Source organism: Pseudomonas sp. B13(2017), from assembly GCF_002113245.1.
Taxonomy (GTDB): domain Bacteria; phylum Pseudomonadota; class Gammaproteobacteria; order Pseudomonadales; family Pseudomonadaceae; genus Aquipseudomonas; species Aquipseudomonas putida_Z.
In genome coordinates this window covers 169311-226981 of sequence record NZ_NEJX01000005.1, presented here as the reverse complement: position 1 = coordinate 226981, position 57671 = coordinate 169311, and the positions used below count along the sequence as shown (strand labels likewise).

46 protein-coding genes and 1 pseudogene (2 of these 47 cut by a window edge) are annotated in these 57671 nt (G+C 63.1%); 18 read left to right on the top strand and 29 right to left on the bottom strand.

What is annotated here, in order from left to right; genetic code table 11:
* The 4 genes from CAG44_RS09610 to glnE form a co-directional block, all read right to left on the bottom strand.
* On the bottom strand, window positions 1-104 hold the 5' end (the start) of the coding sequence (locus tag CAG44_RS09610; protein WP_085692005.1) for a glycosyltransferase family 4 protein. The gene continues 1021 nt to the left of window position 1, outside the view; 104 of the gene's 1125 nt are visible here — the first part of the coding sequence; the start codon lies at window positions 102-104; its stop codon lies off the left edge, out of view.
* Window positions 104-1162, bottom strand: coding sequence for a lipopolysaccharide heptosyltransferase I (waaC, locus tag CAG44_RS09605; RefSeq protein WP_015268679.1), 1059 nt, complete (start codon window positions 1160-1162; stop codon window positions 104-106). Before waaC ends, CAG44_RS09610 begins: the two co-directional genes overlap by 1 nt.
* Entirely contained in the window at window positions 1163-2212 is a 1050-nt protein-coding gene (gene waaF, locus CAG44_RS09600) for a lipopolysaccharide heptosyltransferase II (protein ID WP_013970536.1), read from the bottom strand. It abuts the gene before it with no gap.
* A gap of 203 nt (window positions 2213-2415) precedes the next feature.
* Window positions 2416-5349: a bifunctional [glutamate--ammonia ligase]-adenylyl-L-tyrosine phosphorylase/[glutamate--ammonia-ligase] adenylyltransferase gene (gene glnE, locus CAG44_RS09595; RefSeq protein ID WP_085664112.1), complete on the bottom strand. Its 2934-nt coding sequence runs from the start codon at window positions 5347-5349 to the stop codon at window positions 2416-2418.
* 383 nt (window positions 5350-5732) lie between these two features.
* On the opposite strand from glnE, the gene aceE reads away from it, so the two are divergent.
* The 5 genes from aceE to CAG44_RS09570 all read left to right on the top strand — a co-directional run bounded on the left by aceE (window position 5733) and on the right by CAG44_RS09570 (window position 14531).
* Complete coding sequence (gene aceE, locus CAG44_RS09590) at window positions 5733-8378, top strand: pyruvate dehydrogenase (acetyl-transferring), homodimeric type (RefSeq protein WP_046614465.1); 2646 nt, start codon at window positions 5733-5735, stop codon at window positions 8376-8378.
* A gap of 13 nt (window positions 8379-8391) precedes the next feature.
* Window positions 8392-10035, top strand: a complete 1644-nt coding sequence (gene aceF / locus CAG44_RS09585; protein WP_046614466.1) for a dihydrolipoyllysine-residue acetyltransferase — start codon at window positions 8392-8394, stop codon at window positions 10033-10035.
* A 341-nt stretch (window positions 10036-10376) separates the two neighbouring features.
* Window positions 10377-13067 (top strand): bifunctional diguanylate cyclase/phosphodiesterase, encoded by a 2691-nt coding sequence (locus CAG44_RS09580; RefSeq protein ID WP_085692004.1) that lies wholly within the window; start codon window positions 10377-10379, stop codon window positions 13065-13067.
* Window positions 13068-13235: 168 nt separating this feature from the next.
* On the top strand, window positions 13236-13904 hold the full coding sequence (gene msrA / locus CAG44_RS09575) for a peptide-methionine (S)-S-oxide reductase MsrA (protein WP_085692003.1): 669 nt from the start codon (window positions 13236-13238) through the stop codon (window positions 13902-13904).
* Between the two features lie 3 nt (window positions 13905-13907).
* The gene (locus CAG44_RS09570) at window positions 13908-14531 is read left to right on the top strand and encodes a glutathione S-transferase (RefSeq protein WP_085692002.1); all 624 of its coding nucleotides are present in this window, start codon (window positions 13908-13910) and stop codon (window positions 14529-14531) included.
* A 183-nt stretch (window positions 14532-14714) separates the two neighbouring features.
* On the opposite strand, the gene creD is transcribed toward CAG44_RS09570, so the two are convergent.
* The 4 genes from creD to CAG44_RS09550 form a co-directional block, all read right to left on the bottom strand.
* Window positions 14715-16043, bottom strand: a complete 1329-nt coding sequence (creD, locus tag CAG44_RS09565; protein WP_085591325.1) for a cell envelope integrity protein CreD — start codon at window positions 16041-16043, stop codon at window positions 14715-14717.
* 198 nt (window positions 16044-16241) lie between these two features.
* A complete protein-coding gene (gene creC, locus CAG44_RS09560; RefSeq protein WP_013970529.1) occupies window positions 16242-17678 on the bottom strand; it encodes a two-component system sensor histidine kinase CreC in 1437 nt (478 codons plus the stop codon).
* Window positions 17678-18358 (bottom strand): two-component system response regulator CreB, encoded by a 681-nt coding sequence (gene creB, locus CAG44_RS09555; RefSeq protein WP_085591323.1) that lies wholly within the window; start codon window positions 18356-18358, stop codon window positions 17678-17680. Before creB ends, creC begins: the two co-directional genes overlap by 1 nt.
* 236 nt (window positions 18359-18594) lie before the next feature.
* Window positions 18595-19095 carry an ATP-dependent zinc protease gene (locus CAG44_RS09550; protein ID WP_003257529.1) on the bottom strand — a complete coding sequence of 167 codons (501 nt, stop codon included), beginning with the start codon at window positions 19093-19095 and terminating at the stop codon, window positions 18595-18597.
* A gap of 182 nt (window positions 19096-19277) precedes the next feature.
* Here CAG44_RS09550 and CAG44_RS09545 point away from each other — a divergent pair, with 182 nt between their 5' ends.
* Both CAG44_RS09545 and CAG44_RS09540 read left to right on the top strand, forming a co-directional pair.
* Window positions 19278-20165, top strand: coding sequence for an acyltransferase (locus tag CAG44_RS09545; protein ID WP_085591321.1), 888 nt, complete (start codon window positions 19278-19280; stop codon window positions 20163-20165).
* A 246-nt stretch (window positions 20166-20411) separates the two neighbouring features.
* A complete protein-coding gene (locus tag CAG44_RS09540) occupies window positions 20412-21761 on the top strand; it encodes an APC family permease (protein ID WP_085692001.1) in 1350 nt (449 codons plus the stop codon).
* Window positions 21762-21965: 204 nt separating this feature from the next.
* On the opposite strand, the gene CAG44_RS09535 is transcribed toward CAG44_RS09540, so the two are convergent.
* Window positions 21966-22547, bottom strand: coding sequence for a DUF2780 domain-containing protein (locus CAG44_RS09535; protein ID WP_085692000.1), 582 nt, complete (start codon window positions 22545-22547; stop codon window positions 21966-21968).
* A gap of 258 nt (window positions 22548-22805) precedes the next feature.
* Between CAG44_RS09535 and CAG44_RS09530 the strand changes: the two genes are divergently transcribed.
* Complete coding sequence (locus tag CAG44_RS09530) at window positions 22806-23675, top strand: RHS repeat-associated core domain-containing protein (RefSeq protein ID WP_158091147.1); 870 nt, start codon at window positions 22806-22808, stop codon at window positions 23673-23675.
* A 64-nt stretch (window positions 23676-23739) separates the two neighbouring features.
* Here the strand turns inward: CAG44_RS09530 and fdhA are convergent, their stop codons facing one another.
* The 7 genes from fdhA to CAG44_RS09495 all read right to left on the bottom strand — a co-directional run bounded on the left by fdhA (window position 23740) and on the right by CAG44_RS09495 (window position 32808).
* Window positions 23740-24939, bottom strand: coding sequence for a formaldehyde dehydrogenase, glutathione-independent (gene fdhA / locus CAG44_RS09525; RefSeq protein WP_003255673.1), 1200 nt, complete (start codon window positions 24937-24939; stop codon window positions 23740-23742).
* 302 nt (window positions 24940-25241) lie between these two features.
* On the bottom strand, window positions 25242-26099 hold the full coding sequence (gene purU, locus CAG44_RS09520; RefSeq protein WP_075044363.1) for a formyltetrahydrofolate deformylase: 858 nt from the start codon (window positions 26097-26099) through the stop codon (window positions 25242-25244).
* Between the two features lie 12 nt (window positions 26100-26111).
* Window positions 26112-26744, bottom strand: a complete 633-nt coding sequence (locus CAG44_RS09515; RefSeq protein ID WP_025337396.1) for a sarcosine oxidase subunit gamma — start codon at window positions 26742-26744, stop codon at window positions 26112-26114.
* A 180-nt stretch (window positions 26745-26924) separates the two neighbouring features.
* Entirely contained in the window at window positions 26925-29942 is a 3018-nt protein-coding gene (locus tag CAG44_RS09510; RefSeq protein ID WP_025337395.1) for a sarcosine oxidase subunit alpha, read from the bottom strand.
* Window positions 29939-30274, bottom strand: coding sequence for a sarcosine oxidase subunit delta (locus CAG44_RS09505; protein ID WP_013970519.1), 336 nt, complete (start codon window positions 30272-30274; stop codon window positions 29939-29941). The genes CAG44_RS09510 and CAG44_RS09505 overlap by 4 nt, the downstream gene beginning before the upstream one ends.
* A gap of 14 nt (window positions 30275-30288) precedes the next feature.
* Entirely contained in the window at window positions 30289-31539 is a 1251-nt protein-coding gene (locus tag CAG44_RS09500; RefSeq protein WP_003255680.1) for a sarcosine oxidase subunit beta family protein, read from the bottom strand.
* A gap of 15 nt (window positions 31540-31554) precedes the next feature.
* Window positions 31555-32808 carry a serine hydroxymethyltransferase gene (locus tag CAG44_RS09495; RefSeq protein WP_025337394.1) on the bottom strand — a complete coding sequence of 418 codons (1254 nt, stop codon included), beginning with the start codon at window positions 32806-32808 and terminating at the stop codon, window positions 31555-31557.
* Window positions 32809-33146: 338 nt separating this feature from the next.
* Here CAG44_RS09495 and CAG44_RS09485 point away from each other — a divergent pair, with 338 nt between their 5' ends.
* A complete protein-coding gene (locus CAG44_RS09485) occupies window positions 33147-34187 on the top strand; it encodes a low specificity L-threonine aldolase (RefSeq protein WP_025337393.1) in 1041 nt (346 codons plus the stop codon).
* A gap of 203 nt (window positions 34188-34390) precedes the next feature.
* On the opposite strand, the gene CAG44_RS29280 is transcribed toward CAG44_RS09485, so the two are convergent.
* The 4 genes and pseudogenes from CAG44_RS29280 to CAG44_RS09470 all read right to left on the bottom strand — a co-directional run bounded on the left by CAG44_RS29280 (window position 34391) and on the right by CAG44_RS09470 (window position 37035).
* Window positions 34391-35119: a methyl-accepting chemotaxis protein gene (locus CAG44_RS29280; RefSeq protein ID WP_371916769.1), complete on the bottom strand. Its 729-nt coding sequence runs from the start codon at window positions 35117-35119 to the stop codon at window positions 34391-34393.
* A 135-nt stretch (window positions 35120-35254) separates the two neighbouring features.
* Window positions 35255-36283 (bottom strand): annotated as a pseudogene (locus CAG44_RS29275) (cache domain-containing protein); the annotation flags it as partial.
* A gap of 222 nt (window positions 36284-36505) precedes the next feature.
* A complete protein-coding gene (locus tag CAG44_RS09475; RefSeq protein WP_003257516.1) occupies window positions 36506-36808 on the bottom strand; it encodes a cell division protein ZapA in 303 nt (100 codons plus the stop codon).
* On the bottom strand, window positions 36805-37035 hold the full coding sequence (locus tag CAG44_RS09470) for a hypothetical protein (RefSeq protein ID WP_025337390.1): 231 nt from the start codon (window positions 37033-37035) through the stop codon (window positions 36805-36807). Before CAG44_RS09470 ends, CAG44_RS09475 begins: the two co-directional genes overlap by 4 nt.
* Before the next feature lie 275 nt (window positions 37036-37310).
* On the opposite strand from CAG44_RS09470, the gene CAG44_RS09465 reads away from it, so the two are divergent.
* On the top strand, window positions 37311-38936 hold the full coding sequence (locus CAG44_RS09465; protein WP_085691997.1) for a methyl-accepting chemotaxis protein: 1626 nt from the start codon (window positions 37311-37313) through the stop codon (window positions 38934-38936).
* 126 nt (window positions 38937-39062) lie between these two features.
* Here the strand turns inward: CAG44_RS09465 and gbcB are convergent, their stop codons facing one another.
* Window positions 39063-40163: a glycine-betaine demethylase subunit GbcB gene (gene gbcB, locus CAG44_RS09460; RefSeq protein WP_015268654.1), complete on the bottom strand. Its 1101-nt coding sequence runs from the start codon at window positions 40161-40163 to the stop codon at window positions 39063-39065.
* 295 nt (window positions 40164-40458) lie between these two features.
* On the opposite strand from gbcB, the gene gbcA reads away from it, so the two are divergent.
* Window positions 40459-41751, top strand: a complete 1293-nt coding sequence (gbcA, locus tag CAG44_RS09450) for a glycine-betaine demethylase subunit GbcA (RefSeq protein WP_013970512.1) — start codon at window positions 40459-40461, stop codon at window positions 41749-41751.
* 47 nt (window positions 41752-41798) lie between these two features.
* Here gbcA and CAG44_RS09445 read toward each other — a convergent pair whose 3' ends face one another.
* The 7 genes from CAG44_RS09445 to CAG44_RS09415 all read right to left on the bottom strand — a co-directional run bounded on the left by CAG44_RS09445 (window position 41799) and on the right by CAG44_RS09415 (window position 51162).
* Window positions 41799-42608: an RHS repeat-associated core domain-containing protein gene (locus CAG44_RS09445; protein WP_085664130.1), complete on the bottom strand. Its 810-nt coding sequence runs from the start codon at window positions 42606-42608 to the stop codon at window positions 41799-41801.
* 749 nt (window positions 42609-43357) lie between these two features.
* Window positions 43358-44128: an electron transfer flavoprotein subunit beta gene (locus tag CAG44_RS09440; RefSeq protein WP_003257512.1), complete on the bottom strand. Its 771-nt coding sequence runs from the start codon at window positions 44126-44128 to the stop codon at window positions 43358-43360.
* Window positions 44129-44138: 10 nt separating this feature from the next.
* The gene (locus CAG44_RS09435; RefSeq protein ID WP_039613190.1) at window positions 44139-45371 is read right to left on the bottom strand and encodes an electron transfer flavoprotein subunit alpha/FixB family protein; all 1233 of its coding nucleotides are present in this window, start codon (window positions 45369-45371) and stop codon (window positions 44139-44141) included.
* Window positions 45371-47323 carry a dimethylglycine demethylation protein DgcB gene (gene dgcB, locus CAG44_RS09430; RefSeq protein ID WP_085691996.1) on the bottom strand — a complete coding sequence of 651 codons (1953 nt, stop codon included), beginning with the start codon at window positions 47321-47323 and terminating at the stop codon, window positions 45371-45373. Before dgcB ends, CAG44_RS09435 begins: the two co-directional genes overlap by 1 nt.
* Window positions 47324-47500: 177 nt before the next feature.
* Window positions 47501-49561 (bottom strand): dimethylglycine demethylation protein DgcA, encoded by a 2061-nt coding sequence (gene dgcA / locus CAG44_RS09425; RefSeq protein ID WP_025337383.1) that lies wholly within the window; start codon window positions 49559-49561, stop codon window positions 47501-47503.
* Between the two features lie 15 nt (window positions 49562-49576).
* Complete coding sequence (locus tag CAG44_RS09420) at window positions 49577-50107, bottom strand: DUF5943 domain-containing protein (RefSeq protein WP_013970507.1); 531 nt, start codon at window positions 50105-50107, stop codon at window positions 49577-49579.
* Window positions 50108-50184: 77 nt separating this feature from the next.
* Window positions 50185-51162, bottom strand: coding sequence for a dipeptidase (locus tag CAG44_RS09415; RefSeq protein ID WP_003257506.1), 978 nt, complete (start codon window positions 51160-51162; stop codon window positions 50185-50187).
* A 287-nt stretch (window positions 51163-51449) separates the two neighbouring features.
* On the opposite strand from CAG44_RS09415, the gene CAG44_RS09410 reads away from it, so the two are divergent.
* The 3 genes from CAG44_RS09410 to CAG44_RS09400 all read left to right on the top strand — a co-directional run bounded on the left by CAG44_RS09410 (window position 51450) and on the right by CAG44_RS09400 (window position 53301).
* Window positions 51450-51851 carry a lysozyme inhibitor LprI family protein gene (locus CAG44_RS09410; protein ID WP_003257504.1) on the top strand — a complete coding sequence of 134 codons (402 nt, stop codon included), beginning with the start codon at window positions 51450-51452 and terminating at the stop codon, window positions 51849-51851.
* Between the two features lie 115 nt (window positions 51852-51966).
* Window positions 51967-52683: a hypothetical protein gene (locus tag CAG44_RS09405; protein ID WP_230397048.1), complete on the top strand. Its 717-nt coding sequence runs from the start codon at window positions 51967-51969 to the stop codon at window positions 52681-52683.
* A gap of 66 nt (window positions 52684-52749) precedes the next feature.
* The gene (locus tag CAG44_RS09400) at window positions 52750-53301 is read left to right on the top strand and encodes a hypothetical protein (protein ID WP_085691995.1); all 552 of its coding nucleotides are present in this window, start codon (window positions 52750-52752) and stop codon (window positions 53299-53301) included.
* Here CAG44_RS09400 and CAG44_RS09395 read toward each other — a convergent pair.
* On the bottom strand, window positions 53292-54254 hold the full coding sequence (locus tag CAG44_RS09395) for a GlxA family transcriptional regulator (RefSeq protein ID WP_084785115.1): 963 nt from the start codon (window positions 54252-54254) through the stop codon (window positions 53292-53294). The genes CAG44_RS09400 and CAG44_RS09395 overlap by 10 nt on opposite strands.
* A 147-nt stretch (window positions 54255-54401) precedes the next feature.
* Here CAG44_RS09395 and choX point away from each other — a divergent pair, with 147 nt between their 5' ends.
* The 4 genes from choX to CAG44_RS09375 all read left to right on the top strand — a co-directional run.
* Window positions 54402-55346: a choline ABC transporter substrate-binding protein gene (gene choX / locus CAG44_RS09390; RefSeq protein WP_013970502.1), complete on the top strand. Its 945-nt coding sequence runs from the start codon at window positions 54402-54404 to the stop codon at window positions 55344-55346.
* Window positions 55347-55471: 125 nt separating this feature from the next.
* Complete coding sequence (locus tag CAG44_RS09385) at window positions 55472-56356, top strand: 3-keto-5-aminohexanoate cleavage protein (protein ID WP_085691994.1); 885 nt, start codon at window positions 55472-55474, stop codon at window positions 56354-56356.
* A gap of 166 nt (window positions 56357-56522) precedes the next feature.
* Window positions 56523-57488, top strand: coding sequence for an L-carnitine dehydrogenase (locus tag CAG44_RS09380; RefSeq protein WP_085691993.1), 966 nt, complete (start codon window positions 56523-56525; stop codon window positions 57486-57488).
* 10 nt (window positions 57489-57498) lie between these two features.
* Window positions 57499-57671, top strand: partial view of a thioesterase family protein gene (locus CAG44_RS09375; RefSeq protein WP_085691992.1) — the beginning only. Its footprint extends 304 nt past the window's final position; the window shows 173 of its 477 coding nt (coding positions 1-173); its start codon is at window positions 57499-57501; the stop codon falls past the right edge of the window.

Here is a 57671-nt window from a genome sequence, read left to right as displayed (position 1 = left end):
CGGATCTGGTGGCCCCGCTTCTGGCATTCCAGGGCAATGCGCATGAAGTCGCGCTGCAGCCCGCCAAAGGGGAAATATTTGTAAAGCACGAAAGCCAGTTGCATCAACGGACATCCTCAGCCAGCAGCAACGCGCTCAAGCGGCTCGCCACATGCTCGGGATTCAGGCGAGTGAAGCACAATGGCCACTCGCGTTTCAGATCGAACCGGCGCAGGTCATCGGCGCTCGGTTTGTAGGTGCACTTTTTCTGCAGGCAGGGCGCGCAGGGCCAGTCACTGGCCTGGTGAATCTGGGTCCGTCCGTAGGCGCCGGTCAGGCCCGGGTTGGTCGGGCCGAACAGCGAAATGGTGGGCACATCGAGTGCCGCCGCCAGGTGGCCGAGGCCGGTATCGACCGCCACGCAGGCTTTTGCCGCCGCCAGCACGCGTGCGACGCCGGCAAGGTTCAATTTGGGGAGCACCTGGCAGTTGTTCAAGCCTTGGGCGATGCGCTCGGCCCGCGCCTTCTCGGCCGGGTTGCCCCACGGCAGGCGCACTTCCAGCTTGCGCCGGCCCATACGCTCGGCCAGTTCGCGCCAGTAGGCTTCGGGCCAGTGCTTGGTCGCCCAGGTGGTGCCATGCAGGAACACCACATAGGGGGCGGCCGGCGGCAGTTGCAGGCGCTCGAGGTCGAGGCCGTAGTTGCCGATGCCTTCCGGCAGGTCGTAGGCCAGGGCCATGGCGAACAGCTGGCGCACCCGCTCCACCGCGTGCTGGCCGGTGGCAACCGACAGGCGCCGGTCATAGAAGCGGCTGGCCCAGCCTTCGCGGGCCGAGTAGCGGTCCAGGCCAGCCACCGGCGCCTTCACGTAGCGGGTCAGCCAGGCCGATTTGACCAGGCCCTGGGCGTCGATCACCAGGTCGTACTTGCGCTCGCGTACACGTTGCTTGAACGCCTTCCACTCGCCGCTCTTGATGGTTTGCCAGAGGTTCTTGCGCCAGCGGCGAATGGCCACCGGGATCACCTGGTCGACCGCCGGGTGCCAGCTGGGGATTTCGGCGAAGCCTTCTTCCACCACCCAGTCGAAGCGGATGCCCGGGATGGCGTGGGCGGCATCGGTAAGCGCCGGCAAGGTGTGGATCACATCACCCAGCGACGAAGTCTTGATGATCAGTACCCGCACTTAGTCGACCTCGGCCACGGTATCGATCAGGTCCGGCCCGGTCAGGCTGTGCAGGGCAGCGATGACTTTGCCCGGTTCCAGCAAGCGCAGGCAGTTGTAGTGGCCGAAGCGGCAGGTGCGGTCGAAGCACGGGCTGCACTCGATGCCGGTGCGCACCACTTCCACGTGCTCGGCCAGCGGCGGGGTGAAGCCCGGCGAGGTCGAGCCGTACACCGCCACCAGCGGGCGGTTCAGCGCGGCGGCCACGTGCATCAGGCCCGAGTCGTTGGACACCACGGCATGGGCGCAGGACATCAGGTCGATAGCCTCGGCCAGCGAGGTTTCGCCGGCCAGGTTGGACGATTCTTCACGCAAGCCCGGGATCAGCCGGTCGCGGATCTGCTCACCAACCGGGTGATCGTTCTTCGAGCCGAACAGCCACACCTGCCAGCCCTGGCGGATCATCGCATCGGCCACGGTGGCGTAGTGCTCGGCCGGCCAGCGCTTGGCCTCGCCGAACTCGGCACCGGGGCACAGCGCCAGCACCGGGCGGTCCAGCTCCAGGCCGAACTTGGCCAGGGCGGCGTCGCGGCTTTGCGCTTCAATCTGCAGGCTGGGGCGCGGGTACGGCTGCGGCAGCTCGGCGCCGGGTGCGTAAGCCAGGGCCATGAAGCGCTCGATCATCAGCGGGTAGCGGGCCTTGTCCAGCTTGCGCACGTCGTTGAGCAGGCCGAAGCGCATTTCGCCACGCCAGCCGGTGCGCTTGGGGATACCGGCAAAGAACGGCACCAGCGCCGACTTGAGCGAGTTGGGCAGCAGGATGGCCTGGTCGTACTGGCCGGCCAGGGACTTGCCGATGCGCCGCCGCGTGGCCAGTTCCAGTGCGCCGTGGCCGAGCGGGAAGCTCAGGGCCTGACGGACCTCGGGCATGCGTTCGAGGATCGGCCGGCTCCACTCGGGGGCCAGCACATCGATCACGCAGTCGGGGTGCTGCTGTTTCAGGCACTGGAACAGGGTCTGCGCCATCACCATGTCGCCGACCCAGCTGGGGCCAATGATCAGTATTCTCATGCTTAGTCCAGAAACGCTCGGGGAGGCTACAGGCTGCGGTACAGCCTGGCCTCCCCTCTTTATATTCAGGCTATGTGGCGGACAGTGTACCACTCACATGGCCCATTCGCGGGCACGCCCGCTCCCACAGGTATTGCACGGTCCTCTAGGTCTGCGCTTTCCCTGTGGGAGCGGGCATGCCCGCGAATGAAGCCAACTCGGTATCAGGTCAAACCCAATTCACCCCAGATCCGCCGCACCTCACGGCGTTCATCGGCAAACTGCGCCGCATCGATAACCCCGGCCTGCTTCTGCAGGGCCTGGCGGTGCGAGGCCGAGCGGAACGCCTTGTACACTTCACGCAACAGCACCGCGTCACTGGCCGGCATCAAACCCGCCTGCTCCAGCTCTTCCAGAATGCGGATGTTATCGGTCCATCGGAGTATGGCCGGGTGGTCGTGGGACCAGGCCAAAGCGGCGTATTGCACCATAAATTCGATATCGACGATACCGCCGGCATCCTGCTTGATATCGAACGGCACACCGGCCTCGAAGGCGTTTGCCGCGGTACCGGCTGCGGTGGCCTTGGTGCCGAGGTTGTCGCGCATCTTGGCGCGCATTTCGCTCACTTCGCTGCGCAGTTTTTCCAGGTCGCGGGCCTGGCCCAGCACCTTGGCGCGCACGCCTTCGAACGCCGTGCCCACCTGCTTGCAGCCCACCAGTACCCGGGCCCGCACCAGGGCCTGATGCTCCCAGGTCCAGGCCTCGTTCTGCTGGTAGCGCTCGAACGCTCCCAGCGAACTCACCAGCAGGCCCGAGGCACCCGATGGGCGCAGGCGCATGTCCACGTCATACAGCTGGCCCGAGTTGGTCTGGGTGGTCAGCAGGTGAATGATGCGCTGGCCCAGGCGGGTGAAGAACTGCGCACTGTCGATCGGCTTGGCGCCGTCGGTTTCCGCCTGCGGGTCGCCGTCATGGATGAATACCAGGTCCAGGTCCGAACCGTGACCCAGCTCCAGGCCACCTACCTTGCCGTAGCCGATGATGATGAAGCCCGGGTCGCACAGGCTGCCGTCGCTGCGCTTGGGCTGGCCGTGGCGGGCCACGGTCTGGCGCCAGGCCAGGGCCAGTACCTGGTCGAGGATGGCCTCGGCCAGCCAGGTCAGGTAGTCGCTGACTTTCATCAGCGGCAGGTTGCCGCTGATTTCCGAGGCGGCCACGCGCAGGCTGTGGGCCAGCTTGAAGTGGCGCAGCGCCTCCATTTGCTGTTCCAGGTCGTCCTCGGGGATGCGCGTCAGGCGCTCGCGCAGTTCGCTGGCCAGCTCCGGCGCCAGTGGCGGGCTGAACAGGCGGCCTTCATTGAGCAGTTCGTCGAGCAGCAGCGGGTAGCGGGCAATCTGCTCGGCAATCCACGGGCTGGCGGCACACAGGGTCAGCAGGCGGCGCAAGGCGCCGGGGTTTTCGGTGAGCAGTACCAGGTAGGCAGAACGGCGTGCCACCGCCTCGACCAGCGGCAGCACGCGCTCGAGCACCAGGTCGGGGTTGTCATGTTCCACAGCCTGGGCCAGCAACCGCGGGATAAAGGCGTCCAGGCGCTCACGGCCAATCCGCTGCATCGAACGCAGCTGCGGGCTGGAGCGCAGCGCGGCCAGGCGCCGCAGGGCTTCTGCGGGCTGCTGGAAACCGGCCTCCTGTAGCTGACGGCCAGCAGCATCTTCATCCTGCGCCTGCTCCCACAGCGGCGACCATTCGCCACCCACCACCAGCTCGCCCTCGCCGTCTTCATCATCCGGGTCGGCGATCACCTGGCGGAAGTGCCAGTCAATGCGGCCACGCCAGTGCGTCAGCTGGTCATGGAAGCTTTGCCAGTCGGCATAACCGAGCATGTAGGCCACCCGCGCCTTATCGGTCTCGCTGTCCGGCAGCATCTGCGTCTGGCGGTCGGCGATGGCCTGGATGGCGTGTTCGGTATAGCGCAGGAACTCATAACCCTCGCGCAACTCGGCGACCACGGCTGGCGGCAGGTAGCCCTGGCCCTCGAGGGTGGCCAGCACTTTCAGCAGCGGCCGCTGTTGCAGGCTGAGGTCGCGCCCGCCGTGGATCAGCTGGAAGGCCTGGGCGATGAATTCCACCTCGCGAATGCCACCGGCACCCAGCTTGATGTTGTCGGCCATGCCCTTGCGCCGCACTTCCTGCTGGATCAGCTGCTTCATGGTGCGCAGCGCTTCGATCGCGGAAAAGTCCAGGTAGCGCCGGTACACGAACGGCCGCAGCATCTCCTGCAGCTGCGCGCCGGCCGCCTGGTCGCCGGCCACCACCCGCGCCTTGATCATCGCGTAGCGTTCCCAGTCACGGCCCTGGTCCTGGTAGTACTGTTCAAGGGCATTGAAGCTGAGCACCAGCGCGCCGGCCGAGCCATACGGGCGCAGGCGCATGTCGACGCGGAACACGAAACCGTCGACGGTGACCGGGTCCAGCGCCTTGATCAGGCGCTGGCCCAGGCGGGTGAAGAACTCCTGGTTGTCCAGCGAGCGCTTCACCCCTTCGGTTTCGCCGCCTTCGGGGAAGGCGAAGATCAGGTCGATGTCCGACGACAGGTTCAGCTCCACCGCGCCCAGCTTGCCCATGCCCAGCACCACCATGTGCTGCGGCTGGCCGCTGCGGTTGCCGACAGGCGTGCCGAATTGCTGGCAGTGGCGCGGGTACAGCCATTGGTAGGCTTCGTCGATGGCGGCGTCGGCCAGGTCGGACAGGTCGCGGCAGGTTTCGCCCAGCGCGGCCTGGCGGGTGATGTCGCGCCAGATGATGCGCAGCTGTTGGCGGTTGCGCTCGCGGCGCAGGTTGCGCGCCAGCTCGTCCTCGCTCTGCGCCGCCTGGGCGGCTGCAGCAATGTGCCCGCGCAGTTCGCCCGCGGCGTAACGCCGATCCAGCTCGCCACTGGCCAGCAGGCCGAACAGCATGGCCGGCTCGCGCCGGACCAGGCCGAGCACGAAGTCGCTGGCGGCGGCTACCTGGTCGAACTGTTGCCGGTGCAGCGGGCTCCAGGCCTGGAGGTCGAGTTCCGGGTGGGCAGCCACCGCATCGCTGATGAATTGCTGGTTGCGCGCGACCAGCGGCTGCAGGGTAGCGGGCAGATCGGACGGCAAAGGTAGGCGCATGGTCTATCCTTGATCGGCGTGAAATAGAGGGGAAGAAGCGGCCAAGGGGAAGCCGGACCACGGTTGGACTGTCGTACAAAAGTTGGAAATAGCTGAAAGAAACGAAAAATTGGCAACAAACATCAAGAGTTACCCGTTCGCGACACAATGCCAACCAACATGAACGTTTTTCCTCACAAGCCAGCATGCGACGAAACGTCGCACAAATGTAGTTTTACTACTACTCGTGTCGTGTAAAAGCATGAAATGCGAAAGCAAATGTAGTAAAACTACACGGCGCCGGAGGACACCCCGGTAATCCAAGAATTCACGACGTCTGCCCATAAGGCCAGTCGCAATCTCAGGCAATCGATTCTGGTTGCCTTTCCGCCCTGGAGCAAGCCATGCAAGACCTCGATCCAATCGAAACCCAGGAATGGCTGGATGCCCTGGAGTCGGTCCTCGACAAAGAAGGCGAAGACCGCGCTCATTACCTGATGACCCGTATGGGCGAGCTGGCCACCCGTAGTGGCTCCCAGCTGCCGTATGCGATCACCACGCCATACCGCAACACCATCCCTGTCACCCACGAAGCACGCATGCCTGGCGACCTGTTCATGGAACGCCGCATTCGCTCGATGGTGCGTTGGAACGCCCTGGCCATGGTCATGCGTACCAACCTGAAAGACTCGGACCTGGGCGGACACATCTCCAGCTTCGCCTCCAGCGCCACCCTGTACGACATCGGCTTCAACTACTTCTTCCAGGCCCCGACCGAAGAACACGGCGGCGACCTGATCTTCTTCCAGGGCCACGCTTCGCCAGGCGTCTACGCCCGTGCGTTCATGGAAGGCCGCATCAGCGAAGACCAGATGAACAACTTCCGTCAGGAAGTGGACGGCAACGGCCTGTCTTCGTACCCGCACCCATGGCTGATGCCTGACTTCTGGCAGTTCCCGACCGTTTCGATGGGTCTGGGCCCGATCCAGGCCATCTACCAGGCACGCTTCATGAAGTACCTGGAAGCCCGTGGCTTCATCCCGGCCGGCAAGCAGAAGGTCTGGTGCTTCATGGGCGACGGCGAGTGCGACGAGCCGGAATCCCTGGGCGCAATCGCCCTGGCCGGCCGCGAGAAGCTGGACAACCTGATCTTCGTCATCAACTGCAACCTGCAGCGCCTCGACGGCCCGGTTCGCGGCAACGGCAAGATCATCCAGGAACTCGAAGGCGTGTTCCGTGGCGGTGGCTGGAACGTCAACAAGGTCGTCTGGGGCCGTTTCTGGGACCCACTGTTCGCCAAGGACACCAACGGTGCTCTGCAGCGCCGCATGGACGAAGTCATCGACGGCGAGTACCAGAACTACAAAGCCAAAGACGGCGCGTACGTTCGTGAGAACTTCTTCAACACCCCAGAGCTCAAGGCCATGGTCGAAGACCTGTCCGACGAAGAGATCTGGAAGCTCAACCGTGGCGGCCACGACCCGTACAAGGTCTACGCGGCGTACCACCAGGCGGTCAACCACAAGGACCAGCCTACCGTCATCCTGGCCAAGACCATCAAGGGTTACGGTACCGGTGCCGGCGAAGCCAAGAACACCGCGCACAACACCAAGAAGGTCGACGTCGACAGCCTGCGTCACTTCCGTGACCGCTTCGACATCCCGGTCAAGGATGCCGACCTGGAGAACCTGCCGTTCTTCAAGCCGGAAGAAGGTTCTGCCGAAGCCAAGTACCTGGCCGAGCGCCGTGCTGCCCTGGGCGGTTTCGTGCCACAGCGCCGCGCCAAGAGCTTCAGCGTACCGACCCCGCCACTGGAAACGCTGAAAGCGATCCTGGACGGCTCGGGCGACCGCGAAATTTCCACCACCATGGCCTTCGTGCGTATTCTGGCGCAGCTGGTCAAGGACAAGGAAATCGGCCAGCGCATCGTCCCGATCATCCCGGACGAAGCCCGTACCTTCGGTATGGAAGGCATGTTCCGCCAGCTGGGCATCTACTCGTCGGTCGGCCAGCTCTACGAGCCAGTCGATAAAGACCAGGTGATGTTCTACCGCGAAGACAAGAAGGGCCAGATCCTCGAGGAAGGCATCAACGAAGCCGGCGCCATGTCGTCGTTCATCGCTGCCGGTACCTCGTACAGCTGCCACAACCAGCCGATGCTGCCGTTCTACATCTTCTACTCGATGTTCGGCTTCCAGCGTATTGGCGACCTGGCCTGGGCCGCTGGCGACAGCCGCACCCGTGGCTTCCTGATCGGCGGTACCGCCGGCCGTACCACCCTGAACGGTGAAGGCCTGCAGCACGAAGACGGTCACAGCCACATGATGGCGGGCACCATCCCGAACTGCCGCACCTACGATCCGACCTACGGCTACGAGCTGGCGGTGATCATTCAGGACGGCATGAAGAAGATGACCGAAGAGCAACAGGACATCTTCTACTACATCACCGTGATGAACGAATCCTACCAGCAGCCAGCCATGCCGGCCGGTGTCGAGGAAGGCATCATCAAGGGCATGTACCTGCTGGAAGAAGACACCCGCGAAGCCGCGCACCACGTACAGCTGATGGGCTCCGGCACCATCCTGCGCGAAGTCCGCGAAGCAGCGAAGATCCTGCGTGAAGAGTTCAACGTCGGTGCCGACGTGTGGAGCGTCACCAGCTTCAACGAACTGCGTCGCGACGGCCTGGCCGTGGAACGCGCCAACCGCCTGAAGCCTGGCCAGAAGCCACAGCAGACTTACGTCGAGCAGTGCCTGAACGGTCGCAAGGGCCCGGTCATCGCCTCCACCGACTACATGAAGCTGTTCGCCGAGCAGATTCGCCAGTGGGTACCGAGCAAAGAGTTCAAGGTCCTGGGTACCGACGGTTACGGTCGCAGCGACAGCCGCAAGAAGCTGCGTCACTTCTTCGAAGTCGACCGCCACTTCGTGGTGCTGGCTGCCCTGGAAGCCCTGGCTGACCGTGGCGAGATCGAACCAAAGGTTGTTGCAGACGCTATCGTCAAGTTCGGTATCGACCCGGACAAGCGCAACCCACTGGACTGCTGAGGAGTATTTTTAAGTGAGCGAACTCATTCGCGTACCTGACATCGGCAGCGGTGAAGGTGAAATCATCGAGCTGTTCGTCAAGGTCGGTGATCGTATCGAGGCTGACCAGAGCCTGCTGACCCTGGAGTCCGACAAGGCCTCCATGGAGATCCCGGCCCCGAAAGCCGGCGTCATCAAGGAACTGAAGGTCAAGCTGGGCGACCGCCTGAAAGAAGGCGACGAGCTGCTGGTCCTGGAAGCCGAGGGCGCCGCTGCTGCGGCCCCTGAGGCGCCGGCCGCAGCCCCGGCCCAGGCTGCTGCGCCGGCTCCGGCCGCCGAAGCCGCCCCTGCCCCTGCTCCGGCAGCAGCCCCGGCTGCCGCCAGCGTGCAGGACATCCACGTGCCGGACATCGGTTCGTCGGGCAAGGCCAAGATCATCGAAGTGCTGGTCAAGGTCGGCGACACCGTCGAAGCCGACCAGTCGCTGATTACCCTGGAGTCCGACAAGGCCTCCATGGAAATCCCGTCGCCGGCTGCCGGCGTGGTCGAAGAAGTCCTGTGCAAGCTGGAAGACGAAGTCGGCACTGGCGACCTGATCTTCAAGCTGAAAGTCGCGGGCGCTGCCCCGGCTGCAGCTCCGGCACCTGCCGCTGCTGCTGCCCCGGCCAAGGCTGAGGCGGCTCCGGCCGCCGCACCTGCCGCTGCTGCCCCGGCTGCTGCCCCTGCACCGGTTGCTACCGCACCGGCTGCCGGCAGCAACGCCAAGGTTCACGCAGGCCCGGCGGTTCGCCAGCTGGCCCGTGAATTCGGCGTCGACCTGGGCGCGGTTGCCGCGACCGGTCCGCACGGCCGCATCCTGAAAGAAGACGTGCAGGTCTACGTCAAGGCGATGATGCAGAAGGCCAAGGAAGCACCGGCAGCCGCTGGCGCAACCGGTGGCGCCGGCATCCCGCCGATCCCTGCCGTGGACTTCAGCAAGTTCGGTGAAGTGGAAGAAGTGGCCCTGACCCGCCTGATGCAGGTCGGTGCTGCCAACCTGCACCGCAGCTGGCTGAACGTGCCGCACGTGACCCAGTTCGACTCCGCCGACATCACCGAGCTGGAAGCCTTCCGCGTTGCGCAGAAGGCCGTGGCCGAGAAGGCTGGCGTGAAGCTGACCGTGCTGCCACTGCTGCTCAAGGCCTGCGCCTTCCTGCTCAAGGAACTGCCGGACTTCAACAGCTCGCTGGCGCCAAGCGGCAAGGCCATCATCCGCAAGAAGTACGTGCACATCGGCTTTGCCGTGGACACCCCGGACGGCCTGCTGGTCCCTGTGATCAAGAACGTCGACCAGAAGAGCCTGCTGCAACTGGCTGCCGAAGCGGCTGCGCTGGCCGAAAAAGCCCGCACCAAGAAGCTGTCGGCCGACGAGATGCAAGGCGCTTGCTTCACCATCTCCAGCCTCGGCCACATTGGCGGCACCGGCTTCACGCCGATCGTCAACGCGCCGGAAGTGGCTATCCTGGGCGTCTCCAAGGCGACCATGCAGCCGGTATGGGATGGCAAGGCCTTCCAGCCGAAGCTGATGCTGCCGCTGTCGCTGTCCTACGATCACCGTGTGATCAACGGCGCTGCCGCCGCGCGCTTCACCAAGCGCCTGGGCGACGTGCTGGGCGATATCCGCACCATGCTGCTGTAAGGCAGCCCACTGCCCCTCCCCGCGAGGGGCAGTACCCTTTTCGAGCTGCCACGCTCGTACCTCAACCCCGTCGATTGGCGGGGCTTTTTTTTGCCTTGAGAAAGCCGGGAGGGCTTTGCCCTCCTATCGCGACACAAGGCCGCTCCTACAAGGTACCGCGATCGCCTGCGATGGGCCGCAAAGCGGCCCCGGAACTATCAGCCAGACTACAGATTCCCACCCGCCAGCCGATAACCCATCCACAGCATCACGCATGGCTGCTTGCCAGCCCCCGGGACATGATGCAACCTTGCCAGACCTGCCGCCCCCAAGGCCGCGTTTCCTCTTCAAGCGAGTCTTCGATGAAAAGCCAACCCGATGCCGCCAGCCGTGTGGCGGCCGAGGTCGTCACGCAGTTACCCGTGCCCTCGCGGCTCGGCATGCTGCGTTTCGAAAGGCTCAACGAAGCCAGCTGGACCATGCTCTACCTCGATCCGGCCTGCGAGCGCCAGTTCGGCCTGCACGCCGGCGACCTGTGCGCCCTGGTAGACGCGCCCTATGCCAGCCTGATGGAACCCGAAGCCCGCTACCGGCTACACGACGAGATCCAGCTGCAACTGGCCCAGCGCGGCTACTACCGCGTGCGCTACACATTGCACACGCCAACTGCATCGCTACGCCTGCTGGAGGCTGGGGAAGCCTACAAGCAGCACAACCGCCACCTGTTGCGCGGCTACCTGAGCGTGCTCGACGACCAGGCCGAAGATACTGGCGAAGCCGGTGCCAGCGACCTGGAATCGCGCAACAACCGCCTGCAACTGGCCCTGCAACTGAACCAGCGCGCGCAGCAGGAACAACTCGAGCATCTGGACCGGGTACGCGGCCAGCAGGACCTGATCCTGCGCCTGGCCCGCCAGCGCTACAGCGCCGGGAACTCGCTGCGGGAAGCCGCCCAGCTGATTACCCAGAGCGCCTGCGAAATCTACAAGGTCGACAGCGCCAGCATCTGGCACCTGGAAGACCAGCGCCTGGAGCCGATCATCGCCTGGTACCGGGACGCGCAGGAGCACCGCCAGCCCGAAGCCATCGATGCCAGCCGCTTCCCCGACTACCTCGACGCGCTGCACGCCAGCCGCGCCATCGACGCCCACAATGCCGGCCACGACCCGCGTACCCGCGCCCTGGCGCAAAGCCTGCGCCCGGAAAACAAGGCCATGCTCGATGCCAGCATCCGTGTCGATGGCCAGGTAGTCGGCGTGCTGTGCCTGGAACAGACCGGCCAGACACGGGCCTGGCAGTCGGACGAAATCGCCTTTGCCGGCGAACTGGCCGACCAGTTCGCCCAGGTCATCACCAACCACAACCGGCGCACCGCCGCCAGCGCTCTGCACCTGTTCCAGCGTGCGGTCGAGCAGAGCGCCAACGCCTTCCTGCTGGTCAACCGCGACGGTGTGGTGGAGTACGTCAACCCCAGCTTTACCGCCATCACCCAGTACAGCACCGAGGAAGTGCAAGGCCGCCACCTGGGCGAGCTGCCGGCGCTGGAGAACCTGAGCGAGCTGCTGTTCGACTCGCCGTCGAGCCTGGCCATGGGCAACAGCTGGCAGGGCGAGTTCAAGAGCCGGCGCAAGAACCTCGAGCCCTACTGGGGCCAGCTGTCGATTTCCAAGGTATACGGCGACAACCGTGAGCTGACCCACTACATCGGCATCTACGAAGACGTCACCCAGACCAAGCTGGCCCAGCAGCGCATCGAGCGCCTGGCCTACACCGACAACCTGACCAACCTGGGCAACCGCCCGGCGTTCATCCGCAGCCTGGACGAGCGCTTTGCCCGCGATGGCGAGTACTCGATGTGCCTGCTGCTGGTGGACATCGACAACTTCAAACGCATCAACGACAGCCTCGGCCACCAGACCGGCGACAAGCTGCTGATCAGCCTGGCCCGGCGCCTGCGCAACAGCCTGCACACCGGCGGTATCCTGGCGCGCTTTGCCAGTAACGAGTTCGCCGTGCTGCTGGACGACACCAGCCTGGAAGATGGCCAGGGCGTCGCCCAGCAACTGCTGCGCACCCTCGACAAACCGATGTTCGTCGACAACCAGCTGATCAACGTCACCGCCTCGGTGGGCCTGGCCTGCGCACCACTGCATGGTGCCGACCCGGCCAGCCTGATGAAGAACGCCGGCCTGGCGCTGCACAAGGCCAAGGCCAACGGCAAGCACCAGGTGCAGGTGTTTACCGAAGTGCTCAATGCCGAAGCCAGCTACAAGCTGTTCGTCGAGAACAACCTGCGTCGCGCCCTGACCCAGAACGAGCTGGAGGTGTTCTACCAGCCCAAGCTGTGCCTGCGCAGCGGCCGCCTGCTGGGGCTGGAAGCACTGCTGCGCTGGAACCACCCCGAACGCGGCATGATCCGCCCGGACCAGTTCATCAGCGTGGCGGAAGAAACCGGCCTGATCATCCCCATCGGCAAATGGGTGGTGCGCCAGTCGTGCCGCATGAGCCAGCAACTGCGCGAGGCCGGCATGGGCAACCTGCATGTGGCCATCAACCTGTCCCCCAAGCAGTTCTCCGACCCGGACCTGGTGGCGTCGATCAGCACCATCCTCGAGGAAGAAGCCCTGCCCCCGCACCTGCTGGAGCTGGAGCTGACCGAAGGCCTGCTGCTGGAGGCCACCGAAGACACCCACCGCCAGCTGGATGAGCTGAAGGCACTGGGCCTGACCCTGGCCATGGACGATTTCGGCACCGGTTATTCGTCGCTGAGCTACCTGAAGAAGTTTCCGATCGACATCCTCAAGATCGACCGCAGCTTCATCAACGAGATCCCGGACAACCAGGACGACATGGAAATCACCTCTGCGGTGGTGGCCATGGCTCACAACCTCAAGCTGAAGGTGGTGGCCGAGGGTATCGAGACGCCGGAGCAGCTGGCGTTCCTGCGCCGGCACCGCTGCGATGTGGGCCAGGGCTACCTGTTCGACCGGCCGATTCCGGGGCGCGAGCTGGCTGAACGGCTGAAGCGCTATCCGCGTGGCCCGGTGGCCTGACAGCCGCGCAAACCTCGGGCACTATAGAACCCATTCGGGCCCTATCGCCGGCAAGCCAGCTCCCACAGGGACCGCTCATATCTCAAAATCTGTGATATCCCTGTGGGAGCTGGCTTGCCGGCGATGGCCCCACCACCTATCCAACTGAATAAACACAGAGGAACGGCCATGGTCCTGCGTTCGGAAATCCTGGTGAACAAAAACGTCATGCCAACCGCGGAACAGGCCCTGCCTGGGCGCGAAACGCCAATGAAGCTGCCCGAGTTCCACTACGTATTCGAAGGCACCCCACTGCTCGGCCCCTTCTTCGAAGGCGCCATCGACTTCGCCATCTTCGGCCTGGGTTGCTTCTGGGGCGCCGAGCGCCGCTTCTGGCAGCGTGAAGGCGTGGTCAGCACAGTGGTCGGCTACGCCGGCGGCTTCACCCCCCACCCCACCTACGAAGAAGTGTGCTCGGGCCTGACCGGCCACACCGAAGTGGTGCTGGTGGTGTTCGACAAGGACAAGGTCAGCTACCGCGAGCTGCTGGCGATGTTCTGGGAGCTGCACAACCCGACCCAAGGCATGCGCCAGGGCAACGACATCGGCACCCAGTACCGCTCGGCCATCTACTGCACCAGCCCTGAACAGCTGGAACAGGCCAAGGCCAGCCGCGACGCATTCCAGGCCGAACTGAGCAAGGCCGGCTTCGGCGAGATCACCACCGAAATCGACCAGGCACCAACCGTGTACTTCGCCGAGGCCTACCACCAGCAGTACCTGGCCAAGAACCCGGACGGCTACTGCGGTATCGGCGGTACCGGCGTGTGCCTGCCACCGAGCCTGCAGGGTAACTGAAGCATGAGCACGATGACTCTATTCCACTCGCCGTTGTCGCCTTTCGTGCGCAAGGTCATGGTGGTGTTGCACGAGACCGGCCAGCTTGCGCGCGTGCAGCTGCAGCCGGTGAACATCAGCCCGGTCAGCGGTGACCCACAGCTCAACCAGGACAACCCGATCGGCAAGATCCCGGCCCTGCGCCTGGAAGACGGCACCGTGCTACATGACAGCAGGGTGATCTGCGAGTACCTCGACCTGCAGCACGTCGGCCTGCCGCTGCTGCCGCGCGAAGGCTCGGCGCGTTGGCGGCGCATGACACTGGTGTCGCAGGCCGATGCCATCATGGATGCGGCGGTGTCGAGCCGCTATGAGAGCTTCCTGCGCCCTGAAGACAAGCGCTGGGATGGTTGGCTGCAGGCACAGGGCGACAAGATCCGCCGTAGCCTGGACAATCTGGAGCAGGAGCATTTGCCCGAGTTGATGTCCGGGTTCGACCTGGCAGCGATCGGCGTGGCCTGTGCGCTGGGGTATCTGGATTTGCGCCAGCCCGAGTTTGGCTGGCGTGAACAACAGCCTGGATTGGCGGCGTGGTATGCCGAGGTGGCCAAGCGGCCATCGATGGTGGCAACAGCACCGACAGCCTGACGGGCCGCTATCGCCGGCAAGCCAGCTCCCACAGGTACTCACAGCTCTTGAATCCTGTGCTGTACCTGTGGGAGCTGGCTTGCCGGCGATTGGGCTGCAAAGCAGCCCCGCCTCACCTCGGTATCACAGGAAACAGCTGCCCGATCCTGAGTGCCAGCCACCGCCCGATCTCCCTGTCCTCCCTCATGCCGCCCTCCCCACCCGTGCCCAATCCAGCCGCCGGGTCAGCACCATGAATACCCCCAGCAGGCCGAAGCACAGCAACGAGCCCATCAACAGCGCATAGTCCTCGGCACTCAGCAGCCCGTAGAGCAGCGCATACAGCGCCGCCAACCCCACCGCAAAGCCCACCCCACGCCCCAGGCTGCGCAACACATGGCTCAGGTAGAAGCCGATCAGCAGCACACATGCCGAAGCTGACAGCCCATACGCCAAACCAAAGCCGATGTGCTCGGACAACGACAGCAACAGCAGGTAGAAGAACGCCAGCGCCACCCCCACCAGGATGTACTGCACCGGGTGCACGCTGAGGTTCTTCAGCACTTCGAACAGGAAGAAGCCGGCGAAGGTCAGGGCGATGAACAGCAAGGCGTACTTGATCGCCCGCTCGCTCTTCAGGTACTGGTCCACCGGGTCGACGAAGCTGACACCGAAGCTGCGATCGCTGAAGTCCGCACACTGCCCGGCGATGGCGCACTGGCGCAGGGCGTCTTCGAGGTTGGTGGCAAAGAACGAGGTCTGCCAGTGGGCACTGAAGCCCTGGGCGTCGATGTCGCGACGACTGGGCAGGTAGTTGCCGACGAAGCTCGGGTGCGGCCAGTTGGCGCGCAGGTCCACGGCACTGGTGCGGCCCACCGGCACCACGTGCAGCTGGCCGGTGCCTTGCAGTGCAAGATCGAAACCGTAGCTGAATTCACGCGCCTGCAGGCCGTCCAGCCCCGGCAGGCTGGCGTGCACGCCACCACGCATCCAGTCGAGCCGGGTGCCGGCTTCGAACGGCACTTTCTGCTCGCCCATGCTCAGCTCCAGGCCGTTCTCGATGCCGCGGATATCGCTGATGCCTACCACCAGGAACGGCTTGTCGAAGCGGTAGTCGTCGAAGTCCTTGTCGATACCCCAACGTTCCGGGAGCTTGAAGCGGCCACTGATACGGCCCTTGGCATGGAACAGCCGGGCCTGGTAGATGCCACGGGCGCGCAGTTCGGTGTCCACGCCCAGATCGGCGTCGAAGGTTTCCGGCAGGAAGTACAGGTGGCCGGCAATGGTGCTGGTTTCCTGGGTGCGCTCGCCGTCCTTTTCGATCCAGCGGCGCTGGTACTTGCGGTAGGGCACCACCAGCAGCGGGCCGCTGAGTTGCTGGTCGAAGCTGGCGCTCTGGGCGATATCGCGCAGCACACTGTCGCGCAGGGCCTGGCGTTCACCGATCAGGCCGCTGATCAGCAGTAGCGGGACGAGCAGCAGCAAGATCAATACGCCGATCATGCCGAGTTTGAAACCGAGGGTCTTGTTCATGGGGCCTCCTGTGGCAGTGGGCGCAGTGTCTGCGCCTTGCGTGGAGGCTTCGGGGAGATGGTGTGGAGATTGTGTGTTTTTCAAGGGCCCAATCGCCGGCAAGCCAGCTCCCACAGGTTATGCACATTGCCTGAGGCCTGCGAAAACCTGTGGGAGCTGGCTTGCCGGCGATTGGGCTGCGCAGCAGCCCCGGCAATGTCAACTGATACGCCGCACCGGCAGCCACAACCTCACCCGCACCCCACCATCGACGTTATCCACCGCCAACGCCCCGCCATGCAGCTGCATCACCTCGGCCACAAAATTAAGCCCCAACCCGGTGCTCTTGCGCCCACTCCCCGGCCGCGGCAGCGAGTAGAACCGCTCGCTCACCCGCCCAATGGCATAGGCCGGTATCGCCTGCCCCTGGTTGAACACACTCAGCGCCACCCGTTCGCCATCGCGCTCCAGGTCGAACAACAGCGCGCCTCCCTCCGGGGTGAAGTCCAACGCGTTGTCGAGCAGGTTGGCCAGCGCCTGGCGCATCAGGAACGGGTCACACAACAAGCGCAAACCAGCCGGCACCCGCTGGCGCACCTGCAAATCGGCACCTTCGATACGCGCCGCATGGGCCAACAGCAACTCGTCCACCAACGCCGCCAGCGCCACCTGCTGCTCATCCTCCAGCGCCTGCATCTGCTCGACCCGGGCCAGGTTGAGCAGGCGTTCGATCATCTGCTGCAAACGCTCGCTCTCGCGCTCGATGTTGCCGGCAAAGCGCGCCCGCTGGTCAGCCGGCATGTCATCGCCCTGCAACAGCTCGGAAGCGCCACGAATGGCCGCCAGCGGGCTTTTCAGCTCGTGTGTCAGGGTATGCACATACCGCTCGACATAGGCCTTGCCCTCCAGTTGCGTGCGCATGCGCTCGACCGCCTGGGCCAGGTGTGCCAGTTCGCCACCCTTGTAGTGCGGCAGGGCGGCACGCTCGCCCTCGCTGACCGCCTGGGCGTAGCGGGCCAGCCGGCGCAGCGAGCGCGCCAGCCACCACGACAACGCGGCACCGATCAGCAGGCCCAGGCCGATCAGCCCCAGGCCCAGGGTAAGCAAGCGCCGTTCGGAGCGGTCGATGTACGGTTGCAGCGAGCTGTTGGGCTTGGCCACTGTAACCACGCCGATGATCTTGCCATCGTCGATGATCGGTGCCCCCACGTGCATCACCGAGGTGCTTTCATCGTCGGGGTCACTGCGGGTGGAGCGGGCGCCGTACTGGCCACGCAAGGTCAGGTACACGTCATTCCACTTCGAGTAGTCCTTGCCCAGGTCCTCGCCGCTGGAGTCCAGCAGCACGGTGCCCTTGGCATCGGTGACATAGATGCGGTGGCTCACCTGGTTCTTGGCCAGGCCCCAGATCTGCGCACCCGGGCTGCGCGAGCCATAGGCCTTTAGCACTTCGGGCAGGCGGCTCTGGTTCAGGGTGCCGGCCTTGACGTCATCGTGCAGGATCTCGGCCAGCAGGTTGGCGGTGTCTACCAGCGTTTCTTCAGAGGACTGGCGCACCACCGGACGGATCTGTTCGCGCACCGTATTGAGCAGAAAGTAGCCCGCCAGCCCGACGAACAGGAAGTACACCAGGAAGATCCGGATGCCCAGGCGCATCAGGCATGGTCCGGGCTGTAGCTGTAGCCGAGGCCACGGTGGGTCTGGATCGGTTCGGCGTCGCTGGCCACCTGGCGCAGCTTGGCGCGCAGGCTCTTGATATGGCTGTCGATGGTGCGCTCGTAGCCCACGTCAGAGGCCACGCCCACGGCGTCGAGCAGCTGTTCGCGGCTGAATACCCGGTGCGGTTGCTCGAGCAGGCATTGCAGCAGGCGGAATTCGTGGCGGGTAAGGGGGAGTGGCTGGCTGCGGTAGGTGATCTGCATGCGCAAGGTGTCGAGCTGGAACAGCGTGGCCTCGACAGCGGGCTCGACCCTGGGGCCCATGCGCTTGAGGATCGCCCGTACCCGCGCCGCCACTTCACGCGGGCTGAAGGGTTTGACCACATAGTCGTCTGCGCCGATTTCCAGGCCCACCACCCGGTCGATTTCGCCATCGCGGGCGCTGAGGAACATGACCGGCACTTCGCTGAAGCGGCGCAGCTGGCGGCAGGTTTCGAAGCCACTGATATCGGGCAGGCCAATGTCGAGGATGACCAGGTCGGCCGGGCGCTGGCGCTGCTGGTCGAGGGCGGCGCTGCCCAGGGTTACCCATTCGGTGCTATGGCCGTCGGCCTGCAGGGCGTAGACCAGGGTGTCGGCGATGGCGGCTTCGTCTTCGACGATGAGGATGTGGGGCATGGCGTCCGGGCCTGTGCAGATATCTATGGCGACGCACTATTGTGTAGGAGCGGCCTTGTGTAGCGAAAGGGCCGCAGAGCGGCCCCGACAATGTCTGCATCAGCGCTGAGATCGTGGGGCTATGCGACCCATCGCAGGCAAGCCAGCTCCCACAGATACCGCGCAGCCACAAGGACACGCGCCATCCCTGTGGGAGCGGGCGTGCCCGCGAAGAGGCCGGCAAAGGTGGCTTGCGATCAGCAGTCAGGCTTGCCAGCGGTGAACTTCTTGGCCGGGTTGACCGCCGCCTTGAACTCGCGCAAAGCCTTGGAGCCCACCAGCAGCGGGTAGTTGAAGCTGCTGCGGTCCACCAGGTTGACCTCGACGGTGCGCTTCACGTCCCCCAGGCACAGCTCCAGGTCGACCACCGGGCGCTTGGAGATCTCCGGCGCATCGCCTTCCTCCTCTTCATCGGCACGGCCCTTGATCTTGCTGATGCGCGAGACCTTGTGCTCGTACACCTTGCCGTCCGAGTCCTTGGTAGCCAGGCGGAAGCGCACCCACTCGTCGCCATCACGGGTGAACAGCTCGATGTCCTTGGCCGACAGCGACGCGGTGAAGGCACCGGTATCCATCTTGGCTTTCAGGGTTTCGCCCAGTTCGGGCAGGGCTATGTTCTCGTAACGGCCATAGATTGTGGGCTCGGCGGCCATGACCGGCAGCGCCAACAACGACAACAGGGCAAGCAGAGGTTTCACAGGCAAGCTTCCTTGAGGAGGGTCAGTGCTTAGACTGCACTGGCAGGATAGGTTCGCTGTCACAAGCCTAACCAACATAATGTGAAACATTTGTCCTCGCCGCAGGGCACTGGAAATTTGGCGTAGGCCACTGCCCTGCTTATCATTGCCAACCGTTTATCTCCCACAACAAGAGTCTCTTTATGCGTCGCCTGCTGACCGGCATCCTCACTACCACCCTGCTGCTGCTCAACACCCTGGTGTTGATCTGCCCGCTGCTGGTCTTCGCCCTGCTCAAACTGGTGCTGCCGGGGCGTGGGCGTGACTATGCCTCATGGGCGGTGATGTGGGTGGCCGAGACCTGGTCGGAGATCGACAAGGCCATCTTTGCCCTGTGCATTCCTACCCAGTGGGATATCCGCGGCGTCGAGAACCTGCGCAAGGACACTTCGTACCTGGCCGTCAGCAACCACCAGACCTGGGTCGATATTCCGGCGCTGATCGAGAGCCTCAACCGCCGTACACCGTTCTTCAAGTTCTTCCTGAAGAAGGAGCTGATCTGGGTACCACTGCTGGGCCTGGCCTGGTGGGGGCTGGATTACCCGTTCATGAAGCGCTACAGCAAGGCCTTCCTGGAGAAGCACCCCGAGCTGAAGGGCAAGGACCTGGAAATCACCAAGGCTGCTTGTGAACTGTTCAAGCGCCAGCCGGTGACCGTGGTGAACTACCTGGAAGGCACACGCTTCACCGAAGCCAAGCGTCAGCAGCAGCAATCGCCGTATCGCTACCTGCTCAAGCCCAAGGCTGGTGGCGTGGCGTTCGTGCTGGCGGCATTGGGCGAGCAGCTGGATGCCTTGCTGGACGTGACCATCGTCTACCCCGGCAACAAGGCGCCGGGTTTCTGGGATTTGCTCAATGGCAGCATCAGCCGGGTGATTATCGACATTCGTGTGCGTGAACTGGACCCGATGCTGTGGGCGGGGGATTACGAGAATGATGCTGAGTTCAGGCAGACCGTGCAGGCCTGGGTGAACCAGTTGTGGGTGGAGAAGGACTTGCGGATCGAGCAGCTGCGGGCCGAAATGGGCTGAGATCTTTACTGCCTGATCCGGCCTTTTCGCGGGCTTGCCCGCTCCCACAGGATATCCACAGTTTTCGAATTCTGTGCAGGTCCTGTGGGAGCGGGCAAGCCCGCGAAGAGGCCGGAACAGGCATTACAAGAATCCGATTAAAAACCTGGCTAATAATCAGCATTAGGATTACTTCTTTGTCACACACCACCTAAGTGGATAAAAATCGACCAAAGCACAACTACAAAAAATGCTCTGGATCGAACGATGGCCAACCCACCCAGCTCTACCCCCGTCCAGCTCCGCCGTGTCCTCGGCCTGCCCGCCTTGGTGTTCTTCGGCCTGGTGTACATGGTCCCGCTGACCATCTTCACCACTTACGGCATCGTCACCGAACTTACTGGTGGCCGCACGGCCGGCGCCTATATCGTCACGCTGGTGGCCATGCTGTTCACCGCCACCTCCTACAGCTTCATGGTCAAACGCTTCCCGGTCGCGGGCTCGGCGTACTCCTACACCAACATGGCCTTCGGCCCGAACGTTGGCTTCCTGGCCGGCTGGTCGCTGCTGCTCGACTACCTGTTCCTGCCGATGATCAATTACCTGCTGATCGGCCTGTTCCTGAACATCGCCTTCCCGGCCATCCCCGCATGGTCTATCGCGCTGGCCTCGATTGCCCTGGTCACGCTGCTCAACGTGGTCGGCATTCACTCTGTGGCCAAGACCAGCAACCTGATCGTCGGCGCACAGATCGTCTTCATCGTGGTGTTCGTCGCCCTGTCCTGCCAGTCCCTGGCCGGCCAGCCGCTCGACCTGCTTTCGCCACTGCTGGGCGACGGTTCGCAGCCGGGCTTCGGCGCGCTGATGGCTGGTGCGGCGGTGCTGTGCCTGTCGTTCCTCGGCTTTGACGCTGTCTCGACCTTGGCCGAAGAATGCCGCGATGCCCGCCGCGATGTGCCACGGGCAATCATCCTCACCACCCTGTTCGCCGGCGTGCTGTTCACCGTGCTGGCTTATGTCAGCCAACTGGTACTGCCGGGCACCACCTTTGCCAATGCCGATGCGGCGGCCAATGAGGTGATGTTCAAGGCGGGCGGGCAGTTCCTGGCCAACTTCTTCACTGCGGCCTATGTGGCCGGCAGCCTGGGCTCGGCGCTGGCCTCGCAGGCGGCTGTGTCGCGCATTCTGTTCACCATGGGCCGTGACAAGGTGCTGCCGCAGCGAACGTTCGGCTACCTGTCACCGCGCTTTGGCACGCCAGTGTTCGCCATTCTGCTGGTTTCGGCGTTCTCGTTGCTGGCGTTGGTGATCGACCTGGCGACCCTTGCATCGCTGATCAGCTTTGGTGCGCTGGTGGCGTTTTCGGCAGTGAACCTGGCAGTGGTTAAGACCCACCTGGTGGACGAAGCCTCGCAGCGCAGCCTCAAAGGGCTGCTGAGCTATGGCCTGGTGCCGCTGGTGGGGTTGGGGCTGACACTGTGGCTGTGGACCAGCCTGTCGGCGCTTACCTTGGTGATTGGCCTGTGCTGGTTTGCGCTGGGTCTTGCGTACCTGGCAGTACTGACCGCCGGCTTCCGCCGCCCGGTGCGGCTGGTGGATTTTACCGAAGCGACCTGACTCGCCTTTGCGGGATACACCAATCTCATGGCCTGCGCTGGCCTTTGTAGGAGCGGCCTTGTGTCGCGAAAGGGCTGCAGAGCAGCCCCGGCTATATCTGCATCGACGCTGAAATAGTGGGGCCGCTTTGCGGCCCTCTCGCGACACAAGGCCGCTCCTACAGGTACAGCGTCAGCCTTCAAGGCTGTGATGCTGGCGAAATCCTCAGACCGAAGGCCCGGCCAACGGAGCAGGAGTGGCCCACAAACTCCCCAGATTCTGCAACAACGACCCGGCAATCCCCTGCTGCCCCAGGTACTGCAGCAGCAACGGCGCAAACTGCCCGATCATCCCGGTATCCATCCCCAGCGCCTTGAACGCATTGTCCAGGTCGCTGCGGTTTTCCACATTGTTGCCCAGCGCATTGCTCAACGCCGACTGGCTCTCGCTGTTCTTGCCCAGCAACTCACCCAGGCCACTCAAGCCGCCCAGTACATTGGCCCCGGCAAGCAGGTCCAGCCCCGGCACGGCCTTGGTCAGTTGGCCGTAGTCGTCGCTGCTCAGGTTGTTGCGCGCCAGCCCAAGCATGGCCCCTGCACCGCCCACGGCTTGCTCCGGGGTGATATTCAATTGGCTGCCCAAAGTGTTGAGCAGGTTTGCCTGCGCCTCGGGTGCCTGCACCTGGCCTTGCTGGCTTTGACTCTGGTTCTGCATGGCCGACACGGCGTTGGCGGCGTCGCTGAGGTTGAAGGCGAACACCGGGCTCGCGGCCAGGGTCATCAGGGTTGCCAGGGTGAATGCTTTCATCGGGAGGGACCTCGTCGGCCGGGATGGCCTGGGAAACGAGAGGTTTGACCGACTAATGCGCAACTTGTTCCGAGCCGTATATCGAAGGCTGCTGGATAATTACCTAGCATTTTTACCAGTTGCAATGCTCCTTCTGGCTGACGAAGCTGAGGACTCCTCCCTACCACAAGCTGGGTATAACTTATGATAACCGGCGCACCGCTATATATTTTTTACCAATCGAAGCACATTAAAAACGTCATCTACAGCAATCTACAAGTGTCAAAATTCTGCACCGCAAGTCAGTTCATAGCGGAAATACAAGCGGACTCTCTAGAAAAGCGCGCAATACCGCTGGCAGTAGACAGGCTCGGAACGGCAATTGCCGCGCCTAACAAGACAGGCATAGTAAACAATAGCTTTTCATGCTACGGACATATCGACCAAATGCACCAAAGACTATCAATTTTTGGTTTCAATGGTGAACTGCCCAATTGCAATGGAAACTACCTACTCGGTAGCTATCGTCTTTTCAGCCCGTCACTGATGCGCTTCATGTCTTTCGACAGTATTGCGCCGTTTGCGAAAGACAACATCAGTGGCTACGGTTACTGCTCTGGCGACCCAATAAACCATTCAGACCCGACCGGCCATATCAAGCTAAACTTTTTAAAATCTGTCAGAAGGTTATTCAAAAAAAACAGGCCATCCGTTTCAAATCCAGGTCTGAGTCAATCGCTACCTGAGATAGACCTGCCTGCCGAATACTCGAGACCTGAACCTTTCAACCCACTTGCAAGCAACTCGATTTCCGAACCTGTGCTCTCTCCTCTCCCAATCGCCAAGCCGAAGAGGCCTGTCTCGTATAATCCAAAGGCGGGGGTCCCATCACTTAAGGATCTTGCCAGATATGAGCCCTCAGCACCGAAACCGGTAAACCCTCTTTCCCCAATGACCGAACGTTATTTAAAAAGACTAAATCATATTGCGGAGTTCAACTACGCCGTGATGTCAGAAAGTAACGATAGGGACTTTATAAATGAGGCATTGCTATCTGGAAACAGGGCTTCTACAGAAGCAACCAGAGTACTATTCACACCTGGCTATCAGCCCTCATTAGAGAGGAAGCGACGGCTCCTGAGGGACTAACGTAATTCGGTGATAGGAAAGGAAAAGCCCCTCGACTCGAGGGGCTCTTCTTACACGGCGTTAGTTATGCCGCCCCCCACATCTTGTGCGGGTCGATCACGAACTTCTTCGGCACACCGGCATCGAACTCGCCATACCCTTCCGGCGCCTGATCCAGGTTGATCACCTGCACACCCACCACTTCGGCAATGTTGATTCGGTCCCACATGATCGCCTGCATCAGCTGGCGGTTGTACTTCATGGTCGGGGTCTGGCCGGTGTGGAAGCTGTGCGACTTGGCCCAGCCCAGGCCGAAGCGAATGCTCAGCGCGCCGATCTTGGCGGCAGCATCCACCGCACCCGGATCTTCGGTCACGTAAAGGCCCGGGATACCGATGTTGCCGGCAACGCGGGTAACCTGCATCAGCGAGTTCAGCACGGTGGCCGGGGCTTCATGCTTGGCACCTTCATGGCCATGGCCGCGGGCTTCGAAGCCGACGGCGTCGACGGCGCAGTCCACTTCCGGCTCACCGAGGATGTCGACGATCTGCTCGTGCAGTGGGGTGTCCTTGGACAGGTCGACCACTTCGAAGCCTTGGGACTTGGCGTGGGCCAGGCGGGCCGGGTTGAGGTCGCCAACGATGACGCAGGCAGCGCCCAGCAGGCGCGCCGAGGCAGCGGCAGCCAGACCGACCGGGCCGGCGCCAGCAACGTAGACGGTGCTGCCTGGGCCTACACCGGCAGTCACGGCACCGTGGTAGCCGGTCGGCAGGATATCGGACAGGCAGGTCAGGTCACGGATCTTTTCCATGGCCTTGTCGCGCTCGGGCAGTTTCAGCAGGTTGAAGTCGGCGTACGGCACCAGCACGTACTCGGCCTGGCCGCCGGTCCAGTCGCCCATGTCGACGTAACCATAGGCACCGCCAGCGCGGGCAGGGTTGACGGTGAGGCAGACACCGGTGTGCATTTCCTTGCAGGAGCGGCAGCGGCCACAGGCGACGTTGAATGGCACCGAGACCAGGTCGCCAATCTGCATGCGCTCGACGTCACGACCCTTCTCGACGATTTCACCAGTGATTTCGTGGCCCAGGACCAGGCCAACCTGGGCAGTGGTGCGGCCGCGGACCATGTGCTGGTCGGAGCCGCAGATGTTGGTGGAGACCACCTTCAGGATCACGCCGTGCTCGATCTTCTTGCCGCGTGGGTCCTGCATTTTCGGGTAGTCGATCTTCTGCACCTCGACCTTGCCGGCGCCGAGATATACCACTCCACGATTGCCAGACATGCTCTTACCTCGCTTGATTTTTATTTATGCAGCGGTGGTTGAACGCGCCGCCATCCGTGGGCGGCATGTGTTACTGGAATGCAGGGAATTGTGGGCCTGATGGGGCCGGATGCACTGACTGGGAGCGACAGGGAGATGCCTTTTAGCGGCAGGGTTGTCGTTGGAGGATATGGGGGAACGGATGGGGTGACCTGTGCCGGCCTCTTCGCGGGCTTGCCCGCTCCCACAGGTCCTGCGCTGGCTTCAAGTTCACGCTGAACCTGTGGGAGCGGGCAAGCCCGCGAAGAGGCCGGTACTGGTTATTACAGAACTACGGTCCGGTTGGCGTTGAGGAACACTCGTCGCTCGATGTGATACCCCACCGCTCGCGCCAAGGTCAGGCACTCGATGTCGCGCCCTTTGGCAATCAGGTCTTCGGGGTAATGGCTGTGGTCGACCACCTCCACGCCCTGGGCGATGATCGGGCCTTCGTCCAGGTCGTTGTTGATGTAATGCGCCGTAGCGCCAACCATCTTCACGCCCTTGTTGTACGCCTGGTGGTAAGGCTTGGCGCCTTTGAACCCTGGCAGCAACGAGTGGTGAATGTTGATCGCCCAGCCATCCAGGCGCCGGCACAGCTCTGGCGACAACACCTGCATGTAGCGCGCAAGTATCACCAGCTCGGCGCCGGTTTCCTCGATCACCTGAAGTACCTTGCGCTCTTGCCCAGGCTTGTCCTTGGGGTCGAGGGCAAAGTGGTAGTAAGGGATCTTGTGCCAGTGCGCCAGGGGTTCGAGATCGGGGTGGTTGGACACCACCGCGACCACGTCCATGGCCAGCTGACCGATACGCTGGCGATACAGCAGGTCGTTAAGGCAGTGGTCGGCCTTGGACACCATGATCACCACTTTGGGGCGGTGGTTAGGTGCGGTCAGCTCGAAGGTCATGCCGAACGCCTCGCTGCGCTCGGCAAGGCCGGCGCGGAAGCCGGCTTCATCGAAATCGTCCGGCTGGCGGAACTCCACGCGAATGAAGAAACGCCCAGACTGCCGGTCATCGAAGGAGTGGTGCTCCGTCACGTAGCAGCGCTGCTCGAAGAGGTAACGCGTCACCACGTCGACGGTGCCGAGCATGCTCGGGCAGTCGGCGGTGAGAATCCAGGTATCCGGTGCCCGACTCATGTTCTGTTCTCCTTAAGCCTCGATGCTCAGGCCGTACTCGGCCGAAGCGTCCTGCAGCCACAGCCACCAGTAGTCGGCGAAGCTGCGGCGAATCACCAGCTCCCAGGTGTCTTCGGCGGTGCGGCGAATCACCAGTTGCGACTTGGCGAACACGGTGCCGACTGCCTTGCCCACCGGGAAGTTGTTCGGGTGAACATCATAGCTGGTGGACTTCATCAGCACTTCGCGCACATTCGGGCCGCGCAGCTCCAGCAGGCTCTGCCCGCCGCTGACGTTGACTACCTGGATGTGCTGGCCTTCGAGGGCTGCGCGCAGTTTCTGCTCGACCGCCAGTTCCTGGCCGCCTGGCACGATCAGCAGCCACTCGTCGGGGCCGACCCATTGCAGCGACATTTCGTTGTTGGCGACCACGGTCAGGGCCACTGGCAGCTCCAGGCCCAGGGCCTTGTGCACGCCGGCGGCGAATTCCGGGTTGTGGCCGTCGCCACGGATGGTCAGGTGGCCGAGGAACTTGCGTTCACGCAGGGTCACGCCTGCGTTCTTGCGGCCTTTGCCAACCAGGCTGGCCAGGTCGGCGTGGTGCAGTGGCGACTGGGCCTTGGCCTCGGCGCCGGGGTTTTGCTGGAAGACGTTGATAGCGCTCATTTCTTACCTGCCTTGAATTCTTGTTCGTCGATGCGACGCAGCTTCTGTGCTGGATCTACCGGCCCTATCGCCGGCAAGCCGGCTCCCACAGGGACCTCACCAACCTTCAAAGCTGCATCGATCCTGTGGGAGCCCGGCTTGCCGGCGATGAGGCCTGGCCTGCCCCCACAGGGCCCGGAGTCAAACGTTCTGCCGCTCACCCTTCGGATCGAAGAACACCGAAGACACGATCTCCGCCTCGATCACGCTGCCATCCGCCTGCGGCGAGTAGACGCGCTCGCCCATGCGCTTGAGGCCGCCTTTGACCACACCCATGGCGAACGAGTAGCCCAGGGAGTTGGACGCGTAGCTGGAGGTGACGTGGCCAACCATATCCATCGGGATCGGCTGTTTCGGGTCGAACACCAGCTGGGCGCCTTCCGGCAGCCACTGGTTCGGGTCGACCGGCTTCAGGCCTACCAGTTGCTTGCGGTTGTCGCGCAGGCAGTCTTCGCGATTCATGCCACGCAGGCCGATCCACGAGAACGGCTTGTTACGGCCCACGCACCAGCTCATGTTCAGGTCGTCCGGGTTCATCGAGCCATCGGTGTCCTGGCCAACGATGATGAAGCCCTTCTCGGCACGCAGTACGTGCATGGTCTCGGTACCGTACGGGGTCAGGTTGTACTTCTTGCCTGCCTCGATGATCTGTTCCAGCACGCCCATGGCGTAGTTGGCCTGCACGTTGACTTCGTACGACAGCTCGCCGGTGAACGAGATACGGAACACCCGAGCCGGTACGCCGCCGACGTTGCCTTCCTTCCAGGTCATGAACGGGAAAGCTTCCTTGTCCATGTCGATGTCGGTCAGCTCGCTCAGCAGCTTGCGGCTGTTGGGGCCGGACAGGGTCATGGTGGCCCAGTGGTCGGTGACCGAGGTGAAGTACACCTTCAGTTCCGGCCATTCGGTCTGGTGGTACAGCTCCATCCACTGCAGCACACGGGCGGCACCGCCAGTGGTGGTAGTCATGATGAAGTGGTTATCGCCGACGCAGGCGGTCACGCCGTCGTCGAAGACCATGCCGTCTTCCTTGCACATCAGGCCATAGCGGGCCTTGCCCACGTCGAGCTTGGTCCAGGCGTTGGTGTAGATGCGGTTGAGGAACTCACGCGCATCCGGGCCCTGGATGTCGATCTTGCCCAGGGTCGAGGCGTCCAGCAGGCCCACGCTGTCGCGCACGGCCTTGCATTCACGGGTCACGGCGGCGTGGATGTCTTCACCGGCTTTCGGGAAGTACCATGGGCGCTTCCACTGGCCGACGTCTTCGAACTCGGCGCCATTCTTCACGTGCCAGGCATGCAGGGCGGTGAAGCGTACGGGCTCGAACAGGTGACCACAGTGACGTCCCGCTACTGCACCGAAGGTAACCGGCGTGTAGTTGGGGCGGAACATGGTGGTGCCCATTTCCGGGATGGTAATGCCGATCGAACGGGCGGCAATGGCCAGGCCGTTGATGTTGCCCAGCTTGCCCTGGTCGGTACCGAAGCCCAGCGCGGTGTAGCGTTTCACGTGCTCGACCGACTCGAAGCCTTCGCGGGTGGCCAGTTCGATGGCGGCCGCGGTGACGTCGTTCTGCTGGTCGACGAACTGCTTGGGTGCACGGGCAGTGCCCTTGTCGTGCGGCACCTGGAACAGCGCCACGGTGGCCTCTTCCTTGCGCGCAACGGTTTTCGGCAGGCTGCCGACGGTGGCCTTGAAGCCCGCTTCGGTGGCTGCGCGAACGCCGCCTTCGAAGCCATCGGCGATCACGTCGCCCAGGGCGTAGACGCCGTTGATGCCACCCACGCATTCGCGTTTCTGCGGGGCATCGCCCGGCACGAAGCCGAGGATGTCTTCACGCCATACCGGGCGACCGCCCAGGTGCGAAGCCAGGTGCACGATCGGGCTGTAGCCGCCGGAGGTGGCGATCAGGTCGCACTCGAGGGTTTCGCCTGGGCTGGTGACCTTGTGTGCCTGCACATCGATGGCGGCCACACGGGCGCCGGTGACGTGCTTGCTGCCCTTGGCCTCGATCACGGCGCTGGAGGTGAGGATGCGGATGCCTTTGGCACGAGCTTCTTCAACCAGCGAGCCACGTGGGTTATGGCGGGCGTCGGCAATGGCGACCACTTGCAGGCCGGCGTCGTGCCAGTCCAGCGCGGCGCGGTAGGCGTGGTCGTTGTTGGTCGACAGCACCAGCTTGCGGCCCGGGGCCACGCCGTAGCGGCGTACGTAGGTGGACACGGCACCGGCCAGCATGTTGCCCGGCAGGTCGTTGTTGCCGTACACCAGCGGGCGCTCGTGGGCGCCGGCAGCCAGCACCACGCGCTTGGCGCGGACGCGGTGCACGCGGTGGCGTACCTGGCCGATCGGGGCGCGGTCGCCGAGGTGGTCGGTGAGGCGCTCGTGGATGGTCAGGAAGTTATGGTCGTGGTAGCCGTTGACCGTGGCACGTGGCAGCAGGGTCACTTCCGGCAGGCTTTCCAGCTCCTTCACCACGGCGCTGACCCAATCGGCAGCAGGCTTGCCGTCGAGGGTTTCGCGGGTGTCGAGCAGGCTGCCGCCGAACTCTTCCTGCTCGTCAGCCAGGATCACGCGGGCACCGCTGCGGGCAGCGGCCAAGGCTGCGGCCAGGCCGGCAGGGCCAGCGCCGACGATCAGCACGTCGCAGTGCTGGTTCATGTAGTCGTAGCTGTCCGGGTCGTTCTGCAGCGGCGCGCGGCCAAGGCCTGCGGCTTTGCGGATGTACTTCTCGTAAGTCATCCAGAACGATTTCGGGTACATGAAGGTTTTGTAGTAGAAGCCCGGCGGCATCATGCTGCCGCCCACCTTGCCCAGGATGCCCATGACGTCGTTGTTGACGTTCGGCCAGCCGTTGGTGCTGGTAGCTACAAGACCTGCGTACAGCGCCTGCTGGGTGGCACGCACGTTGGGGATCTGGGTGGCTTCGCTGGAGCCGATCTGCAGGATGGCGTTCGGCTCCTCGGTACCGGCGGCGATGATGCCGCGTGGACGCGAATACTTGAAGCTGCGGCCGACGATGTCGACGCCGTTGGCCAGCAGTGCGGCGGCCAGGCTGTCACCGGCATAACCTTGGTAGGTCTTGCCGTTGAAAGTGAAGTTCAGGACCTTGCTGCGGTCGATACGGCCGCCGCTGGCGAGGCGATAGGTCTGGCTCATACTTTTTCCCCTTGGCCTTTGACGGTCGACGCGGCGCTGTTCTGCTTGCCGCTGGCGGTCACTTGCGGCTTCTCGCCAATCTTGTAGGTTTCCAGAATTTCGTAGGTCACGGTGTCGCGGGTGACGTTGAAATACTGGCGGCAGCCGGCAACGTGGTCCCACAGTTCGTGGTGAATACCGCGTGGGTTGTCACGGTAGAACATGTAGGTACCCCATTCCTCGTCGGAGCAGGCGTTAGGGTCCAGCGGGCGGGCGATGTGCGCCTGGCCAGAGGCGTGGAACTCTTCTTCGGAGCGCAGCTCGCCGCAGTGGGGACAGAAAATATGCAACATGACGGTGTCTCCGGTTAGTGGGCGACGGCGGCGGCGCCGTGTTCGTCGATCAGTGCGCCGTTGTAGAAACGGTCCATGGAGAACGGCGCGGCCAGTGGGTGCATTTCGCCCTTGGCCAGGCTCGCGGCGAAGACGTTGCCCGAACCCGGGGTCGCCTTGAAGCCGCCAGTACCCCAACCGCAGTTGAAGAACATGTTCTTGACCGGGGTCTTGGTGATGATCGGGCAGGCGTCCGGCGAGGTATCGACGATGCCGCCCCACTGGCGGTTCATGCGCACGCGCGAGAGGTTGGGGAACATCTCGACGATGGCCTGCAGGGTGTGCTCGATCACCGGGTACGAACCGCGCTGGCCGTAGCCGACCCAGCCGTCGATACCGGCACCGATCACCAGGTCGCCCTTGTCGGACTGGCTGATGTAGCCGTGCACGGCGTTGGACATGATCACGCTGTCGATGATCGGCTTGATCGGCTCGGATACCAGTGCTTGCAGCGGGTGCGATTCCAGCGGCAGGCGGAAGCCGGCCAGCTTGGCCATGTGCCCGGAGTTACCGGCGGTGACCACGCCGACGCGCTTGGCGCCGATGAAGCCTTTGTTGGTTTCCACACCGATGACCGCGCCGTTTTCCTTGCGGAAGCCGATCACTTCGGTCTGCTGGATCAGGTCCACGCCCAGGGCGTCGGCGGCACGGGCGAAGCCCCAGGCCACGGCGTCGTGACGCGCCACGCCGCCACGGCGCTGCACGGTGGCACCGAGGATCGGGTAGCGGGTGTTCTTCGAGCAATCCAGGTACGGGATCTCGGCCGCGACCTGGGCGGTGTTGAGCAGCTCGCCATCCACGCCGTTCAGGCGGTTGGCGCTGACCCGGCGCTCGGAGTCACGCATGTCCTGCAGGGTGTGGCACAGGTTGTACACACCGCGCTGGGAGAACATCACGTTGTAGTTGAGGTCCTGGGACAGGCCCTCCCACAGCTTCATGGCGTGCTCGTACAGGTGCGCCGACTCGTCCCACAGGTAGTTGGAACGCACGATGGTGGTGTTACGGGCGGTGTTGCCGCCGCCCAGGTAACCCTTCTCGATCACGGCAACGTTGGTGATGCCGTGTTCCTTGGCCAGGTAGTAGGCCGTGGCCAGGCCATGGCCGCCACCGCCGACGATAACCACGTCGTAGACCTTTTTAGGGGTTGGCGTGCGCCACATGCGCTGCCAGTTCTCGTGGTGGCTGAGGGAGTGCTTGAAAAGGCCGAAGCCCGAGTAACGTTGCATGGTGTGTGACTCCACTCAGCGGTAAACAGGGAAATCTGCGCACAGGGCCGCGACGTTCTTCGCCACATCGGCTTCGACGTCTGCGTCACCGAGGTTGTCGAGGATGTCGCAGATCCAGCCGGCCAGGGCCACGCACTGAGCGACCTTGAAGCCGCGGGTGGTGACGGCCGGGGTGCCGATGCGCAGGCCCGAGGTGACGAATGGCGACTGCGGGTCATTCGGCACGGCGTTCTTGTTGACGGTGATGTGCGCGCGGCCCAGGGCGGCGTCGGCATCTTTGCCGGTGAGGCCCTGGCGGATCAGGCTGACCAGGAACAGGTGGTTGTCGGTGCCACCGGAAACCACGTCGTAGCCGCGGTCGATGAACACCTGGGCCATGGCCTGGGCGTTTTCGATCACTTGTTGCTGATAGGCCTTGAATTCAGGCTCCAGCGCTTCCTTGAAGCACACGGCCTTGGCGGCGATAACGTGCATCAGCGGGCCGCCCTGGGCGCCAGGGAACACCGCGGCGTTCAGTTTCTTCTCGATCTCTTCGTTCGACTTGGCCAGGATCAGGCCGCCACGTGGGCCGCGCAGGGTCTTGTGGGTGGTGGTGGTAACCACATCGGCGAACGGGATCGGGTTCGGGTACAGGCCTGCGGCAACCAGGCCGGCTACGTGGGCCATGTCGACGAACAGCAGCGCACCGACCTTGTCGGCGATGGCGCGGAAGCGTGGGAAGTCGAGGGTCTTGGAGTAGGCCGAGAAGCCGGCAACGATCATTTTCGGCTTGTGCTCGACAGCCAGGCGCTCGACTTCGTCGTAGTCGATCAGGCCGGTGTTGGTGTCGATGCCGTATTGCACAGCGTTGTACAGCTTGCCCGAGGACGACACCTTGGCGCCGTGGGTCAGGTGGCCGCCGTGGGCCAGGCTCATGCCGAGGATGGTGTCACCAGCCTGCAGCAGGGCCAGGTAGACGGCACCGTTGGCCGAGGAGCCGGAGTGCGGCTGGACGTTGGCGTAGTCGGCACCGAACAGCTGCTTGGCGCGCTCGATGGCCAGGGCTTCTACCTTGTCCACGTGCTCGCAGCCACCGTAGTAGCGCTTGCCCGGGTAGCCTTCGGCGTACTTGTTGGTCAGGCCGCTGCCTTGGGCCTGCATCACGCGCTTGGAGGTGTAGTTTTCCGAGGCGATCAGCTCGATGTGGTCTTCCTGGCGCTGTTCTTCGGCATTCATCGCCGCCAGCAGTGCATCGTCGTAACCCTGGATCTGGTCTTGCTTGCTGAACATCGTGTATCTCCCGGCAGCGATCATTTTTTGTCGTGGGGCACTGTGGCCCTTTGTGGCGATGTTATGACTGGCCGGGGCGGGTCAGATGCCTGCGCACGCCTTGCAATGGCGCGTTTACGACATTCGTTTTGCACTGGCCTCTCTGGCCTCATCGCCGGCAAGCCGGCTCCCACAGGAATGACACTGTTCTCAAGCCCTGTGGAGTACCTGTGGGAGCCGGCTTGCCGGCGATAGGGCCAGTACAGGCACCGCTGAAGTCAGCCGATGCACCGCTTGTATAGGCATCTGCTGAATCGATGGTTTAGAGTGCTGTTCTGCGTCGTTCACAGGACAGTGTCATGACAGATAAGAGCCAACAATTCGCCAGCGACAACTATTCCGGCATCTGCCCCGAAGCCTGGGCAGCGATGGAAAAGGCCAACCATGGCCACGACCGCGCCTATGGCGACGACCAGTGGACCGAACGCGCCGCGGAATACTTCCGCAAGCTGTTCGAAACCGACTGCGAGGTGTTCTTCGCCTTCAACGGCACCGCCGCCAACTCCCTGGCCCTGGCCTCGCTGTGCCAGAGCTACCACAGCGTGATCTGCTCCGAGACCGCCCACGTCGAAACCGACGAGTGCGGTGCGCCGGAGTTCTTCTCCAACGGCTCCAAACTGCTGACCGCGCCCAGCGTCAACGGCAAGCTGACACCACAGTCGATCCGCGAAGTGGCGCTGAAGCGCCAGGACATCCACTACCCCAAGCCACGGGTGGTGACCATTACCCAGGCCACCGAGGTCGGCACCGTCTATCGCCCCGACGAGCTGAAAGCGATCAGCGCCACCTGCAAGGAGCTGGGGCTGAACCTGCACATGGACGGCGCCCGCTTCAGCAATGCCTGTTCGTTCCTGGGCTGCAGCCCGGCAGAGTTGACCTGGAAGGCCGGTGTCGATGTGCTGTGCTTTGGCGGCACCAAAAACGGCATGGCGGTGGGCGAAGCGATCCTGTTCTTCAACCGCCAACTGGCCGAGGACTTCGACTACCGCTGCAAGCAGGCCGGGCAACTGGCATCGAAGATGCGCTTCCTGTCGGCGCCTTGGGTGGGCCTGCTGGAAGATGGCGCCTGGCTGCGCCATGGCGCGCATGCCAACCATTGCGCGCAGTTGCTTGCCTCGCTGGTGAGTGACTTGCCGGGGGTGGAGCTGATGTTCCCGGTTGAGGCCAACGGGGTGTTCCTGCAAATGCCGGAACACGCGATCGAAGCACTGCGCGGCAGGGGGTGGCGGTTCTATACCTTTATTGGCAGTGGCGGGGCGCGGTTCATGTGCTCGTGGGATACCGAGGAAGAGCGGGTGCGCGAACTGGCGGCGGATATCCGCGCCATCATCGGCGCCTGACAGGCCGCATTCGCGGGCATGCCCGCTCCCACAGGAATATCGCAGCCGTCGAGAGCTGTGCAGTACCTGTGGGAGCGGGCAAGCCCGCGAAGAAGCCAACACCGCATTTGCGGGCTCGCCCGCTTCCACAGGAATATCGCAGCCGTCGAGAGCTGTGCAGTACCTGTGGGAGCGGGCAAGCCCGCGAAGAAGCCAACACTGATCTAAAGCCTGAACCCACCCATCTGCCGCGCCAGGTCCTCCGCCAAGCCACGCAGCGCCTGGCATTCCTCGCGGCACCCCTGCACCTCCGCCGCGGTCTCCCGCGCCAGGTCGGAAATCCCCTGCACCGTACGGTTGATCTCCTCGGTCACCGCCGACTGCTCTTCGGTCGCAGTAGCCACCTGATGGTTCATGTCGCTGATGTGCTCCACCTGGTCAGTGATCGCCCCCAATGACGCCCCGGTGCGCTGGCTCGACTCCACGCCGCTACCCGTCGCTTGCTGCCCCGCCTGCATCGAACTCACAGCCGAACCCGCGCCCTGCTTCAAGCGCTGGATCATCTGCTGCACTTCGTCGGTGGACAGCTGCGTGCGCCGGGCCAAAGTACGCACCTCATCGGCCACCACGGCAAACCCACGCCCCATCTCCCCTGCCCTTGCCGCTTCGATGGCGGCATTCAGCGCCAGCAGGTTGGTTTGCTCGGAAATACTACGAATCACCGCAAGAACTTCGTCGATCGAGGCTACTTCATCGGCCAGCTGGCTGACTGCATCGGCCGCCTTGCCGATATCCCCCGACATCCCCTCGATACCACGGATCGAGCGTTGCACCACTTCACGCGCCTGCAGGGCTTCGTCCCTCGCCGACTGCGAGGCCAGGGCCGCATCACCGGCATTGCGGGCAATGTCCTGCACGGTCAAACCCATTTCGTGCACGGCGGTAGCGACCATTTCGGTCATTTCCTGCTGGCGCCCGGAACGCTCGGCGGTGTTGTCCACCACTTGTGTCACCTGCTCGACCGCCAGGTGCAGCCGCTCGGAGGTGTGCAATACCTCGCCGATCAACCGGCGCTGGCTGTCGAGGAAGCGGTTGAAGCCACGCGCCAGGTCGCCCAGTTCGTCCTGGCGTGAATCGTCCAGCCGGTGGCTGAGGTCACCTGCGCCACTGCCAATCTGCACCAGCGCCGCTGTGACGCGGCGGATCGGCCGCACCAGGCCACGCGCCAGCAGCACCACCAGCAGCAGCGATACCAGGGCCACGGCACCACCGATCAGGCTGGTCAGCCATACCGCCTGGTGCATTGGCGCGTAGATTTCCTCCTCCGGCACCTCGGCCACCAGGGTCCAGTTGAGGTCGCGCAGGGGCAGGCCGAGAGCCAGGTAGCTTTCGCCGTCACGGCTGAAGCGGCTGCTGCGCAGGCCTTCGCCGCCGGTCATCAGCGCCTTGGCGGCATCCGCGCCGAGCTGTTCGGGGAGCTGGCGTTTGCCGCTGAAGGCAGCGTCCGGATGAACCTGGATCAGGCCATCGTTACGCACCAGGAAAACCTTGCCGTACTCGCCAAATTTGAAGTCATGGATCAGCTTCGACAGTTCGGTTATGCGCAGGCCCATGCCAGCCACACCGACCAGTTGGCCGTTCTTTTCCACGCGATAGTCGATGAACAGTGCGAGCTCGCCGGTGGCACCGTCGATGTCGATGTTGATCAGGCGTTCGGCACCGCTGTCGATGTAGCCGTAGAACCATTTGTCCTTGGGGTTGCTGCGGCTAAGGGTACGGTCCAGTCCATTCTCGTTGTAGTAGTGGCCGGTTTCGGTCGAGACGAACAAGGTGGTGAAGGCCTGGTTGCGCTGCTTGGCGGCGGTCAGGTATTCGATGAATGGAGCGGCCTGGGCGGGGTCTTCACCGGCGGCAAGCCAGTCGCGCAGCAGGGTGTTGCCGGCAATATCCGCCGCCGCCACCAGCGGCTGGCCGAGCATGCGCTCGATGTCGTTGCGGATGGCCTCGATGCTGGCGGGCAGCGCGGTATCGACCAGGTAGCGTTCGGTGAGGCGGTTTAGCGCCACCGTGAAAATGATGACCACCACCAGGATGCTCGCCAGCAGGGCGGCGCCCATGCTGGTGATCAACTGCCACTGGATGCTCTTGCGCCAGATACGCATGCCCTACTCTCCGCGTAATTATTGTTTTGCGGAAAGTGTATACACTTGCGTATCCAGTTAATCCAGTGATCTAGAACAACAGCGCTGATCCTGTGGGAGCGGGCATGCCCGCGAAGAATTCAACGCGGTGGCTGGCACCGCGGGTGAACCCGCTCCCACAGAGGTCGATGCAAGGCCTTATTGTTCGGCTATGGTCCGCACGATAGCGTCCACCGTGGCGTCGATCTGCGCCTGGGTACGCTCAAGCGTCTTGCGGTGCTCATCCTGCAGCTCGATCTGCCGCGAACACAGGTTCAGCGCGGCCAGCACCAGCAGCTTGTCGCCGATCAGGGTCGGGTACTGACGCTTGGTCTGGGCCAGGGCGGTGTTGAGCATCTGCACCGCCTGGGCCAGGGTCGCTTCCTGGCCTTCAGGCGCCTTGATCGAATAGTCGTTGCCGAGGATCGACACGACATTGATCGGCTGCGCTCGCAGTGTCATGCGCCTACGACGCCGGCGTTGGCGCGCTCGAGCAGGGCCTGCAGACGTGCGGCGGTGCTGCCGTTCTTCTCTTCCTGCTCCATCAGCGACAGCTGCAGGGTTTCGTTCTCTTCCTTGGCCTGGGCCAGTTCCTGGCCGAGGGCGGTGTTCTGCTCGGTGAGTTGAGCGTTCTTCTGCATCAGGTCGCTGACCAGTTGCTCGATTTGGTTCAGGGAAGCTTCCAGCATGGGTCTATCTCAGGTTGTTGCGAGGGGCGCACACGATAAAGAAAAGTGCGGCCCATCGCCATTAAATATCGGATTCACAAGGTGTCTAACCCGCAGATTGACAGAGGAACCACCCCCTTGTTCCGACATGGGTCAACCGCCGGTCAGGAAAAGGTTAGCAACCTCACAATTTTCGCCAACGGCACTCAAGACTGAGCAGTCACAACCGATAGCCCGGCAAGTCATGTTCTGTCGCACTTTGCGCACCCTTTTCCCTTTGCCTGGATCGTCCCTTCATGTCTCTACGTAATATGAACATCGCCCCGCGCGCGCTGCTCGGCTTCGCGCTCATCGGCCTGCTGATGCTTGGCCTCGGCATCTTCTCCCTCATCCAGATGGGCAACATCCGTCAGGCCGGCGTCGTCATCGAACAGGTCAGCGTGCCCAGCATCAAGATCCTCGACGAACTCACCGCCCTGAACCTGCGCATGCGCACCCTCTCCTACCGCCTGCTGCTCAACCGCGAGCCGGCGACCCAGCGCGAGACCCTGAGCCTGCTGGACGAGCGCAACAGCCAGATCGACCGTGCACGCCAGGCCTACCTGCCGTTGATCGGCGCCGCCGACGAACAGGCTGCGTTCGACCAGTACGGCCAGTTGCTCAACCAATACCGCCAACTTGAGTCGCGCATGCGCAGCCTGAGCCAGGCCGACCGCACCGACGAACTGCGCGACCTGCTCAACCGCGACCTGCTGGCCAACTCCGAACAGATCAACAAGGTCATGGACACCCTGGTGCGCATCAACACGGACCAGACCCGCGCCACCAACGAGAAGGCCGCCAACCAGTACGACGCTGCCTTCGCCCTGGTGATCGGCCTGCTGGTCGCCGCCACCGTGCTGACTTTCGTCTGCGCCTTGCTGCTGACCCGCAGTATCGTCAAACCGATCGAAGAAGCCCTCAAAAGCGCCGAACAGGTCGCCGACGGTGACCTGACCCACGTCATCCGCGCCGAAGGCACTGACGAAGCCGCCCGCCTGCTGCGTGCCATGGCCCGCATGCAGGACAAGCTGCGCGATACCCTGCAACAGATCGCCGGCTCCGCCACCCAGCTGGCCTCGGCGGCCGAAGAGTTGAATGCCGTCACCGACGAAAGTGCCCGCGGCCTGCAGCAGCAGAACAACGAGATTGAGCAGGCTGCCACTGCGGTAACTGAAATGACCAGCGCTGTGGAAGAAGTGGCGCGCAATGCCGTGAGCACCTCGGAAGCGTCCAGTGAAGCCAGCCGCTCCACCGGTGATGGACGTGACCTGGTGATGGAGACCGTGGGTGCCATCGAACGCATGAGTGGCGATGTGCAGGCCACTGCCAAACTGATCACTCACCTGGCCGAACAGTCGCGCGACATCGGCAAGGTGCTGGACGTGATCCGTGGCCTGGCCGACCAGACCAACCTGCTGGCGCTGAACGCCGCGATCGAGGCGGCACGTGCCGGTGAGGCGGGCCGTGGCTTTGCCGTGGTGGCTGATGAGGTGCGGGCGCTGGCTCATCGTACCCAGCAGTCGACCAGCGAGATCGAGCGGATGATCGGCAGTATTCAAGGCGGTACGGAAGAAGCGGTGGAATCGATGCGCACCAGCACCGAGCGTGCCGAATCCACCCTGAATATTGCCCGTGGCGCAGGCATGGCGCTGGACACCATTGCCGGGGCGGTGGCGCAGATCAACGAGCGTAACCTGGTGATTGCCAGCGCGGCGGAAGAGCAGGCGCAGGTGGCGCGGGAAGTGGACCGCAACCTGGTGAACATCAATGACCTGTCGGTGCAGAGTGCTACCGGGGCGCATCAGACCAGTGCGGCGAGTGCGGAGTTGTCGCGCCTTGCTGTAGACCTCAACGGCCTCGTAGCCCGTTTCCGCACCTGAAGAAGCTGGGGCCGCTTTGCGGCCCATCGCCGGCAAGCGCGGCTCCCACACCGACCGCAAGCGCAGTACCTGTGGGAGCCGCGCTTGCCGGCGATGGGCTGCAAGGCAGCCCCCTGCATACCCGGATCAGTAATCGATCCGCACATCCCCTTTCGGCACGCTGCAGCACGACAGGATGTAGCCCTCGGCTTCGTCCTCTTCGGTAATGCCGCCGTTGTGCTCCATCTCCACTTCGCCGCCCAGCTTGAGCACCTTGCAGGTGCCGCAAATGCCCATGCCGCAGGCTTTCGGGATCATCAGGCCAACCTTGGCCGCCGCCGCGTGCACGGTCTCGCCCGGGGCGATGCGGATGCTCTTCTCGCTGCCGATGAACTCCACCAGGTTGAGATCGGCCGCATCCAGTTCCGGCGCGTCGGCAGCCTGTTCGGCATGCTCCACCGCATCGGCCTTGGCCTCGGGCGGCGTCGCGCCGAACGATTCCTCGTGATAGTTCTTCATGTCGAAGCCGACCGCTTCGAGCATGCGCTTGACCGCAGTCATGTATGGCGTCGGGCCGCAGCAGAATACCACGCGGTCCATGTAGTCCGGCGCGATCAGCTCCATCAGGCGCTGGTTGAGGTAACCGCGATAACCCGCCCACGGCTCACCCAGGCCATGCTTTTCACAAATGATGTGCAGGCTGAAATTGGGGATGCGCGAGGCCATCTGCTCCAGCTCGCGGTGGTAGATGATGTCCTTCGGCGAACGGGCGCTGTGCACGAACACCATGTCGACATTGCCGTTGGTGTCGTAGAACCAGCGCGCCATCGACATGACCGGGGTGATCCCGACACCGCCCGAGAGGTAAAGCACCTTCTGCGCCGGGAAATCGATAGCATTGAACAGCCCCACCGGGCCGTGCACCGGCAGCTCGGCGCCTTCGTGCATGGTGTCGTGGAGGAAGTTGGACACCAGGCCGCCCGGTACACGCTTGACGGTGATCGAGAAGCTGTAGGGCACCGACGGTGAACTGGAGATGGTGTAGGAACGCATCACCGGCTTGCCTTCGATCTCCAGCTCCAGGGTGACGAACTGCCCCGGCTTGAAGAAGAACATGATCGGCTGATCGGCCATGAAGCAGAACGTGCGCACGTCCCAGGTCTCCTGGATGACCTTGACGCAGCGCACGATGTGGCGGCCGTTGGCCCAGGTCTGGGTAGTGACCGGATTGAGGAAGGTATCGGACATGTTCATCTCCAGCAGCCGACTATTGGCCTTTTTATGGCTTGGATAATGCGCAAGCTGAAGACGACGTACATTCCTGCCAGCGACATCGGCGTGCTTATCGCGACCAGCCCCGCGCTGCAAGGGCTGGCGCGTCGTAATTCAAATCGGCCATGTCGCCCATGGATACGGTTCATGACGCCTTCGGACGCACACTCCACGGCAAAACAACCAGCTGTTTCTTGATAAGCAGCCTTGCGGCACCACAACAACGATTAGCCACCTTTTGCCGGCCGCACACGGCCCCGAGGAATACACGATGGACGTCACCGCAACCCTGAGCCTGGGCGATCCACTGGAACCTGCACGCAAGGCCACCGCCGAGATGCTGCAGACCCGCGAGCGCACCTACTCGCTGCCCCAGCCTTTCTACACCGACGAGCGTCTGTTCCAGATCGACATGCAGGAGATCTTCCACAAGGAGTGGCTGATCGCCGGCATGACCTGCGAGATCCCGGCCAAGGGCAACTACATCACCCTGCAGATCGGCAAGAACCCGATCATCGTGGTGCGTGGCGCCGAAGGTAAGGTGCACGCCTTCCACAACGTCTGCCGCCACCGCGGTTCGCGCCTGTGCGTCAGCGACAAGGGCAAGGTGGCCAAGCTGGTCTGCCCGTACCACCAGTGGACCTACGAGCTGGACGGCCGCCTGCTGTTCGCCGGTACCGAAATGGGTGCCGACTTCGACATGAACCAGTATGGCCTGAAGCCTGTGAACGTGAAGGTCGCCGGCGGCTACATCTTCATCAGCCTGGCGGAAAACCCGCCTGCCATCGACGAGTTCCTGGCCACCCTGGACCACTACATGGAACCGTACGACATGGAAAACACCAAGGTGGCGGTACAGACCACCTTGATGGAAAAGGCCAACTGGAAGCTGGTGCTGGAAAACAACCGCGAGTGCTACCACTGCAACGGTTCGCACCCGGAGCTGCTGCAAACCCTGCTGGAATGGGACGACACCAACGACCCGCGCGCCAGCCAGGAATTCAAGGACCACGTGGCCGCCTCCGCTGCCGCCTGGGAAGCCGAGAAGATCCCGTACCTGCACAAGAGCCATGGCCTGCGTAACCGTATCGTGCGCATGCCACTGCTCAAGGGCACCGTGTCGATGACCATGGACGGCAAGCAGGCCTGCCAGAAGCTGATGGGGCGTATCCAGAACCCGGACCTGGGCTCGATGCGCATCCTGCACCTGCCGCACTCCTGGAACCACTGCATGGGCGACCACATGATCGTGTTCACCGTGTGGCCGATCAGCGCCCAGGAAACCATGGTCACTACCAAGTGGCTGGTGCACAAGGATGCCGTGGAGGGTGTGGACTACAACCCCGAGAACATGCGCAAGGTGTGGGACGCCACCAACGACCAGGACCGTCGCCTGGCCGAGGAAAACCAGCGTGGTATCAACTCCACCGCTTACCAGCCTGGGCCATACTCGAAAACCTACGAGTTTGGCGTGGTCAACTTCATTGACTGGTACAGCCAGCGCTTGCTGAACAACCTGGGGGCAGAGCCGGCGGCGTATCTGAAGGAAGTTCAGGCGCAGTGATACACGCCAACCAAGCCTGTGGATAATTCACAGGCTTGGTTTTCTGACTAGACTTCCCGGATATCCTGTAGGGATGGTGCGAGATCTGGAACAGTCGATGAGGAACTCTTCCCGCTGATCTCTTCGAGTTCGTGCTCGATCGTATAAACCGATCCTACCGCTTTCCTTGGTGAGCCGCTTGGCGGCGCCACCCTGCGCTTCTTTTTCTTAACTTGCACCTTGAAAATCGTTCTCAAATTCGATCTGAAGTTTTTCTTGGTACCGTGCCAAAGCGCTGATCGCTTATCCCATAATGATTTAGCCAGACGGATACCTGCACCAGTCATCAGCAGTCCGGTTCCTGCGGCAGAGACATAGGGAGCTGCACCAACTCCGGCGAGCCCAAGACCAGCACCTACGACGCTAGTACCAGACCCCGCTAGTGCCATGCGCGAGGCATTTGTCGCAAGGCCGCCTTTTGGGGGTGGGCCGAGCATGATTGCCAACGGCGAAACCACATGCAAAATTGCTGTCAGAGCGCGCTGCGCCTGCGGCAACCATAAAGGAATGGAGCCACTGGGATCGTGGCGGTTTACAGGGTCGCCTTTACAATACATGTACACATTGAGCCCGCCTTCACCGAACGGGCTGTATTCATCTGGCGACTGTAAACGCATGAGCTTCGGATTGTACTGGCGATGACCATTACCCAAAGGGTAGCAACCTGTCAGGGGATCTATCGGCTCGCCACAGAACGCACTTATCGGTCCGCCCTGGATAGCGAAATACCCGTAGGCCGTGTACACCCTACCGATGCTATCCAACCCGCTGAGAACAGAACGCTGCCTGTCGACTGCCAGCAAAAGCACCAAACTCATAGCGAAACCTCTAAAAGGCCTGCCTTGATCCTAAGAGCATTGAAATCGATACGAAACTGGCAAAAATGACGGGTAGCTATTAGTTATCCCGAGGCTTACACACAGCCAACGTGGAAAATGCTCGCCGACGGTGTTTCGCTATCTGGTATCGCAAATTGAACATTTTTTGATCAAACCTTTGAAAGCCTTGCTAATAAAGGCTTGGCGGCCTCCGCGAACACTTTGTCCACAGAGACACCAACAGAGTTTGTGGGCAACCAATGGATGTTCTTCGATCGAGCCGTGGATAAGCGACTCAAGAGCATGATTTCCGAAGAAAGAGAAGACCTCACCCGGACTTGATCATTTTTTGAGCAAGTGTACCGAGGCCCTTAAATATAAGGCCTACAGGCGCTATCAAACAGATTATCCACAGACCGGCTAACAGCGATTGTGGGCAAAATCAGGAGGGTACTGCCGCGCGTTGCATGCGAAGGCAGGGATAAGACTGGTTGTTTTTTGACCATAATCTTGGAGGCCCCGTCATACAAGGGCTGCGGCCATGCGCCAACACTTTATCCACACCTTGGCGAACAGATTCGGTGGGCAAAAGCGCTCGGTGGATGCTGTGTATTGAATGTAGGAGCGGCCTTGTGTCGCGATGGGCCGCAGCGCGGCCCCAGGATCTCGACTACGAGTCAAGATTACCGGGGCTGCTGCGCAGCCCATCGCGACGCAAGGCCGCTCCTACACCGGGACCGCGTGAGGCTCTAGCGCAGCACGCCCTCTTCCACCAGCAGCTTGAGGATGGCCTCGGCACCTTCCTGTGGAGAAACGTCCTTCAACACCTTGCCACCGCCGCCACTGGCCTTGGCCGTGGCCGCCTTCATCCGGTCGGCACCGCTCTTGGCCTTGATCACCTTCAGCCGCTTGGGCCGCGGGCGGGCTGGTTGCAGTTCGGCTTCGGCCAGCAGTTCGTCTTCGACGATAGCCACGTTGCGTGCCGCCAACACACCCCGACGCGCCGGCCCGAAAGCACTCTGGCGCGGCTTGGGCGCGGCGTTATCCACAGTCGCCAGCAACGGCAGGCGCACCTTCAGCCGACGCCGCTGACCGCGCGGCAGCGCCTGCAATACCTGGGCGGTGCCGTTGTCGATCGACTCCACTTCAGCCAACCCCACAATCAGTGGCCAGCCGAGCTTTTCGGCCAGCAGGAACGGCAACATGCCCGACCCTTCGCCGGTCTCGGCCTGGCTACCGGTCAGCACCAGCTGTGCCCCGGCATCGCGCAGGTAATCCCCGAGCACGCCCAGCACGTCGGCACCGGCCGGCTGCTCCAGCACATCCAGATGGTCCAGGCCCATCCCCAGGTAGGCGCGCAACGCCTCTTCCCGTGGGTCGCCGGCATGCACCACCTGCAAGTTATCCCCAGCCAGCTGCAAACCCAGCTCCACGGCGCGCGCATCCTGCTCGGCGCGGCGAGCGCGTCCGGAGCTGGGGTGGGCACCGATGGAAACCAGGCTGATCACTTTCGTACTCATGCTCGTGCCCTTATGCCGCGTCGCGCTGGCCGCCGCTGCGGTAGTTGTCCACAGCCTCGATCAGTGCCTGGAGAATCGCCGAACTGTCGCCAATTACCGACAGGTCGGCCCGTTTGATCATGTCGCAGCCCGGGTCCATGTTGATCGCAACCACCTTGTCACAGGCGCCGATGCCCTGCAGGTGCTGGATCGCGCCCGAGATACCCACAGCCACGTAGACCCGCGCGGTAACCCAGGTACCGGTGGCACCCACCTGGCGGTTGCGCGGCATGAAGCCGTCGTCCACCGCCACCCGCGAGGCGCCTTCGGTGGCGCCAAGGGCCGCGGTGGCCTTGTGATACAGGTCCCAGTCCTTGACCCCGTTGCCGCCCGAGACGATGAACTCGGCTTCGGCCATGGCAATGGTGGCCGGGTCCACGGCCACCGAGCCGAGGTCTTCGATGCGCGACAGGCTGCGCGCCACGCTTGTGGACAACTCCACGGGCAACGCTTCGTGACGGGTTTCGCTGACCGGCTCGGCGCACTCGGCCGCCGCCAGGATCAAGCGTGGTACGGCGCGCTGCAGGTCTTGCTGGCCGGCACCGGCACGGCCGATGCACTGGCCGTCCTTGACCTGCCATACCCGCGTCGCCGGGCGCTCGCCCAGTGCCGCGCCCAGGCGCCGGCCCAGTTCGCCACCACCGGTGCGGCTGTCGGGCAGCAGCCAGTGGCGCGGAGTGAACTGGTTATCCACAGCCCGCAGGCCTTGTACCAGTTGCTCCGGTGCATAACCTTCGAAAGCCTCGCCTTCGATGACCAGCAGGCGGTCGACCCCGGCTGTGGAAAAGTTGCTTTCCTTGTGCTCGCCAAACACCACTGCCAGCACTGCACCGTCGCTGCCGGCCAGGCTGTGGGCCAGGCCGAGCAGGTCGCGGTCGTGGCTGCTCAGGCGGCCACCGACCATGTCCGGCACCACGGCAATGTAGAACGCCGGCGCCGGCACCTGGTGCAGCGGCAGCTTGACCTCGGCCGCCGCCGTACGTCGCCCGCCCACGGCGGTGCCCTGCTGGGCGCCGCTGCGGTCGATGCGCTTGATGCCGGCCGGGCCGATGAAGCCTGCGGCAATCGCGTGGGGGTTCTTGCGGATGAGGCCGTTGGGCCCCATCCAGCTGGTCTGCTGCGTCTGCATCGCTGCATGCAGCGGGTGCAGACGGTTACGGGCGATCCACTCGGCGCGTGGGTCGCGGCGGATAATGTCGCTCATCAGTGCACCTCCGCAGGTTCACGTTTGGCCGTTTGCGGCTTTGGGGCAGAGGGCGCGTCCTCTTCGATCAGCACGTCGGCCACCAGTTCGGCCAGGTCCTTGATCTGCGGGCGCGGTTCGACCACACCTTCGAGCATGGCGGTGCACTGTGGGCAACCCACAGCTACCAGCTCGGCCTCGGTCTCGCGGATGTCGTCCATGCGCATGTCCGGGATACGCTGCTTGCCAGGGATGTCGGTGATCGGCGCACCGCCACCACCGCCGCAGCAACGGGAACGGAAGCCCGAGCGCTGCATCTCGCGCACTTCGATACCCAGGGCCTTGAGCACGGCACGCGGAGCTTCGTACTCACCGTTGTAACGGCCCAGGTAGCACGGGTCGTGGTAGGTGACGCTGCCGCCCTTGTGCTGGCCGAGGTTGAGCTTGTTGGCCTCGATCAGTTCGGCGATGTAGGTGCTGTGGTGCTGCACCTGATAGTCGCCACCCAGGGCGCCGTACTCGTTCTTCAGCACATGGAAGCTGTGCGGGTCGCAGGTGACGATGCGCTGGAACTTGTACTTGGCCAGGGTCTGGATATTGCGTTTGGCCAGTTGCTGGAAGGTCGCTTCATCGCCCAGACGGCGCGCCACGTCGCCGCTGTCGCGCTCTTCCAGGCCGAGCACGGCAAAGTCCACGCCCGAAGCCTTGAGCACTTTGACGAACGAGCGCAGGGTGCGCTGGTTGCGCATGTCGAAGGCACCGTCACCGACCCAGAACAGTACCTCGGTGGTTTTCACCTCCGACAGCAGTTGCAGGTTGAGGTCGGCGGCCCAGTTCATGCGCCCGCCAGGGGCGAAGCCGCCCGGGTTGTCGGTAGCGATCAGGTTGTCCAGCACTTCGGCGCCCTTGTTCGGGGTGGCGCCTTTTTCCAGGGTGAGGTGACGGCGCATGTCAACGATGGCATCGACGTGCTCGATCATCATCGGGCATTCCTCGACGCAGGCACGGCAGGTGGTGCACGACCACAGCGTTTCGGCGTCGACCAGGCCATTGACGATCGGCTGGTGCGGGTGGCCGCCATGCTCACCGATCGGTTTGCCCGGGTATGGGCTGCCGGCGAACTGCGCGTCGGTGCCACCGGCCAGGCCGATTACCATGTCCTGGATGAGCTTTTTCGGGTTCAGCGGCTGGCCGGCGGCAAAGGCCGGGCACATGGCTTCGCATTTACCGCACTGCACGCAGGCATCGAAGCCCAGCAGCTGGTTCCAGGTGAAGTCCACCGGCTTTTCCACGCCCAGCGGCGCGTTCGGGTCTTCCAGGTCCAGCGGCTTGAGGCCGGTGGAGCGGCCGCCGCCGAAGCGTTCGGCGCGGCGGTGCCAGGCCAGGTGCAGGGCACCAGCGAAGGCGTGTTTCATCGGGCCGCCCCAGGTCATGCCGAAGAACAGCTCCGACACGCCCCACAGCACGCCCAGACCGAGAATGCCCACCATCACCCAGCCACCGGTGTTGGCCGGCAGGATGCCGGCGACCGGCAAGGTGGCGATGAAGAAGCTCACGGCAAACGCCAGCAGGCTCTTCGGCAGGCGCATCCACGGGCCCTTGGACAGGCGCGAAGGCGGGTTGAGGCGGCGCTTGAAGACGAAGATGGCGCCGCTGAACATGATCACCGTGGCCACCAGCAACGCGTAGCCGAGGATCTTGCTCTGCAGGCCGAAGCCGTGCACCAGGATCGCCAGCACGGCCGACAGCACGAAGCCGCCAGCGGTGGCCACGTGGGTCTTGGACATGTACTTGTCGCGCTCGACGACATGGTGCAGGTCCACCAGGTAGCGGCGCGGCATGGCCAGCAGGCCGCCGATCAGGTTGACCTTGGACGGCCGGCCACGCCGCCACATGCGCACCCGGCGCAGGGCGCCGAGCACTGCCAGGCCAAGGGCAGCGAACAGCAGGATAGGTAGAAGGGTGTTCAACATGGGAGGCTCCCACAACAGCTGGATTCTTGCGCCACTCTGAAGGTGGGATTGGCCCCTTGTGGGAGCGGGTTTACCCGCGAATGCGTCAGATCAGACAACTCTGTTGCTTGTGCTGACGCTTTCGCGGGTGAACCCGCTCCCACAGGGACCGCGCCCGGTGGCGACGATTTTTCTCGATCAGAAGTCCTTGCACAGGCGCAAGGCGTCGTAGATCGCCGCATGCACGTTGCGCTGGGCCACGCAGTCGCCGATGCGGTACAGCAGGTAGCCTTCGCCCGGCTGGCTGAGGATCGGCTGTGGCTTGATGGCGAACAGTGCCTCCACGTCGATCTGGCCTTTGTTGCGCGAACCTTCCTTCAGTGCGTAGTACAGCTGCTCGTCAGGACGCACGCCGTTCTCCACCACCACCTGGTCGACCACGCGCTCTTCCTTGGCGCCGGTGTATTCGTTTTCCAGCACCGCCACCAGCTTGTCGCCTTCGCGGTAGACCTTTTCCAGCATCATGTCGCCGGTCATGATCACTTCTTTCGGGTACATGCTGCGGTAGTAGGTCGGGAAGGTAGTACCGCCCATGGCCACACCCGGCTTGATGTCGTCAGTGACAATCTCGACCTGGCTGCCCTTGTCGGCGATGAAGTCAGCCACCGACATGCCGGTGAACTCGCAGATGGTGTCGTACACCAGCACGTTCTTGCCCGGCGCAACCTTGCCGTCGAGCACGTCCCAGCTGCTGACTACCAGCCCTTCGGCGGCGCCCCAGTGCTCGTTCTGCTCCAGGAAGGAATGCCCACCCACCGCCAGCACGATGATGTCCGGGCGCAGGTCCTGGATGGCAGCCACGTCGGCGGCGGTGCCCAGGCGCAGGTCTACCTTCAGGCGCGCCAGCTCCAGCTGGTACCAGCGGGTGATACCGGCAATCTGGTCGCGCTGCGGGGCCTTGGCGGCGATGGTGATCTGCCCGCCGATCTGCTCCTTCTTCTCGAACAGGGTCACGTCGTGGCCACGTTCGGCAGCCACGCGGGCCGCTTCCATGCCGGCCGGGCCGGCGCCAACCACCACCACCTTGCGCTTGGCACCGGTGGTCTTCTCGATGATGTGCGGCACGCCCATGTATTCACGGGAGGTCGCGGCGTTCTGGATGCACAGTACATCCAGGCCCTGGTACTGGCGGTCGATGCAGTAGTTGGCACCGACGCACTGCTTGATCTGGTCGATCTGGCCCATCTTGATCTTCGCGATCAGGTGCGGGTCAGCCATGTGCGCACGGGTCATGCCGACCATGTCCACGTAGCCGCCTTCGAGGATACGCGTGGCCTGGTTCGGGTCCTTGATGTTCTGCGCGTGCAGCACCGGAACCTTGACCACTTCCTTGATGCCGGCCGCCAGGTGCAGGAACGGCTCCGGCGGGTAGCTCATGTTCGGGATGACGTTGGCCAGGGTGTTGTGGGTGTCGCAACCCGAACCGACCACGCCGATGAAGTCGAGCATGCCAGTGGCGTCGTAGTAGGCAGCGATCTGCTTCATGTCCTCGTGGCTGAGGCCATCGGGGTGGAACTCGTCGCCACAGATACGCATGCCCACGCAGAAGTCGTCACCGACTTCGGCGCGCACGGCCTTCAGTACTTCCAGGCCGAACTTCATGCGGCCTTCGAAGGTACCGCCCCATTCGTCGGTACGCTTGTTGACCCGCGGGCTCCAGAACTGGTCGATCATGTGCTGGTGCACGGCCGACAGTTCCACGCCGTCCAGGCCACCTTCCTTGGCGCGGCGGGCAGCTTGCGCGTAGTTGCCGATCACGCGCCAGATCTCTTCCACCTCGATGGTCTTGCAGGTGGCGCGGTGCACGGGTTCACGGATACCCGACGGCGACATCAGGGTCGGCCAGTTGAAGCCGTCCCAGCGCGAGCGACGGCCCATGTGGGTAATCTGGATCATGATCTTGGCGCCATGCTTGTGCATGGCGTCGGCCAGGTTCTGGAAGTGCGGGATGATGCGGTCGGTCGACAGGTTGACCGACGCCCACCACTCCTGCGGGCTGTCGATGGCCACCACCGACGAGCCGCCACAGATCGCCAGGCCGATACCGCCCTTGGCCTTTTCTTCGTAGTACTTCACGTAGCGGTCGGTCGTCATGCCGCCGTCAGTGGCGTAGACCTCGGCGTGCGCGGTGCTGAGCACACGGTTGCGGATGGTCAGTTTGCCGATCTGGATCGGCTGGAACATTGCTTCGAATGCCATGACGCTATCTCCGGCTTACAACGGCTTTGTAACGAACAGGCCATCTTCGTGGCCTTCTTCCGACCCGCCATAGACCTGTTCGGCCACAGTGCGGATCGAGCTGCCGCGGGCGGCGAGAATCTGGTCCATGGCGCCGGCGAACCAGCCGGTGAACATGTAGTCGACCTTGCGGCCGCACTTGCCATAGACGTACACGAACGCGGAGTGCTTGAGCTTGACGCTGCAGGTGCCCTTGTCGAGGTCGATGTCCTGGATTTCGAACAGGCCCCAGCCACGCTGGCTCAGGCGCTTCATGTAGTGTTCGAACACCGCCACGCCTTCCAGGCCGTGGCACTCGGCTTCTTTTTCACACCAGTGCCAGGCGGACTTGTAGCCGGCCTTGTAGAGGATCTCGGCGTACTTGTCGGCGCCCAGGACTTCTTCGATGCCCATGTGGTTGTTGACGAAGAAATGGCGCGGCACATACAGCATCGGCAAGGCGTCGCTGGTCCAGACACCGGTCTCGCTGTCTACTTCGATTGGCAATTGCGGGGCGATCTTGGCCATGGAAACTCAACTCCATAAAATTTTTTATTGGGATGCCCCGGCGTTGCTGGCAGGGGCTTTCAGGCTTGGAGAGCGGCTTACTCGCCCCACACGTCCTTGAGGACGTTGACCCAGTTCTCACCCATGATCTTGCGCACCACGCGCTCGGAGTGGCCGCGCTTGAGCAAGGTTTCGGTGAGGTTGGGGAATTCGCCCACAGTGCGGATGCCCAGCGGGTTGATGATCTTGCCGAAGTTGGTCAGGCGACGGGCGTAGCCCTTGTCGTGGGTCAGGTACTCGAAGAAGTCCTGGCCGTGGCCCTGGGTGAAGTCGGTACCGATACCGATGGCGTCTTCACCGACGATGTTCATGGTGTACTCGATGGCTTCGGCGTAGTCGTCGATGGTGGAATCGATGCCCTTGGCCAGGAACGGCGCGAACATGGTCACGCCGACGAAACCGCCGTGGTCGGCGATGAACTTCAGCTCTTCGTCCGACTTGTTGCGCGGGTGCTCTTTCAGGCCCGAAGGCAGGCAGTGCGAGTAGCAGACCGGCTTTTTCGACTCGAGGATGACTTCTTCGGAGGTCTTGGAGCCGACGTGGGACAGGTCGCACATGATGCCGACGCGGTTCATTTCGGCAACGATCTCGCGGCCGAAGCCCGACAGGCCGCCGTCACGTTCGTAGCAGCCGGTACCGACCAGGTTCTGGGTGTTGTAGCACATCTGCACGATGCCCACGCCCAGCTGCTTGAACACGTCGACGTAGGCGATCTGGTCTTCGAAGGCATGGGCGTTCTGGAAGCCGAAGAGGATGCCGGTCTTGCCCAGCTCCTTGGCCTTGCGGATGTCGGCGGTGGTGCGTACCGGCATCACCAGGTCGCTGTTATCGCGGATCAGCTTCTGGCTGGCGGCGATGTTGTCGACGGTAGCCTTGAAGCCTTCCCAGACCGACACCGTGCAGTTGGCCGCAGTCAGCCCGCCTTTGCGCATGTCCTCGAACAGCTCGCGGTTCCATTTGGCAATGATCAGGCCGTCGATGACGATGCTGTCGGCGTGAAGTTCGGCTGGGCTCATCAGGCTGTCCCCTTTTATTGAATGGGTTTGCGCCAAACCTTATTGCCGGCGCTTTGGGGCCAGCATATGCCTGTGCCCAAAGGCGCCCCGATGCAAAAACGACAGGGGGTTTGCCGAAAGCGTCAATGCGCGACATCGCGCCCTCTGGCGCGCCGTCTGGCGATGAGAGACAGTCTCGATAACGACATTTCCGGCCGTTTCATGAACATTTCTTCAGGGAGCTATCGTCTTGTCGGCGGCTGAGCGAGAATCCAGCCGATTCGTCAGCCTTGTTGAGGAGAAAACGGATGAAATCAATGGCATGGCTGGTATTGCTGGCTGTCGTATCGGGCGCCCAGGCCGGCGAGGAAGAAAGCACCCCGTGCGACAACGTCGAGACCGACCAGCAGACATTCGCTTGCGCGGCGTTCAACAAGCAGACGGCCGAGCGTGAACTTAAGTCGGCGTATGACGACCTGATACAGCGCATTCGCGACCAGTACGCCGACGAAGGCGACAAGGCAGACGCCTTGGCCGGGCGGATGGAGGCGGCCGAGAAACTGTGGACGCAACTGCGCGATGCCGACTGCAAGGTCGAAACCTATGCCGAGAAACCGGGCAGCAAGGCGTTCGAAGCAGCGTGGAACACCTGCGTGGCACAACGCAGTGATGACCGCTCGGAGTACCTGCAGTCCATCGGCCAGCAGTAAGGGAGTTCCTCGGCAGGAAAGGCTTTCGGCTTATCTGTCTTGACGATCCGAACCAAAGTGCGTCCCCGGCGCCTCACCCGAGGTGCCGATGATGAACTCGATCGGAAACCAAGACATGACCTCTACTATCAGCAAGACCGACATGAACAGCGCCATTGCCGCCCTGAAGAAAGAAGGCGAAGAACGCGCCGTCATGGTTGCCAACACCGTCTGCATCTTTGCCCCGGATGTACCTGCCAGCGTTGCCGAAGACGTGCTCGATGGCATGCGCTTGATGAACCTGTCGGCAAACAAGAAGTTCGACAAGGAAACCCAGCAGCGCGAGTGGTACAACTTCTACAACGACGGCCTGGGCAAGTTCGGCTGGACGCTGACCGGCGCCGCCCATGTCGAGGAGGCAATCGACAAGGACACCCACACGCTGGCCACCCTGGTGCCGCAGATCGTCACCGTCCAGATCGGCGCCAGCCATCGCCTGAGCCGCTGTGTAAAACGTTCCTTCGAAGTGATCGTGCAAACACCCAAGGCGCAGCAACTGCTCGAAGAAAGCAGCGTGAGCGTTTCGGGCAAATCCAGCACCATCCAGATTTCGGCCTGCGAGATGACACCGCAAGGCCTGCCGATCATGCACATGACCAGCGTTCAGCTGAGCTATGACAAGGCCGAGAAAGCCGCAGGGTCCGCTGGCCGCATCATCGACAAGTCGAATACCCGTGTATACCGGGCCTCGCAACAGGGCTCGTTCAGTGTTCGCCACTTCGACGCCATGCGCGAAGCCGTCAGGATGAAGTTGGCCAGCCAGGCGTTCGACATCCTGGCGCTGGAACTCTGACCTGCACCTGGCGCCGCCCAGCGGCGCCAGGCTCCCCTTCCTACGCCTGCAACGAGGACCACAAGCATGCCCACCAAACCCGCCAACCAACCCTGGGAAGACCTTCATGCCTGCCTGCGCCTGGCGCAACTAGAGGCCAACCAGGCTCACGATCGCCAACAGGATGGCCAGCGTTGGTTCAACCGTTTTCTGCTTGGCCTGGAAAACAGCGGTGTCGAACTGATCGAACGGACAACGAAAAGCATCAACTGCGTACCCACGGATGCTGTGTTTCAAGACGTCTTCAACGGCTGGATTCCAGCGCCCCAGCGTCGCAACCTCAAGCTCGAGCGGGTTGCCAAGGACATACTGGATGGTTTGAAACAACCAGACCTCGCCCTGCTGCGCAGCACTTCGGCCAGCTCGCACCTGCGCATCGAATTTGATCTGGATGACAGCGGCAGCCCGCTGGCGATCGTCTTCAACCTGTGCTGTTCGACCGACCCGGATGCCCCACGTACGCGCCTTGCCCTGCAACTGGACCACATGGGCGCGAAACTCGACGCCCGGGCTTTCGAGGCGCGGCGAGCACAGGTCGAAAGCCGCCTCCAGGAGCTATCAGACCTAGATCAATTCTGATCCGGCAGCTGCGGCTTGAGCGCCTGACGTTCTTCACGCGGACAGCGCCCAAAGCGTCTTTTGTACCGGCGGGTGAAGTACGACGGCAGCTCGAAACCACATGCCACGCTGACCTGCGTGATACTCATCTGCGTCTGGCACAGCAGCTGACGCGCCTTGTCCAGACGCAGGTCAAGATAGAAGCCACTGGGCGTATCATTCAGGTACAAGCGAAACAAGCGCTCCAGTTGACGCCTGGTGATCATGGCACGGGCGGCCAGCTCCAATGTGCTCAACGGTGGCTCGGTGTGCTTTTCCATCTCGCCGATCACCTGCACCAGCTTGCGGTTGCTGATGCCATAGCGAGAGGCGATCTGCATCCGCTGATGATCCTGCCGCGGCCGAATACGGCCCAACACGAATTGCTCCGAAACCTGCACCGCCAGCTCGCTGCCATGGGATTGCGCAATCAGGTCGAGCATCAGGTCGATCGAGGCAGTACCGCCCGCACAGGTGATGCGCCGCCGGTCGATTTCGAACAGTTCCTGGGTGGCCTGCAGGCTCGGGTAATTCTCCTTGAACGCCTCCAGCGCCTCCCAGTGCACGGTGGCGCGGTGGCCGTCGAGCAGGCCGGCCTCGGCCAGCACCACCGCGCCGGTATCGATGCCACCCAGAACCACCCCCTCATGATCCAGGCGGCGTAGCGCCTGCTGCAGCGCCGGCCCATAACAGGCCAATGGCTCGAAACCGGCGACGATCAGCAGGATGCCGCCAGGTTCGCCCGCCGCCAGCGCTGCATCGGCGTTCACCGACATGCCATTGCTGGCCTGCACCGCCCCACCGTCCAGGCTCAATACCTGCCAGCGATACAACGGGCCCTTGAAGCGGTTGGCCACCCGCAGTGGCTCCAGGGCACTGATGAAACCCATGGCCGAGAATCCGGGCAACAACAGGAAGTGAATGATTTGCGGCATTGCATGCTCCACGGCAAAGGTGGTCGCCTCCGTGCAAATGTTGGTCGCCAGGGTGCGATTTTCCACCCTGACAGCAGCGTAGCTTCTTCATACGACCCAGAGAGGTCGAACCCCAATAACAATATGCACTGCCGATGGAGAGCCACCATGCACAGCTTGATCCGCCGCAGCCTGTTGACCCTTGCCCTGAGCAGCATCGCCACTTCCCCACTATTCGCCGCCGAGCCTGCGGCCTGCAAGAACGTCCGTCTGGGCGTGGTCAACTGGACCGATGTCATCGCCACCAGCGCCATGGCCCAGGTGCTGCTCGATGGCCTTGGCTACCAGACCAAGCAGACCAGCGCCTCGCAGCAGATCATCTTCGCCGGCATCCGCGACAAACGCCTGGACATGTTCCTGGGTTACTGGAACCCGATCATGACCCAGACCATCACCCCGTTCGTCGACGCCAAGCAGGTCAAGGTGCTCGACAAACCCAGCCTGGAAGACGCCCGCGCCACCCTGGCGGTGCCCAAGTACCTGGCCGACAAGGGCCTGAAGACCTTCGCCGACATCCACAAGTTCGAAAAGGAACTGGGCGGGAAAATATACGGCATCGAACCGGGTTCCGGCGCCAACACCCAGATCAAGGCGATGATCGCCAAGAACCAGTTCGGCCTGGGCAAGTTCCAGCTGGTCGAGTCCAGCGAGGCCGGCATGCTCGCCGCCGTCGATCGCGCGGTGCGGCGCAACGAAGCCGTGGTGTTCTTTGGCTGGGCACCGCACCCGATGAACGTGAATATCGACATGGTCTACCTGGGCGACAGCCAGGACGCCCTGGGCCCTGACGAAGGCCGCGCGACAGTGTGGACGGTGACCGCGCCGGACTACGCCGAACGCTGCCCCAACGCCCATCGCCTGCTGGCCAACCTGAACTTCAGCGCCGAGGACGAGAGCCGCATGATGCAGCCGCTGCTCGACCACAAGGATGCGCTGGAATCGGCCCGCCAGTGGCTCAAGGACCACCCCGAGGACAAGGCCCGCTGGCTGGAGGGTGTGACCACCTTCGATGGCAAGCCGGCTGCCGACAACCTCAACCTCACTGCCAACTGACAGGCCCCTTTCGCAGCACAAGGCTGCTCCTACAGGTACAGCGCAAAGGTCAAGGTCTGCGCAGACCCTGTGGGAGCGGGCGTGCCCGCGAAAAGGCCACAACGGTTACCACAAGGAACCAAGCCATGAACCACGACGTCATCATCACCTGCGCCCTCACCGGCGCCGGCGACACCGCCTCGAAAAGCCACCTTGTTCCAGTCACCCCCAAGCAGATCGCCGATTCTGCCGTAGAGGCCGCCAAAGCCGGCGCCACCGTGGTCCACTGCCACGTGCGCGACCCGCAAACCGGCCGCTTCAGCCGTGACGTGGCGCTGTATCGCGAAGTCATGGAACGCATCCGCGAAGCCGACGTGGACATCATCGTCAACCTTACCGCGGGCATGGGTGGCGACCTGGAAATCGGCCCGGGTGAAACACCACTGGAATTCGGCCCGGGTACCGACCTGATCGGCCCACTGGAACGCCTGGCCCACGTCGAAGCGCTGCTGCCGGAAATCTGCACCCTCGACTGCGGCACCCTCAACTTCGGCGACGGTAACTCGATCTACGTCTCCACTCCGGCACAACTGCGCGCCGGCGCCAAGCGCATTACCGAACTGGGGGTAAAAGCCGAGCTGGAAATCTTCGACACCGGCCACCTGTGGTTCGCCAAGCAGATGATGAAGGAAGGCCTGCTCGACGACCCGCTGTTCCAGCTGTGCCTGGGCATCCCGTGGGGCGCGCCGGCCGATACCACCACCATGAAGGCAATGGTCGACAACCTGCCGGCCAACGTCACCTGGGCCGGGTTCGGCATCGGCCGCATGCAGATGCCGATGGCCGCCCAGGCCGTGCTACTGGGCGGCAACGTGCGGGTGGGCCTGGAGGACAACCTGTACCTGGACCGTGGCGTGCTGGCCAGCAACGGCCAGTTGGTCGAGCGCACGGTGGAGATCATTTCGCGCCTTGGCGCCCGTGTGCTGACCCCGGCCGAAGGCCGGGAAAAGATGAACCTCAAACGCCGCTGATCCTTTCAACAATCTCGGCTGCAGCAGAGAACCTTGTGGGAGCGGGCATGCCCGCGAAGCAAGCGACGCGGTGGATGGCACCGGCTATGCCGGTGTTCGCGGGCTTGCCCGCTCCCACAGGGATTGGCGCTCACCCGAAGAATTCTATTTAGCCTGAGGACTCGATATGCCTTTCATCACCGAGATCAAAACCTTCGCCGCCCTGGGTAGTGGCGTGATCGGCAGCGGCTGGGTCGCGCGCGCCCTGGCCCACGGGCTGGACGTGGTCGCCTGGGACCCGGCGCCAGGCGCCGAGCAGGCGTTGCGCAAGCGCATCGCCAACGCCTGGTCGGCACTGGAAAAGCAAGGCCTGGCACCAGGCGCCTCACAAGACCGCCTGAAGTTCGTCGCCACCATCGAGGAATGCGTCCGCGATGCCGATTTCATCCAGGAAAGCGCCCCTGAACGCCTGGACCTGAAGCTCGACCTGCACGCAAAGATCAGCGCTGCCGCCAAACCCGACGCGATCATCGGTTCCAGCACCTCGGGCCTGCTGCCCAGCGAGTTCTACGAGTCGGCCACCCACCCCGAGCGCTGCGTGGTCGGCCACCCGTTCAACCCGGTGTACCTGCTGCCGCTGGTGGAAATCGTCGGCGGCAACCGCACCGCCCCCGAGGCCATCGAAGCTGCCAGGACCATCTACACCGCCCTGGGCATGCGCCCGCTGCACGTACGCAAGGAAGTGCCCGGGTTCATCGCCGACCGCCTGCTCGAAGCGCTGTGGCGCGAAGCCCTGCACCTGGTCAACGACGGCGTGGCCAGTACCGGCGAAATCGACGATGCCATCCGCTTCGGCGCCGGCCTGCGCTGGTCGTTCATGGGCACGTTCCTCACCTACACCCTGGCCGGTGGTGACGCAGGCATGCGTCACTTCATGGCCCAGTTCGGCCCGGCGCTGCAACTGCCGTGGACTTACCTGCCGGCACCAGAGCTGACCGACAAGCTGATCGACGATGTGGTCGAAGGGACCTCCGAGCAACTGGGCGACCGCAGCATCGCCGCGCTGGAGCGCTATCGTGATGACACCCTGTTGGCAGTGCTGGAAGCGGTGAAGACCAGCAAGGCCAAGCACGGTATGGCTTTCGGCGACTGAGGAGACCGCGATGCCCGCACTGATCACCTACCGCACCCCAGTCCAGGAGGACTGGGTCGACTACAACGGGCACCTGCGCGATGCCTTCTACCTGCTGATCTTCAGCTACGCCACCGACGCGCTGATGGAGCGCATCGGCCTGGATGCCGACAGTCGCGGCCAGAGCGGTAACTCGCTGTTCAC

Excerpts from the sequence above, each read along its gene's own strand:
- CAG44_RS09395 (WP_084785115.1), bottom strand. The coding sequence starts at position 54,254 with ATGCCGCAAATCATTCACTTCCTGTTGTTGCCCGGATTCTCGGCCATG.
- purU (WP_075044363.1), bottom strand. The coding sequence starts at position 26,099 with ATGAGTCGGGCACCGGATACCTGGATTCTCACCGCCGACTGCCCGAGC.
- CAG44_RS09475 (WP_003257516.1), bottom strand. The coding sequence starts at position 36,808 with ATGACACTGCGAGCGCAGCCGATCAATGTCGTGTCGATCCTCGGCAAC.
- CAG44_RS09385 (WP_085691994.1), top strand. The coding sequence starts at position 55,472 with ATGAACCACGACGTCATCATCACCTGCGCCCTCACCGGCGCCGGCGAC.
- CAG44_RS09415 (WP_003257506.1), bottom strand. The coding sequence starts at position 51,162 with ATGAGCCCAGCCGAACTTCACGCCGACAGCATCGTCATCGACGGCCTG.
- CAG44_RS09440 (WP_003257512.1), bottom strand. The coding sequence starts at position 44,128 with ATGAGTACGAAAGTGATCAGCCTGGTTTCCATCGGTGCCCACCCCAGC.
- CAG44_RS09380 (WP_085691993.1), top strand. The coding sequence starts at position 56,523 with ATGCCTTTCATCACCGAGATCAAAACCTTCGCCGCCCTGGGTAGTGGC.
- CAG44_RS09510 (WP_025337395.1), bottom strand. The coding sequence starts at position 29,942 with ATGAGCCAGACCTATCGCCTCGCCAGCGGCGGCCGTATCGACCGCAGC.
- creB (WP_085591323.1), bottom strand. The coding sequence starts at position 18,358 with ATGCCCCACATCCTCATCGTCGAAGACGAAGCCGCCATCGCCGACACC.
- CAG44_RS09400 (WP_085691995.1), top strand. The coding sequence starts at position 52,750 with ATGCCCACCAAACCCGCCAACCAACCCTGGGAAGACCTTCATGCCTGC.
- dgcB (WP_085691996.1), bottom strand. The coding sequence starts at position 47,323 with ATGTTGAACACCCTTCTACCTATCCTGCTGTTCGCTGCCCTTGGCCTG.
- CAG44_RS09465 (WP_085691997.1), top strand. The coding sequence starts at position 37,311 with ATGTCTCTACGTAATATGAACATCGCCCCGCGCGCGCTGCTCGGCTTC.
- CAG44_RS09505 (WP_013970519.1), bottom strand. The coding sequence starts at position 30,274 with ATGTTGCATATTTTCTGTCCCCACTGCGGCGAGCTGCGCTCCGAAGAA.
- CAG44_RS29280 (WP_371916769.1), bottom strand. The coding sequence starts at position 35,119 with ATGGTCGCTACCGCCGTGCACGAAATGGGTTTGACCGTGCAGGACATT.
- aceE (WP_046614465.1), top strand. The coding sequence starts at position 5,733 with ATGCAAGACCTCGATCCAATCGAAACCCAGGAATGGCTGGATGCCCTG.
- CAG44_RS09515 (WP_025337396.1), bottom strand. The coding sequence starts at position 26,744 with ATGAGCGCTATCAACGTCTTCCAGCAAAACCCCGGCGCCGAGGCCAAG.
- creC (WP_013970529.1), bottom strand. The coding sequence starts at position 17,678 with ATGCGCCTGGGCATCCGGATCTTCCTGGTGTACTTCCTGTTCGTCGGG.
- gbcA (WP_013970512.1), top strand. The coding sequence starts at position 40,459 with ATGGACGTCACCGCAACCCTGAGCCTGGGCGATCCACTGGAACCTGCA.
- CAG44_RS09545 (WP_085591321.1), top strand. The coding sequence starts at position 19,278 with ATGCGTCGCCTGCTGACCGGCATCCTCACTACCACCCTGCTGCTGCTC.
- CAG44_RS09435 (WP_039613190.1), bottom strand. The coding sequence starts at position 45,371 with ATGAGCGACATTATCCGCCGCGACCCACGCGCCGAGTGGATCGCCCGT.
- waaF (WP_013970536.1), bottom strand. The coding sequence starts at position 2,212 with ATGAGAATACTGATCATTGGCCCCAGCTGGGTCGGCGACATGGTGATG.
- CAG44_RS09580 (WP_085692004.1), top strand. The coding sequence starts at position 10,377 with ATGAAAAGCCAACCCGATGCCGCCAGCCGTGTGGCGGCCGAGGTCGTC.
- glnE (WP_085664112.1), bottom strand. The coding sequence starts at position 5,349 with ATGCGCCTACCTTTGCCGTCCGATCTGCCCGCTACCCTGCAGCCGCTG.
- gbcB (WP_015268654.1), bottom strand. The coding sequence starts at position 40,163 with ATGTCCGATACCTTCCTCAATCCGGTCACTACCCAGACCTGGGCCAAC.
- msrA (WP_085692003.1), top strand. The coding sequence starts at position 13,236 with ATGGTCCTGCGTTCGGAAATCCTGGTGAACAAAAACGTCATGCCAACC.
- fdhA (WP_003255673.1), bottom strand. The coding sequence starts at position 24,939 with ATGTCTGGCAATCGTGGAGTGGTATATCTCGGCGCCGGCAAGGTCGAG.
- CAG44_RS09410 (WP_003257504.1), top strand. The coding sequence starts at position 51,450 with ATGAAATCAATGGCATGGCTGGTATTGCTGGCTGTCGTATCGGGCGCC.
- CAG44_RS09485 (WP_025337393.1), top strand. The coding sequence starts at position 33,147 with ATGACAGATAAGAGCCAACAATTCGCCAGCGACAACTATTCCGGCATC.
- CAG44_RS09500 (WP_003255680.1), bottom strand. The coding sequence starts at position 31,539 with ATGCAACGTTACTCGGGCTTCGGCCTTTTCAAGCACTCCCTCAGCCAC.
- creD (WP_085591325.1), bottom strand. The coding sequence starts at position 16,043 with ATGAACAAGACCCTCGGTTTCAAACTCGGCATGATCGGCGTATTGATC.
- CAG44_RS09535 (WP_085692000.1), bottom strand. The coding sequence starts at position 22,547 with ATGAAAGCATTCACCCTGGCAACCCTGATGACCCTGGCCGCGAGCCCG.
- CAG44_RS09420 (WP_013970507.1), bottom strand. The coding sequence starts at position 50,107 with ATGGCCAAGATCGCCCCGCAATTGCCAATCGAAGTAGACAGCGAGACC.
- CAG44_RS09495 (WP_025337394.1), bottom strand. The coding sequence starts at position 32,808 with ATGTTCAGCAAGCAAGACCAGATCCAGGGTTACGACGATGCACTGCTG.
- CAG44_RS09405 (WP_230397048.1), top strand. The coding sequence starts at position 51,967 with ATGACCTCTACTATCAGCAAGACCGACATGAACAGCGCCATTGCCGCC.
- CAG44_RS09445 (WP_085664130.1), bottom strand. The coding sequence starts at position 42,608 with ATGAGTTTGGTGCTTTTGCTGGCAGTCGACAGGCAGCGTTCTGTTCTC.
- CAG44_RS09540 (WP_085692001.1), top strand. The coding sequence starts at position 20,412 with ATGGCCAACCCACCCAGCTCTACCCCCGTCCAGCTCCGCCGTGTCCTC.
- CAG44_RS09570 (WP_085692002.1), top strand. The coding sequence starts at position 13,908 with ATGAGCACGATGACTCTATTCCACTCGCCGTTGTCGCCTTTCGTGCGC.
- CAG44_RS09470 (WP_025337390.1), bottom strand. The coding sequence starts at position 37,035 with ATGCTGGAAGCTTCCCTGAACCAAATCGAGCAACTGGTCAGCGACCTG.
- dgcA (WP_025337383.1), bottom strand. The coding sequence starts at position 49,561 with ATGGCATTCGAAGCAATGTTCCAGCCGATCCAGATCGGCAAACTGACC.
- choX (WP_013970502.1), top strand. The coding sequence starts at position 54,402 with ATGCACAGCTTGATCCGCCGCAGCCTGTTGACCCTTGCCCTGAGCAGC.